The organism is Methylobacterium sp. J-118, assembly GCF_057836565.1.
In genome coordinates this window covers 5,797,171-5,854,841 of the sequence record NZ_JBYQFA010000001.1, presented here as the reverse complement: position 1 = coordinate 5,854,841, position 57,671 = coordinate 5,797,171, and the positions used below count along the sequence as shown (strand labels likewise).

Below are 57,671 nucleotides of genomic sequence, written 5' to 3'. Positions count from 1 at the left end.
CGTGCACCAAGTCCTTCGGAATACCCTCACCTCGAGCGAAAAGACATCCGATCTGAAACTGCGCCTCCACATGCCCCGCATCAGCCGCGCGGCGAAACCAATCAGCTGCCTCTCGAAGATCCAATCTTAGCTTCTCACCACGACTGTATAAACACCCAAGGACGAAAGAAGCCTCGACATGACCCATCTTAGCTGCAGATCGGAAATATTCAGCAGCACGCTCTATTTCCCCTTGGTTTTCGCTTCGCTGAATTAACACGACCCCCATCTCATAGGCTGCTCCGCTGTGCTTGCGCGCAGCCGCAAACACTAGATATCCCTCAGCTTTTTCTTTATCCGATTCAGACTGTGGACTTACGCGAAGCGCAATCCCCAATTGAAATGCCGCGGATACATTGCCTAAATCTGCCGCTTTTTGCAACCAATGTTTGCGCTGAAGCAAATCGAATTCGCCCAACCTGTCGTCACCGAACAACTCAGCCAACCCAAGCGCAGCTTGACCTATGTCTTGACCAACCGCTAACATAAGCCAATGCCGGGCCTCGCTAGGCGAAGACTCACATCCAATACCTTTCAATAACAGCCAGCCAACATTGGCTTGAGCTTCCGGCTTGCCTGCTTCAGCTGATCGGCGGAGCCAGATATACGCGTGATCATTATTCTTATTGATCGACAACCCACGCGGGAAAACAATTTCACTTGCTAACCCACCCCTTTGAAGCGAGGCCTCCGCCCACCGAGCAGATAAGCCAGTACACCACTCGAGCTCATGATCAGCCAAAAGGGCAACACCTAATTCAAATTGTGCATCCCGATGCCCTGCTTCGGCGGCTATCTCAAACCACCGTACTGCTTCACTTCCGGTCCGAGTACACCCCAAGCCCTGACTGTAGCTCAGGCCAAGCCGGTAAATTGCTTCAACATGCCCTAAGCGTGCAGCGGCCGCGATGTAGCGGTGCGCCGACGCAGCACGTCCCAGCCGCATGAGTCGATTTGACCTGAAAAACCGGAAATGAGCCCAAAGCTGACGTACCCAATCGACGAAACCATGAAATCTCATGGCTCCCGCATAGCCTCGTTCACGCCATATGTTGCTCCACCGACCAGATATCCAAGAACAGACCGCTGCCCTATATGAATGTCTGCGTTCAATGTCATACCTGGGATAAGCCGAAAAGTGGCCGGCACACGAACAAAGCGCATCTCACCAATAACGACACGAGCTTTATAAAAAGGCTCCACTGGCTTACCATCTTCATCAAGCGAGAATGCCCCCTCACTTATCCAACTCAATTTTCCTAATGCTAGACCATGCTCAACAAACGGGAAGGCGTCTATTTTGATAGACACATTGTCGCCAGCTCGCACAAATCCAATCTCTCTTGCTGAAATATTCAGTTCAGCCTCGATCGGCGAATTCTCGGCCACAATCGTGAGTAGTGTCTCGCCTTCTTTCAGCACCGATCCTACCGAGACTTTGGCGCGGGTCAGGACAATCGCATCCTCGGGCGCGATGAGCCTCACCAAATCCTTGTGTCGCGCCGCTTTGGCTAGTTGCGCTACAACAGTATCGCGCGTGCCCTGAGCGGCCACCAAATCCTGACTACTTGTAGACATCCACTGCTGAACAAAAGCGTCCCGGTCGGCCGTTAGCGACGCAATCTGGTGACGTGCCTCCACCAGGCTGTTCTGTCCATCTTCCATCATCCTTAGCATTTCCAGTCGAGAGTCGCTAGCAGTAAGCAAGTTAAGTAAACTGCCCGCCTGTTTTTCAACGAGTGTCTGACGCATTCCCTCAATCTGTTGCGAAATTTTTTCCCGCTCTTTATATCGCGCTTCGCTACCCTGAAGACGTTGAATGGTAGCCTGTGTCTGTGCAATCTTCTGATCATAGCTGAATATTTGTGATTTGAGCTGAGATGCGCGCTGCTCATAAAGGTTTTTCTGCAAAATGGCATACTGATCCTTCAGCGGGTCGACTGTCTTCGGAGCATACATCACCCCCTGCTGCTCCGCTTTTGCCCGAGCGATCTGCGCATCCAGGCTCATAAGTTGCTGCTCAAGCTGCACCACGTCAGCCTCCGCGAACGTCGGATCAAGTGTCGCTAGCAACTGTCCTTTCGTAACGCGATCACCCTCACGGACGTCCAGAGATTTAATTAGCGAGTTGTCGAGTGCTTGAAATAAAATTGCGCCTTTGGCAGGAACGATCCTGCCGCGGTCACTAGTAACGACACGATCTACGCGCGCGACGGCAGCGAACGCGATACATATCAACAGGACGCCTGTCGCGATCCAGACAGTGACGCGCAGAATGATTGGTTCTGGCGCCTCTCGTACCTCATCAATTTCGGATTGAAAACGCCGAAGATCGAGGTCGACTGAATTTTTTCTCATGACAACCCTTCTAACTCGCAATCCGCAGTTTGGGATCAGCGCGGCGTGTCGAAGCATTTTGCTGATTCCACAGGTCTCGATAAATATCGCATCGATCCAGAAGTTCAGCATGCTTCCCAATATCGTGCACTCGTCCGCGCTCCAATACAAGAATTGCGTCTGAAGATACCAGCGACGACAAACGATGAGATATTACGATTACTGTACGACCTTCCGCGATGCGTTTTAAGTTAGCGTTCACAATCGCTTCACTGTCTGGATCGAGAGCACTCGTAGCCTCGTCAAGAATAAGAATGCGAGGATTTGTGATAAGTGCGCGCGCAATTGCTATACGCTGCCTCTGACCGCCAGAAAGATTAGTAGAGCCTTCATTAACATAAGTATCATAACCGCTCGGAAGCCGATCGATAAATTCTTCGGCCCCGGCCATTCTTGCTGCTCTGACCACTTCGTCGAAAGTTGCATCTGCCTTTGCTGCGGCAATATTATCTCGAATCGATCCAGCGAATAAGAAATTATCTTGCAAAACCACTCCGAGGCTTCCGCGAAGGTGGTCCAATGCATATTCCCGAACGTCTATCCCGTCGATCTTTATGAGGCCATCATAGTCTGAATGGAGGCGCTGCAGCAGCCGTGTCACGGTTGTTTTACCTGAGCCGCTCCGACCCATTATTCCTAGAGTACTCCCGGCCGGCACCTCAAATGACACCTGATCTAATGCTGGACTTGTTGCGCCGCGGTACTGAAAACGTACCGATGAGAATTCGAGCTTGCCGGTTAGTGGCTGGCGGACCCCTTGTCCTGATCGCATATCTTCAGGAGCGTTGTTTATCATTGAGCTTACAAGATGGACGGAAGACTTTGCTTCCTCATACTGCTCAACTAATTGTGCCATTTGCCGCATAGGGCCGACGACTCTTTGGCTTAATAAGAGAAACATAAATATTTCAGCGACAGCTGCAGAATTATTTGACTCCAGTGCCGCATAGACACCAACTGCAAGTGTTCCGGATATCATGAAGCGTTCGACAGGCAAAATGGCTGATTGAATTAGATTTGCCAGGTAACCTTCTTTGGTGCGCAGGCTCGCGCTACGTGCCACATGAACCTCATATTGGTGGATTTGGCGGGACTCTAAGGCCAGTGATTTGATCGTTCGGATTCCTTGAAGGGTCTGAACAATAAAGGAGCCGCGGATCCCCTCCGCCGCAATTAGAGCGCTCGAGCGCCGACTCGCGGCAGGCAGCATTGCCATCGTCCAGGCCACAATTAAAGCGCAGCATACGAGGACAATTAGCGTGAGAAGAGGGCTATAGATAAACATCACCGGAATAAATATGATAAGACAAATACTATCTAACATTGTTCCGAGCAGCTGATTGCTCAGAAATACACGGATTTTTTGAGCCTCGTACATGTTTCTCGCGATTAGACCGACCGGTGTAGTCTCAAATAGCTCCACTGGCTGCCGCAATACGCGCTCAAATATAAGGGTTGATAGCTTTACGTCAACGCGGGTCGTAAGGTGAAGCAGTAGAGCACGCCGCGACGCTGAGAACACTGTCTCGAACACGATACATAGCGCCAAAGCTAAGCAAAGCACTGCGAAGGTACTCATGGCATGATGTGTAATCACCCGATCCGTCATCAGACGGAAGAATAGAATTGGCACTAAGGATAGCAGACTTAGAGCGACGGCTGAAACTATAATGTCTCTAAGTATACGTCGCTCGCGAAAGATTAGCGAGGAAATTAATCCAATGCCAAACGGCTGCTCCTCGTCCTTGATACTATAATCTCGCTTTAGGAGAAGAGTTTCTCCGCCCCATGTCTCTTCCAGCCGCACACGGTCGAGAATAAGCGGCGCATCTTCGGGCGCGTCAGGATCGAGAAGGATTACTTGTTCCAGTGCATCGGTCGCTTCGATCCGCGTCAGAACCATCGGTGTGTCGTTCTTGAGATAAATGATGGCCGGAAGCGCGCGCCGTAAATTAAGTAAGTTTCGCCATCTTAAACTAAGGAGCTTTCCGCGGAGCCCGGCTTGTTCGGCGCAGCTAAGCAAAACGTTCGGCGTAATTTTCGCAGACCCGAGTTGATTATCTCGCATAATTTGTTTTGGTGATAGGTGAATTCCGTGGTGCCTGGCGACAATTGTGAGGCAATTTAGAGCGGCAAATCCCGAAAGAGTGGCGTCGACCGCCGTTGATTGGGACTGAGCTACTTGTTTCATCAGAAGACCCGCTGATTCTAGCTCTTCAGATATTGCGAAGAAAGACCGCATGTTAAACTGTGACTCAGCGCTAGCGGTGAACCGCGCATCAACAGTTTAGTAAGCTGAGAGTGTGGCGGTCGTTTGATGAAAAAAAGGGGTGGTTTTAACCACCCCTTTTTTCAGTTTAATCGTCGAATTTTGATCCGGCTCCAAATCTGGCCGACCTATTTAGCTTATCTTATGATCGGTGTTGTTACCATCAAAATGCAGTGTGTCGATGTTCGTTACCGTCACAGATTGAGAGCCCTCGCCGAACATGATCGTTGTCGAACCGTCGTTATTCGCCGTGTATTTAGCATCTGTCGAATTATGGCCGGCGATGTTCACGATGCTGGAACCGGATCCGCCGACAATAGTGTCATTCCCGGTAGATGCACTAATTTCAAAGGTTGTGTGCCCCGAGCCGCCATAAAGCTTTGCGTTGCTTGACCCAGCGTAGAGCGTATCGTTGCCGGACCCAGCGTTTAGCGTGTCCATTCCCCCGGAAGCGTATAGTGCGTTGTTCCCTTGCTTCACGGCCAGATAGTCGTTTCCGGCACCGCCCATTAAGGTGTCGTGTGCCGCGCTGCCAAGGCCGCCATACAGGGTATCTCCACCAGAGCCAGCAGTTATGGCACTTTGACCACCGCCATATAGGGTGTCATGTCCGCTGCCACCTTGAAGTGTGTCGACGCCTGCGCCCCCAAAGAGAACGTTATCGCCTTGGGTGACGGTGAGAAGATCGTTTCCAGCTCCGCTATTAAGGGTGTCGTGTGCTCCAGAAGTGAGGCCCCCATAGAGCGTGTCGCCGCCAGACCCTGCGTTAAGCACACTCTGACCACCGCCGTACATTGTGTCGTGCCCACTCCCGCCCTGGAGCGTGTCGAGACCTGCGCCGGCCTGAAGTACGTTGTTGCCGTATTGTACGGACAGAAGATCGTTGCCGCTGCCGGCGGTTAGCGTGTCGTGGGCGCCAGCGCCTAACCCTCCATAAAGGGTGTCGCCAGCCGGTCCGTTATATAAGGTGCTTTGACCGCCCGTGAGATAGCTGTGACTGTAGCTGGAGCCGCTTGCCATCGTGTCGTGAGTGGTGCTCGTCCCGCTCGTCAGCGTGCTCGTCCCGCTCGCCAGCGTGCTCGTCCCGCTCGCCAGCGTGCTCGTCCCGCTCGCCAGCGTGCTCGTCCCGCTCGCCAGCGTGCTCGTCCCGCTCGCCAGCGTGCTCGTCCCGCTCGCCAGCGTGCTCGTCCCGCTCGCCAGCGTGCTCGTCCCGCTCGCCAGCGTGCTCGTGCCCTGTGGCACGGTGAATCCCTGTGTGCCCCATTGGAGTAGGCTCAGGCTGCTGTCGGGGACGGCCGCGCCGTTGTAGCTCGCGGAGTCGACGTACAGATTTCTGTCGTTGCCCGGGCCGTTGTAGGCGTCGTTGAGGAAGTTGACGCTGACCGTGTGCGGACCCGCGCCGAAGCTGCCCTGCACGGTGACAGTATCGTCCTGCGCGGTCGAACCGGCCACGTGCGCGCCGCTTGCGGTCAGGGTGCCGCCGATCTGTTGACCGTCGACTGAGACCGTATACTGCGCGTCGCCCTGGTAGGCGTCCTGGCTGACCTTGAGCACCAGATGGTCCGGGCCGGTGCCCACCGTGGTCGAGACCGGACTCGAGCCGCCGCCCGATATACCGGTGCCCGGTGTGCCAGAACCCGATGTTCCAGTGCCCGGCGTGCTCGTGCTCGTGCCCTGCGGCACGGTGAATCCCTGTGTGCCCCATTGGAGTAGGCTCAGGCTGCTGTCGGGGACGGCCGCGCCGTTGTAGCTCGCGGAGTCGACGTACAGATTTCTGTCGTTGCCCGGGCCGTTGTAGGCGTCGTTGAGGAAGTTGACGCTGACCGTGTGCGGACCCGCGCCGAAGCTGCCCTGCACGGTGACAGTATCGTCCTGCGCGGTCGAACCGGCGACGTGCGCGCCGCTTGCGGTCAGGGTGCCGCCGATCTGTTGACCGTCGACTGAGACCGTATACTGCGCGTCGCCCTGGTAGGCGTCCTGGCTGACCTTGAGCACCAGATGGTCCGGGCCGGTGCCCACCGTGGTCGAGACCGGACTCGAGCCCGAGCCCCCGCTTCCGACGGTCGCCGAGCCGATCGCGTTGCTCAAATTCGAGCCGGTGTACTGCGTCTCGACGGACGACAGCGACTGCCCGGCCGGGACGCTCGACAGCGCCGACGTGGTCGCGCCCTGCGCCACCTGCTGCACGGCGGCGCTCGAGCTCAGGAGCTGTTGGCCCCCACCCGCGCCGGTGGCGGCGGTGTCTAGGGCGGTGTTGCTGGAAGCCGCGATGGTGCTGATGCTCGAAGCGGCTCCGGTGCTGATGTTGGCGCCCGCCGACGTCGCCGCCGCGGCGACGACGTTCTGCAGCGTCGAGGCAGCGCTCAGACTCAGGGCCTGCCCGGAGCCCGCCGACGCCTGTATTTGGTGCGCGAGCGCTGCGGCGACGCTGTTGGTGGCCGCGGCCGCCGAAACGCCTCCCTGGCTGCTCAGGCCGGCGCCCAAGACCGAGATCGTGTCCAGCACCTTGGCGCCGGCGATGTAAGTCTGCGTCGCGGCCGCGTCGCCGCTGAGCGTGCCCGCGACGGGATCCAAGGTCAGGAGGCTCTGGCCCGACGCGAGCGTGATCCCAAGACCCTTGGCGACAGTGCTCTCCGCTGCTGCGACGTCGGCCGCGGTGGCATTTGACGGCAGCAGCGCGCTGACGAGCGTCGTCAGCGGCGTGATGACCGTCGCGCTCGCCGGTGCCGTGAGAGTCGTCGTGATCGCCAGACCGGTCGAGGTATCGACGCCGCCCGTCGCGACGAGGGGGCCAGAGGCGTTCTGCAGGAAGAACTGCCCAAGAGCGTTCGTGATCGCGCTCGCCTCACCCGAATCGTAGACGCCGTTCCCGTTCGCGTCCGCGAACACCGTCGCGCCGGAGATATATCCGTCCGACTCGGTGCCGGAGATGTTTTGCGTCGCGTAGTCAACAGCCACGACTCGCCCCCTCTATAAAAGTCTTATGTCCATCCGCCGTCTGGCGGTGCATCAACGCAGGCCCGCCGACCGGAACACGCGCACACGTCCTGCGCGCGGGGCCGGCTCAGGGCTTGCGGCCGGCTCACTCGCCGACCGCTGAGGAACAGGATTGGCCGAGCGAGCGGCCGGGGCTGCTGCGACGAGAAGGTTCAGACCGACCAGGGGATCGACCCCCGAGCCGCTAATCACCTCGATCGCCTGCCCCTTGAGGCGCATGACCGTCGCGCCGAGGAACAAGGCCTCGGCCTCGAACTGAAACTCCGGCGCCCTCGCCCCGACCAAGCGCAGCCGGGCGCCGAGGAGCGAACGATACTGTCCACGCGTCCCCGCGAACCCGTCAGTCATCCATTGCGTCCAGGCACCGCCCGGTCCACTGACCTGGACCTGATACTCAAGGGAAAGGCCGGCCGTCTGACCCACGAGGCTGACCTGTAGACCCTCGATCGGCGCCGGGCTATCAGGCCCCGCAACCCAGCGCCCGTCGCTGACCCGGACATCGCCGCGGCGCGACACATGCGCCATCACGTCGAGCCGGGGGGCGGGCGGCGAAACCGCGGGCTGCGGGACCGAAGGCTGCGCCCTACCCTGGACCGATGCGCCCGGCCGCGCCTCACCGGCGAGCGACTCCAGGCGCAGCTCGGCTTCGGTACCCCCAGACGCGAGCGCGGACGAGATGGTGATGTGCAGGCTGCTCGCCCGCTCGGCGCGCACGACCACGCACCCGCCCGGGGCCGGGATCGATCCGGGGCGCTCGCCGGGCGGCGAGATCACTTCGACGACATCCTCGCTGCCCGGCGACGGCCGCACGAACACGTGCGGCGCACCATTGGCTGTCGGCGCCTGGACGTACCGCAGCACGTACAGCCCCGTTTCCAGCGGCACGGATGTGACGCGCTCAGCCATTGTCCCTTTCCGCATTCGATCTGAGCGCTCGGCGCGCATCTGGTCTTTGTTTACGAGACACTACTGAATTCGGTCAATGAAAACTTAAACCAGGATTCAATGGCAATTCTACTTAGGGTTACCGCGTTGCAAAATCGCAACGAAAACACGGCGAGAATCAACCCAGAGCGTCGTCCGGGCAGCCCGAGAACATCGAGATTGAGACTGTTTTTATTGAACTTTATCAGCCCGTTACGCCCGTCTGCCGCTGGCGGCGCCGGATCTGTGGTTCAGCAGTTTTCCGACGCTCTCGATCGGAAAATGCCGTTTCTCAGCCCGGCCCGGAATCGTTAACAATTCAGCACGCGGCGGGCTGAGGCAGTTCAATACTTAATAAACCGTCAACAGGGCCTGTCATCATTCATTTGAGTGAGACCAGTATAGTTTCTCGCCCTGAAGCCCCAAGACTGTCTGCGCGCCGCAATCTGAGCGCTGCAGCACACCGTGGCGGTGGTTCGAACGACCGCGACGCGCGTTCAGGCCGGTGACGGTGATTCGGCCCCGTGTCGGTCGGGATGATCAGTGTATCGGAAGGCGGCAGAATTTTGATGCGGCGCGGGGAGCATCGGCCTTCAGATGTGGGCCGTCCGCCTTCGAGCGCGAATCGCCGGCCGGCGATGCCTACCGGGAAACTGTCGCGCGGCAGTCCCGTCGCGGGCCTCTCACATGTGCGAAGTCGGTGCCGGGCGAGGACGGCGGCGGCCGCGCGGCGCCGGGCTTGCGGGCGTTCCCCTGCCAGCCGCGCGCCCGGGATAGCGTTCGCGTGAGCACGCGAAACGCGCGATGACACGGGGCCGCGCCGCGCCTACGGTGCCCGTCATCGGGATGCGTGTTTCACCCGGCGAGCGAGACGATGGCGATCTATCTTGCCAGCTTCGACATGAGGGCGGTCGGCCACGATTACAGCGTGCTCTATGGCCATCTCAGCGCCATCGATGCACATCAGGCGCAGTCTTGCGCGTGGTTGATCGAGAGCACGGAAACCTTGCGGGTCCTCAGCGAGAGCTTGCTCGGATATCTGCATAAGGACGACAGCCTCCTCCTGATCGAAGTCGCCCCCTCGACCGCCTGGGCGGCCACGCATCTCTCCGAGCAGACCGGCGAGTGGTTGAAGCGCAAACGGCCGTGACCGCCGCCGGGCCGCACCTAGGACCATCCCAGGGTCCCAGGTCTACCGGGCGCACGTTCGCGCGGTCCCGAAATTCCCGGCGCTGTGCGACGTCAGGGGAGGGCGTTTGACGGGGTGGGGTGCGGACCGACGTGATCCCGCGCCGGTCACGCGCCGCTCGCGGCCAGCGATTCGAGCAGGAAGTCGGTGAGGACCTTGATCTCCTGCGCGGCGTTGCTCGCCGGCGCCGCGGCCGTCACCGAGACGCCCTGCGTGAACGCGCGCACGAAATAGACGTCGTGGCTCAAGGGGGGGCTGACATTCTCGCCGAGGGCGCTGAGTTCGTCGGTGATCTGCTGCCCCTCCGGGGTGCGCACGTCGACCCGCGTCGGGACGATGGCGATCTGCGTGCGCGATCGGGCGTCGCTGCGCAGCGCGGAGACCACGTTCAGCAGCGTTGTGCGGGCGGCGTTGATGTCGAGGCTCGACGGCCCGCACGGGATCAGCACCAGATCGGCGACGTCGACGGCGGCGCGAAACACGGAACTCAGGCCGGCCGGCGTGTCGATCAGGATCACGTCGGCGCGCTGCTTGAGGATGTTGCGCAGCCAGATCGAGAGCGTGCCGTTGGCCAGGAGCTCGGCCTTCACCTCAAACCCCAGCTTGCGCGGGAAGGCCCAGGCGGTCGCGGACCCCTGCGGATCGGCGTCGACCACCATCACGGACAGGCCGCGCTGCTTGAGGGCGCCAGCGACGTTGATGGCGAGCGTCGTTTTACCCACGCCACCTTTTTGCTGAACGATCGAGATGACCTGCATGGGAGCCGTGCGAGAGAGGCCGCGGGCGCAGCGTTCGGGGGGAGTGCAGCGACGTCCCGCACCGGTGAAGCCGGGGCAGTCGAAGGCGGGGAAGACTGACGATCGCTGTGTCGCACGAGTGATCTATTACCGGCAACAGAAGAACCGTGGGCGTGGAAAGCCTCTATCTCCGGCGCACGCCGCGACGGTCAATCGATCCGGCCGACGCCCCCGAACGCGGCCCATGCCTGTTGCTATCGGGCGACACGCGTCACCGGGCTCGGGGCGCGTTACAGGCGCACCCGGACCAGATTGGCCCCCATCAGGCGGAAACCTTAAGCCTCTCTCCCGGACCCTGTTTAGGCCGCTCTCGCCACGCGGGCATTTGGATCGCCCAGGGTTGGATACCGGTGGGGACCGGGTTGAGGCGGGCTAAGATCGCCAGTGCTTTCGAATTGAGGTGTAGAACGCGCCGTGATCACGCAGGCCGAAGGTGTCCCTCGATCGCACGCTGGACGCCGGCGTGCCGACCGAGACCACTGCGGTCGCCCCCGGCGCGTTCTCGCGCGGCCAGCCGATCTCGGGCTGTGCGACGCCCGCGGCCCGATCTACGCTGATGCTCCGTTCGCCGCCGTGCTCGCCCGCGATGGGCAGCCCGCGGCCTTCCCCTGGCGGCTGGCCCTCATCACGCGGCAGCAGTGTTCCGAGATCCCATCCGGCCGCCGCGCCGCCGATGCCGTGCGGGCCGGCTTCGATTCGAAGTACCCGCTCGGGCTCAATCGCGGTTGCCCGACGAGCGACGGGATTTTCGTCTGGTCGCCCCCTCTCGCTCTTCGAGCGGCGGGATTGGGAACGAAGCGGGGACGTGGACGATGCGACGCCCCGTTTCGTAACTCACGCGCGTCTCATCGCGGGATGGGGCATCTGAGTTGACGGATGCGGACGTGGCTTCCACCGCGCAAATCCGTTTCTTGACCCCTCGTATGCTCTCCCGGCTGCGCCGCGCCGGCGGCTCGATTCGCGGCCGCCGTGCTGTCAGGTAATGCAAGGCATAGGTGGTGGCATCCACCTGGTCATCGTAACGGCCGTTCGGGAACGCCAGCAGTTCAGTGATGTATGCGCCCAACCACGGCGCCTCGGTCGGAAGATACACTTGCCCCGCCTCAAAGCGAGCGGATTGGGCCAGGAGCCGCGCCTCCTTGTCGTAGCGCGGCTCCACCAAGATCGGCGACAGCGCCCCCGTCCGGCGCAGATCCTGTAGCAGCGCGTGGCCGAGTGCAGTCTTCTCGATCAAGGTCACGTCCGCCCTCCACCGCTCGCTCAGCGCGACGATGGCATGGCGCAGGTCGGGAGCCTCGAAACGGTCCCGGACCACGTCGAGGAGATAGTAGTCGAGCCCGACGGCGCCCCAGACGGTCCCGACAGACCAGTCGCTCGCCTCCGACAGGGTCGAGGCCGTATCCCACGCCACCACGATCCGGTCGAAGCGGTTCGGTCGCGCCTCGTAGGTGCGGAGCCACTCGCGGCGGATCACGTTGCCGCCGGCAGGCGCGGGATCCTGCTGGTACTGCGCCTGGAACGTCAGCGAGCCTTGGGCGCGGCGCATCTGCTCCAACACCGTCATCGGCTCGCGCTCAGGGTGCAGCAGCTCCCCAGCCCGGCGCCGGTAGACGTCCCCCGGCCCATCGCTCAGGCGATGACAAGTCTCATCTACGGCGATCGCGGGCAGCGACACCACCTCCCACGTATCCCGCTCCAGGACGTGTCCGACCAGATCGTCAGCGTGGAGCCGCTGCATCACGATGATGATTGCGCCGCGCCGCTTATCGTTCAGGCGCGTGAGCAAGGTGTTGTCGAACGCCTCGTTGACTCGACGCCGCTCGGCCCGCGAGAGCGCGTCCACCGCCTTGATCGGATCGTCGATCACGATGAGGTCGGCGCCACGCCCGAGCACCGCCCCGCCCATACCGGCGGCGAAGACCGAGCCGCGCCCTGTCGTCGTCAGCTCGAGGTCGCGCGGGCGCCGGCCGACCAGCCTGAACGCGGGGAAGGCCGCGCCATACCACGGGCTCTGCGCCACCATCTGCCGATCCAGGCTGAACTTGCGGGCTAGATCCTCGGTATGGGAGACGCAGATGATCCGCCGCCTCGGATCGTGGCCGAGCGCGAACATCGGCAACGCGACGCTGGCGATGATCGACTTACCCGAGCGCGGGGGCACGTTGATGATCAGCCGCCGCAGGTCACCGCGCACCACCCGCGCGAGCGCCCAGCACAGATGCTCGTAGTGCCAGTTGGCCGAGAACGCCGTCCCCGGTTCGAGCGTGGCGAAGGCCTGCTCGACGAAGGTGGCGAGATCGCCGCGCACGACCCCCGGCATCATAGCCGCAGGCGCGATCACGACGCGTCCTCCGGCTCGACCGCAGCTCCGGGATTGTCGTTGTCGCCTACACCCGAGGACGCCGCGCTCAATGCGGAGAGTTCGGCCAGGATCTGGCGCCGCATCCGCACGCGATAGTTCTCGAACGCGGCCTCGCTCTGCGCCAGGCTCGCCTCCGTCACGCCGGGATCGACCCCGGCCTCGCGCGCCGCGGCGTATCGAAAGACCTCCTTACCCAGGCGCGGGTCTTTCATCGCCGCGTGGCACATCGCGCGAAACATCCCCTCGGCGCAGGTCATCTCGACCCGCTGCCCCTGGAGCGTGAGCGTGACCGTCTCGTTCAAGACGCGTGCCGTCATCGCGTGGAACGCCTCGGGAGCCTTGCGGGGCCGACCCCGCGGGTTTCCCGATTGGCCCGGGCCGAAGCGGCCGCCGGCCGCCCGGGCGGGCCGAGGCCGTGCGTCGGCGTCCTCCCGGGCAAACGAGGCCGGCGTCGCGAGATCGTCGTCGGTGACGGTATTGTCGTTCAGCTCGATCGGCTCATCGGACATGGTGACCCCCTCAAGCTTCGAGCGCGGCGGCCGCGACCGCCAGCTGATCGGATGGCTCGCGCTCGCGCCGCTCCGCTTCCTGCGCGAAGGTGAGCCCCGTCCGCGCGTGGCGCGCCGGCGCGCCGGTGAGCGCCTCCATCCGCCCGACCGCGACGTCCACGTAGGTCGGATCGAGCTCGACCCCGTGTCCGACCCGGCCGGTGCGATGACTGGCCAGGAGTGTCGTGCCCGAGCCGCAGAACGGGTCGAGGATCAGTCCGCCGCGGTGCGAGGTGTCGAGCAGCGCGTCGGCGATCAGGCCGACCGGCTTGACGGTCGGGTGCGCGGCGAGCGCAACTTGCCGACCGCGTCCGAAGCCGTTGAGGCCGGGGGCCGACCAGACCGTGGTGCGGTTGCGCCCGTGCCGGCCCAGCGCGACGTTGTTGATGTGCCGCGCCGCTCCGCGCTTCATCACCAGCACGAACTCGGCCTGCTGGCGATACAGGGACCCCATCCCGCCCGTGCCCTTGTCCCAGACGCAGGTCGTGAGCTGGGTCAGGCCGGCACCGCGGGCGGCGTTCACGAGCGGAAGCATCCCGCGCCAGTCGATGAACATCTCTGCGATCGCACCGTCCTCGAGGTGGGGAACGGCCGCGTCGAGGAAGCCGGCGAAGAAGCTCTCTGCCTCCGCCTCACTCATCTTGGAGCCTTGGATGAACTCGCCGTGCGAGCTGCTGACATGGCCACGGATGGCACACCCGTAGGGTGGGTCGGTCGAGAGCTTCTGTGCGCGCTGCCCGGCGAGCAGGGCGACGTAGCTCTCGCCGGCGCGCGCGTCGCCGCACAGGAGCCGATGACCTCCGGCGAAGGTCCAGAGATCGCCGACACGCGAGACCGGCATGGCCGGGGGATCCGGAACGACGTCGGTCGGGTCAGCCTCCCCGACACTGAGCGCCGTGAGCGCGAAGTCGATCTCCGGCAGGTCGAAGCCGCTGAAGGCGACGAGGTCGGGTTCGATCGCTAGGAGGTGCGCGAACTCGGTCGCTAATGCATTCGCGTCCCAGCTGCTCTTCTCCGCGATCCGGTTCAGCGACAGGCGAAGTGCCCTGATCTCGGCGTCTGACAGATGGTCGATGACGATCGTGGGCACGCTCGTGTGTCCGAGCCGCCGACAGGCCTCGTAGATGGCGTGGCCGTCGATGATCTCTCCGGACGCGGTGACGAGGAGTGGAACGAGGCAGCCGAAACGCTCGATGTTGGCGGCGAGGCGCTCGACCTGGCCACGTCCACGTTTGCGCAGCGGCTGCTCGGACGGCCGAACGGCGGCAACCGGTTGGTGCGTGACGGCGATGCTGGGTGTGGGCGCGGGTGCCCCCGCGTCGGAGACAGGCGGCGATGCCGATTCCGCGCGCGCGGGTACGACACGTTGGCGGACCCGGATTGATGATGTTGAGGACATAGCGGTCGAACTCCGCGAAGGACGGGACGAGTGGCTGATGGACGCGAGCTTCAGCGGGCCGCAGCACGAGGCTACGACACGGCGAAGTCTGTCCCAGGTCTGCCGTCGTCCGCGCAACATCAGCGGAGTACGAATGCCCGGATCTCCTGCATCGCAGGAATCGCTACCGGAGAAGGGATGACGCTACAGCTCATCCGAATTCAGGATGGAAGCCGGCGAATTCCCTAATACCTCATATAAGAGGATTAACACTGCCTATCGACGGCCAGATCAAAGGTCAACGGGCATCGAGCCGAATTGGGTGGACGGTCGCGATCCCGCCTGCAGGTGCGATCGCGCGTGCCTGCCTGTCTGGGAACACCCACCCCAGGCGACCGGAGAGGCCTGCGGCCACCGCTCATCGCTCACCCCGATCGAGCCGCTCGCCGGTATCGCGGCGGATGACGCCACCGCCGATCAACCGTTTGAACGGGCTGGCCCTGCCACCCGGCAAAGGTCGTCGGTGCGGGTCGGCGATGCCGGCGTGCCGGTCGCGGACCCGTCGCACCCGCGCGATCACGCCGACATCGACCACCGTCTTGGCCGCGTGACAGGGTCGGCACAGAACCTGGCAGTTCTCCAGGGAGGCATCCTCCGTCAACGCGGCCGGGACGATGTGGTCGTAATGGAAGCGCCCGGCCTGCAGCGCGCAGGGGCAACGGCTGCCGTCCGCGAGCCGCCCCTCGCAGCGCCCGTCCGCGCGGGCAAGGGCAGCGCGCAGCACCGCCTTCCCGAATTCCCGACGCGCCATCACGCCACCCCCGCGGCGGTCACGGCAGCCGGTCCGCTCAGGTCGGCCGCGACCGCCGCGCGCTCGGGCGCGGTCTCCGCTAACCGATACGCGTGCAGCTCGCGCGCCCCGAGCCCGGCGCAGGCCGCGAGCCAACCGAGAAATCCGGGATCGCCGGCCTCGCAGGCGCGGGCAGCGATGATCCAGGCCCGCCCGCGCTCATCGCGGGCGACCGCGAGGACGACCGCGGCATGCTCGGCGACGAGATCGGGAGCGTCGAGCGGCTGCACGACCACGACGTAGCGCCGGCTCGACAACCCGCGCCACACGCTCATGGCGAGAGCGGGCGCGCCGCGCAGGCCCGCGCTGGTGCGCAGACGCTCCTCGCGCACGGGGGAGCGGACGGCGCGATCGGCCTTGAGCTCGCGCAGGGCGGCAGCCCAGGAGATGCTGCGGTTCGACATCGCCGCCCTCACGCTGCGAGCGGAGAGGAGCGCGGTAGGTTCGGGAGCGCAGCGGGGCCGCTGGGCGACGCCGGTCCCGGAGCTGCCCGGGACGGTAAGGGCAGAGGATGGGTCTGGACTGAGGTGTGGATATGCACGGCCGTGCCTCGAACGAGCGACGGGACCAGCCCCGCCACTGCCCTAGCCCCGCAACGAGGCCGGGCAGGCCTTGCGGGGCGACGTGATCGCCGGGGACCCTCTGCCGCTCGCGCGATGGCGCTTCAGTCCGTCGGCACGGGGGTGCGCCTATCGCCTCGCCTCCGACCGTCGAGGCCCCGGACACGGAGCAGCGCGGCGGCCGAGCGCTGACGATTTGCCGGCGGAAAGGTGGCGCTACTGGAAGGACGTGTGCTCATACTCATCTCGCCGGCAATCGAGCAGTGAAAACGCCCCGCCGCACGAGTATTCACGCTCCATCCGCACCATAATTCCAGTCGATCGTATGATAAAATTTTGGATTCTCGTTCGATCCGACGCTCAGCGGCCGAACCCCATGGCTTAGACCTCGACCCAAAATCGTGAAGGCAGATCGGAGCCCATAGGGAGGAGGAACCTAAGACCCGCAGCTACAGGACGGCTTGGCGACGGCTCGAACGTCTGGCCGCCGGGAGGCCTGCGCCGGTCGAGACGCGAGGGCAGAACCGACCGCCGCTCGACGCGTCGCGGAACACCTCATCGCGGGGAGGCCGCACGGGTTCGCACATGAGGCGGTTTCGTCGGGCAAACAGCCTGATCCGAGCCCGGGAGCACCTGTTATCACCTGTTCGGCCTGGACGTTTCAGCGCGACGGACGGCCACTAAGCGCCTGCTAGACCAGTGCAATCCGGTCGTGAAATCTGGCCTGCTGTGCTTGTTTCCCTGTAAAATCGCTTAAACAGGTCGCCGTACCTGCGGGCCCGCCCGCCAGCGCAGCGGCGAGATCTGGCCCCGAATGACCGGTCGCGGGCGCCGAGCGGTCGGTCACGCCCGCCACCACGAGCGCACCGCCATCGCGCCTGGGGTGCGGCCAGGCCGCTGGTCGACACTAGCCCCGGAGCCGTCCGGGACGGTGAGGGCAGGGGGTGGATCAGGACTGAGGTGTGGAAATGCACGGCCAACGCCTTGAGCTATCGGCGAGACCAGCCCCACCACTGCCCTGGCCCCGCACACGGCCGGATAGAACTTGCGGTTAATGCGATCGCCGGACCCTCTGCCGCTCGCGCGGGAGCCTCAGCCCGTCGGCACGGGGGTGCTCATATCGCCTCGCCTTGGCCGTTGGGGCAACGGACGCGCAGCAGCACGGTCGCCCAGGCCGAGCCGACAAGGTCTCGAAGCGGGCGTTCACCCTGAACACGCCAGCCGCCGCGCAGATCATGCCCCGAGCCACCGATGAGCGTACTGGCCGAGGTCGAGCCGTCCCGGAGATCAAGGCGTGGCGGACGCGCTCACCCTATCGGCGCTCCGCCCTGCCGCAGGAGCTGCCGCGCCGGGTCGAACAAAGTCGGCGCTCACCCTCGAAGCAGACGCCGCAGTGATGGGCGGCCCAGGCCCGATATCCACCTTTAACGGATGGTCCCTCGATCAGCTCGCGTCATTCGGATCGGAACATCGTCAGAACACCGCGTGGTCGCCACGTTCGGCGACGGCCTGACCACCGATCACGCGCGCATAATAGGCAAACAGCGTCTCCGACCCCGTCGAAGGGGTGGCCTGCGCATCGTATCGCCCGGTCGCCGGGTCCCACACGAGCATGGACTCGGTCGCGTAATACCGGCCGATCCGCGCGAGTTCGGATTTGGCGGCCACGGTCGGCACCCATCGTCCGATCGTCGCCAGGACGGCGACGATCACATCCAGGAGCGCCACCGGAACGTGGGTGAAGCGCGGTTCGCGCCCGAGCAGGGCGAAGAGCCGCTCGCCCTGCGCCTTCGGGGTGATCGCTTCGCCCGGCCCGCCGATCGGCAGCACGCGATTGCGCCGGTCCTCATCGTCGAGGCAGTCCGCGAGATAGCGCCCCAGGTCGTCGTCACTGATCGGCTTGCAGGCTGTCAGAGTCCCGTCACCGAAAACCAGGAACGGCTTGCCGCGTTTCAGGCGATCGATCTGCCCCGAGAGCGATTTGAAGAAGGCCGTCGGCCGAACGATCGTGTAGTCGAGCCCTGAACCGATCAGCTCCGCTTCGAAGGCCAGTTTGGCGTGCTGGAAAGCCAGGACCGGCTTCTGGACGCAGATCGCCGACAGGAGCACGACCTGCGTCACGCCGGCCGCCCGGCTCGCGTGCAGGGCATTGACATGCGCGCCGTAATCAATCGCCCAGGCGTCGTCGGGCAATCCGGTGCGCGATGCGAGGCACGACACCAGGACGTCGAACGGTTCGCCGCGGACGCCCGCGCGCGCCAGCGATCCCGGATCGGTCAGATCCACGATCCGCTCGGTGGCGCCTGCGGGGATGGCGGTGTCGGCGGGGCGCCTGACGAGGCAGACGACCTCGTGACCGCGTGACACCAGCGCCCGCACGGTCGCCCGGCCGATCGTGCCGGTCGCCCCAAGAAGGAGGACGCGGCGCGGCCTCACGCGCTCCGGTCGATCCGTAGTCATCATCGCTTCATCCTGCCACTTCGCCGTCCTCGCGCGACGGCGACGCTTGCGCTGCTCAGCTGAGCGCCACAGGCGGTGTCACGGCGCGGTTCGCAGCGTGATCCGCGTCAACTCGGAGGGGCGGCCGAGCCGAAGCGCGAAGCCCGGCCACAGCCCGGTGCCGTTGCTGACGTAGAGCAGCATGCCCCCGACCCGGTACGCCCCGGAGACGAACCCGGCGTTGCCCCGTGCCACCAGCCGGTCCAGCCCACGGATCATGCCGCCATGGGTGTGCCCCGACAATTGCAGCCGCACCCCGTGTGCGGCGGCCCGTGCCGCGTTCGCCGGCTGGTGATCCAGCAGCACGACCGCCGCCCCTGCGGGCGCGCCCGCCAGCGCAGCGGCGAGATCTGGACCCGCATGACCGGTCGCGGGCGCCGAGCGGTCGGTCACGCCCGCCACCACGAGCACACCGCCATCGCGCCTGAGGACCGTGTGGGCGTTGGCGAGAACGCGTATCCCCAACCCGGCGAGGTGGGCCATCCAGGCGTCGAAGTCGAAGAAGTACTCGTGGTTGCCGGGCACGGCCCAGACGCCGTCCCGCGCCGTCAAGGCGCGCAGGGGCTCGACGTCGGTCCGTCGGGATGCAAGCGACCCGTCGATGAAGTCGCCCGTCACCACGATCAGGTCGCTCCCGAGGGCGTTGGCCCGTGCCACCACGGTCTCCGCCCACGCTTCAGGGAACAGACGGCTGATGTGCAGGTCGGAGAGATGCAGGAGCGTGTAGCCGTCGAAGCCGGGGGCCAGATCCGGGATCGCCACCATGACGTCTTTCAGCGGCGGTACGCGCACGGCCTGAGACACGGCCACCACCGCCAGCACCACGGCCGCGACGACCGCCACGTAGCGCCAGGCCATGGGGACCGCCCATCCGCCCCCGGACAGGACCCAGCCCACCAGCGACGCGGCATCGAGGGCAAGGAGCATCGGTGTCGCCAGCGCGAGCGCCCCGAACGCCCCGTTGAACAGGATCACCACCGGGCGGGGGAACTCCGGCGCGAAGACCGATCCGGAGGAGAGGCGACACCAGAGATGGTATTGGGATGCGACGAGCAGGAGGACGGTCACGCTGAGCTTGAGCGCGAGCGGCCACGGGCTGGGCCACACCACGCGTGCGACGACGTAGACGGCGGGCAGGCTGGGGATCAGTCGGATCATGGCCCGCTACATGGCGAGCGGGCTCCCCAAAGCAAAGCTTATGGCTTGGCCCCGGGGTGCGACGGCGTTTGTGGCCGCCGCGGTGATCGTCAGATGACGGTCTGCGCGGACATCACCAGCGCGCCGTCCGCCTCGATGCCGAGGTCGCGCACGGTGTTCTTCAGCTGGGTATAGGCTGGGCAGCGGCTCACAGGCGCGTCGGTCGCCCGCGAGCTGCCGGAGCCAAAATATCCGTCCGGTCACGTTGATACGGCGACGGGCCTGACGACGACGTCCTCGGCGGAAACAAGGGTCGCCATGATCCCGGACTGGATCTGGACGAAGACCGCGTCGAGATCGCCGATGCTCTGCATCAACACAGCGCACGACAGGGCGACAATCTGCGGCGTGCGATCGGTCCCTTCGGCGAGGAACGCGCGGATCGCATCGCCGAATGACGCGCAGGCATCCGCCTCCACCGAGGCGCCGACGACCTGTGCGCAATCCTCCCGCAGCGAGGCGATCTCACCATCGACGACCGAGACCCATTGGCGCTTATCGTCATAGATCAGCCAGCGCACGGACCCCATAGCCACCGGGGCTAATCCCGCGAGATAGCGCTGAGCGGCTGCGTCATCGAACATGGCATGGGCTTTAACGCCCGCCCTTCGGCACGCCAATGCCCAGCGATCCGATGCTGTCGATCGCGCGGCATCGCGGCAACGCAACGCGACTGCGGAACAAATCAGTGGTCAAAATCTCACGTCCATAGACGGTCCGGAATTCGCCAGGCACCGGAAGCGGTGGTTGACGCATTGGGACGGGCCCGTCGGTGGAGCGCAGCATGGGACGGCGACGGGAACTGCTCCTCGGGATCATCACCCTCGCTGCGACCGGACCCGCGCGCGCTCAACGCTCTGAGCCAGAGCTGCGTCTGACGCTCGGGACGGCGACGCCCGGTGGCTCATTCCCCGCCTTCGGCCGGGCGCTCATCGCCGCCGTCCGTGAGGTCGACCGAGGTGTGGTGATCGAGCCGAGGATCACGAAGGGCTCAACGGAAAACCTGACCCTGCTCAAGACGGGCACGCTCGACCTGGCCCTCGTGCAGGGTGAGTATGCTTACGAGGCCTTGTCCGGTGGACCGGCCGACGGGAAAGGCTTGTCGGTCGTGGCACCCATCGATGCCTCGCCCGGCATGTTTGTGGTCCCCGCCTCCAGTCCGATTCAGAACGTGCAGGATCTGCGCGGCCGTGCCGTCGCGCTCGGCACGCGCGGCTCGGGCTTCACGATCATGGGGCGAACCGTGCTCCAAGGCTCCGGCATCGATCCGGACCGCGACATCACGCCGATCCTCCTCGACGACGCCGGCGACGGCGCAACGCAAGTTCTCGACGGCCGCGCGACGGCTCTGTGGGGCGCAAGCCTCGGCTGGCCAAGCTTCAAGACCCTCGCGGACGCGCCCGGCGGCGCCCGCTTCTTCGGCCCTGCGCCCGAGGCGATCCCAAAGATCCTGGCCCTGCGCGCCTCGATGCGCCGCCTGACCGTCCCGGCCGGCTCCTTCCGCGGACAGGATGCCCCCATCGCAACCGTCGGGTCTTGGAGCTTCATCCTGGCTCGACCCGGCCTCGACGCCGCCCGGGTCACCCGGCTCGTGCGGGCGATCGACCGAGGTCGGGAGGCCCTGGCCCGCGCCTATCCCCAGGGCCGCGAGAGCGACCCGCGCACCCTGGCCTCGACCGTACCGGCCGCTTGGCTGCACCCGGCGACGGCGTCGTATCTGCGCGAGATCGGAGTTCGTCCGGAGTGACCAGCGGCTGACGACGTTGAACAGTCGATCGTTCGACGGTCGATCCGTGCGGGCGCCGCAGCGTTCGGAACGTTGCGCAGGCGCTGTCTTCCGCAGCTACTCAGAATGAATCATCCGCCGCAGGTCCTCGGCGTCCGGCAGAGCGCGCGCCGGTCTCAAGCGGCGCCTTCGTCGGGCCTCCGGCCGTCCTCCAGAGCCGTCGGCTCGGTGAGCGTAGCCGTACGGGCCGCCGACGCGGCGCGCATCAGCCGGTCCGGCAGATCCCTCACGGGGCTCGCTGCCCCGACCTAGATGCTGGGCGCGGTCCAGCCGCCGAAGCGGGTTTCGAGTCGCCGGACGAGGGCGAGCGCGACATCCTCCCGCCACGGGCGAGCCGCTACCTGCACGCCGAGCGGCAGTCCCTCGGGCGATGTCCCGATGCGCACCGTCGCGGCCGGCCAGCCGGTCAGATTGTGCATCTGCGCGTAACCGATGCCCTTCTGCAGTTCCTCGTCGAAACTCGTGCCATGTGGCGGCGCCACGTAGGGCAGGACCGGCGAGAGCAGGGCATCGTAATCCTGCATGAAGGCCAGCATCGCGTTGCGGTAGGCATCCCAGCGATTGAATGCGGCGAGCGCCTCCGTGATGCTGCCCATCGCGGGCGAGGAGCGCGACTGCAGCGACCGCTCGAACAGCGGCGAGATCTGCTCGGTGCCCACCGATTTCAGGAAGGCCCGGACACCGGCTGCGCCGTCGCCGCGTGTCATATCGTAGTAGATGGTCCCTGCCTTGGCCGCGTCCGGGGGCCGGCGCTCCGTCACGGCCACGCCCGCCTGTGCCAGGGCCTCGACCGCCTGGTGTACGGCCGCGGCGATCTCGGCGGTGGGCGATGCGAGGCCATCGTCATCGAAATACGCCAGCCTCAACGTCGCGATATCGACGCTATGGCTGTCGAGCAGCGGCATGTCGACGACGGTGTAATCCTGAACATCGGGCCCGGCGATGATCGGCAGAGCCAGCGCCAGATCATCCACGCTCCGGGCGATCAGGCTGACGTGGAAGACCGCGTTGCGCGCGCCCATCGGCCGGGGGAACTGGCCGGTCCGCGGGACGCGCCCCGCGGTCGGCTTGAGCGCGGCGAGGCCGCAGTAATGCGCCGGGACACGGATGCTGCCGCCCGCATCGGTCCCGAGGCCGAGCGGCGAGCCGGCCGCCGCGACGATCGCGGCTTCGCCGCCGCTGCTTCCACCCGGGGTGCGGGCGAGATCGTAGGGATTGTTGGTTCGCCCGTAGACGAGATTGTCGGTCTCCAGGGCTCCGGCCAACTCCGGCACGTTGGTCTTCCCGAGCACGATCGCTCCGGCCGCCCGCAGCCGCGCGACGGCGGTGGCGTCGGTCTTCGGCACGGAGTGCGCCCGCCCGAGGGTACCGCCCGTGCAGATCGTGCCGGCCGTCTCGAGCGTGTCCTTGATCGTGACCGGAACACCGTGGAGCGGGCCCTTGACCTGACCACGCGCCAACATCGCATCGGCCTCGTCCGCCTCCCCGCGCGCCGCATCGGCGGTCAGCTGGACCACGGCGTTCAAGCGCGGGTTCACCGCGGCGATACGTTCGAGATGCAGATCGACGATCTCGCGCGCCGAGCGCCGGCCGCCCCGGATCGCGGCAGCCAGTTCGGCGGCGGAGGCGGTCGTGTTCGAACCGGTCGCACCTGTGGCCGGTCCGGGACTGACCGCCGACAGGGCGCCGGTGGCAGCCATGCCGACGAGCGCGCTCCGGCGGTTGATCTGGTCAGCCATCGTGTCCCTTATCTTCTCCGCCGGATGTCCGGATCGCCATCGCGAAACTCGTGCCCGCATCCAAACCCTGGCCCCATCGCCGTGGAGGTCGTCCCGCGGAACTCGAGCACGCGGCAGAACGGCTTCACCCGTCCGGCGGGCGCAGGCGTAACGGGACCGCGCGAAGTGCTCTTGCGGCGATCGCAGGGCGGACATCGCTCGACCATGCCGATCCCGCGATGCGGCAGCCCGCGCGTCCGGCCGCGGCGCCGAGAGGCGGAGATCGGCGCGATCGGCGCGCCATGATCGCCGGCCGGATGCGATCGCGTGACCCGGTATCGCGCCGCTGAAGCGCGACGATCCGGCCGGGAGCGCTGCGGTCGCCGTGGGGCTGGCCGCGTAGCCTGGACGATGCGGGCCGGGCGTCAGACGCTCAGGACGATCTTCCCGAAATGCGCGTTCGCCTTCATGCGCGCGAGCGCGGCCGGCGCCTCGGCCAGCGCATACCGGCTGTCGATCGGCAGGCTGAAGCCCCCGGTCGCGATAGCCTGCCCCAGGTCGGCCCGGACGCGCGCGGTGATCGCGCGTTGCTCCTCGATCGTCCGGGTCCGGTTGGTCACGCCGATGTAGCTGATGCGCTTCGTGGCGTGCAGGTCGAAGTCGAACTCGCCCCGGCTGCCGCCGAGCCGGCCGACGTTGACGATGCGTCCGAGCACGGCTGCGGCCTGCAGGTTGCCGTTGGCCACCGGCGCGGAGACCTGATCGATGATCACGTCGACGCCCCGACCGCCGGTCGCCGCCTGCACCTGCTCGGGCCAGGTCGGATCCTTGGTGTCGATAGCCAGCGTGGCGCCGAACTCGGACAGGCGCGCGCGGTGCTCGGGGCTTCGCGACGTACCGATCACGACCGAAGCCTTGCGCCACCGGGCGATCTGAAGCCCCATCAGCCCGACGCCGGAACTCGCCCCCTGGATCAGCACGGTCTCGCCCGGCTGCAGGCGCGCCTGCGTGATCAGGGCGTCGTGCATCGTCTGCAGGGCGACCGGTAGGGTCGCGGCGACCTCGAACGACAGGCCCGCGGGGAGCGGAAGGGTCCGCCCGTGATCCGCCACGGCATACTCGGCGTAGCCCCCGGCGCCGGAACACATGACGCGGTCACCGGGATGGATATCACTCACGGCCGCGCCGACCGCCACGACCTCTCCGGCCCATTCCAGGCCCGGCACCGCGCCGGAATCACCGGCCGGGCCGTGCGGCTGCCCGGCGGCGACGGAGAGATCGGCGCGGTTGAGGCCGGCCGCCCGAACCCTCACGAGCACCTCCGTCGGCTTCGGGGAGGGAATGTCGATCTCGGTGAGGCTCGCCCCCTCCGGTCCGGCGACGATTGCCTTCATCCGGCCGCTGACCGGGGGGATGGGGCGATCCTCGGCCGAGGCGGTGCGGGTGGGCAGGAACTGCGCGGCCGCGCCGGCCAGGAGGACGCGTCGGTCGATGTCCATGGGTCTCTCCTGACCTTTACCCCGCCCGCTGTCGTACGCCGTCCAGCGGTGATGACGGGCGCGCGGGAGATCCCGCTCGCATGCGTGGGACGTCGCGGCGCACTGCAGCCGGATCGCGGCAGACATCGTAAAACCATCCCGCGCGAACGGCTATCGTGCCTGGCGGGCGCGGCTCGGATCATCGCGGCCCAACATCGGGTGCGCCGACGCCTCCCAGGTCGACGCCGGTCGTCTCGGGTAGCGCCAGGGTCGCGGCGAAAGCTATGGCGTAGGCGCCCAACGCGCACGCGCCCATCGCGGTGCCGAGCGGAGCGGCCGCCGCGATGAGCCCGACCAGGGCCGGCATCACCGAGCCGAACCCCCGGCCGCCACCGAGGCAGAAGCCCTGGGCGTTGCCCCGCAGGCTCGTCTCGAACAACTCGGCGAAGGTCGGCGTCATGCCCGACGCCAGGGCGTTCTGGCAGGCGCCGAGGGCAAAGCTCAGCCCGATCAGGGGGCCGAGGCTCGGCGCGGCGAACACGTACAGGCTCACATTGAGCGCTTGTAGGAGCAGGAACACGCCGAAGGCCGGCCGGCGGCCGACCCGATCGGCCAACTGGCCGTAGAGGAGGGGGCCGACCAGCGAGCCGGCGATGTTGGCGGCGAGGTACCCCGCACTGGTCGCGACCGTGAAGCCGAGCGCGGTCCGCAGATACGTGGGCAACCAGATGATCATCACGTAATTGCCGCCGAAGATACCCGTCGACAGGGTCGCGGCCACGAGCGTCGTCCGCCGATGCGCACGCGTGAAGATCCGCAAGACATCGAGTCCGCCGGTACGGCGCGATGCGGCGGCGCTCTCGGCGTACACGCCGGATTCCGGCACGAACCGGCGGATGAGGAATACCGCCGCGGCCGGGATGAGCCCGATCGTGAAGAACACGCGCCAACCGAGGTCCTGCGGGAACAGGCTGGCTATGATCGGAAACAGCGCCACGGCACCCGCGTAGCCGACGGCGTAGCCGCTGCTGACCGCGGAGGCGACGCGCCCGCGCAGGGCGGGCCGCACCACCTCGCTGATCAGGGTAGCCCCGACCGCTGCCTCGCCGCCGTAGCCCATGCCCTGGCCGAAGCGCAGCAGGGCCAGCGGCGCGAATCCGGTCGCGAACGCGGCGCCGAAGGTGCACAGCGCGACCCATAGGATGGTCCCTTGCAGCACGCGGATCCGGCCGATCCGGTCCGCCGCCACGCCGGCGCCCCAGCCCCCCACCGCCGCGCCCAACAGCGCCGCGGTCGCGAGGTAACCCGCTTCGGGCCGCGTGATTCCGAGCGTGGCGATCAGGGCCGGGATCACCAGCGCGTAGATGCTGTTGTCCATGGAATCGAGGCCAAAGCCGGCAAAGCAGGCCCAGAACGTCCGGCGCTCGGTCGCATCCAGTTGGCCGTACCAGCCGATCGCTGCCGCTCGTGTCCGCAAGGGGCCCTCCCGGCCGTCTCGTTCGGGGTGCCTTCGCGGCACTGAGCCTCGCACCGCCGCGGGGGGCGCCTCAGCGACCCTCAGACCGGCCATCGGCTCCCGCCAACAGGGCGCCGTACCCCGGAACGGCCTCGCGCAGGCCCGCGGCGCGAAGCGCGTTCCACATCATACCCGAGGCCGCCGAGATCACGGGCTTGCCGAGGTCGCGCTCCAGCGTGGCCATCGTCGCAAGGGTGGGCATCCCGACGCCGCTCAGCACCAGGGCCTCGGCGTCGGGATGATCCACGAGGCGGCCGAGGCCGTAGGCCCGCTCCGCCGTCTCGTCGTAGATGTTGCGCACGCCCGGCAAGTTGCCGTGATTGACGACGGCGAAGCCGTGCGCCTCGAGCAGCGCCTTGCCCTGCAGGGTCGCCTCCGGCGCGTAAGGCGTGCCGAAGGCGATCGTGCGGACACCGAGGTGCCGGAGCCCGGCCACGACGCTCCCGAAGGCGGTGATGAAGCGCGTGGCGTAGCGCTCCTCCATCCGCGCCACGAGAGCGGCCTCCTCGGCCTGCCCGAGCGTGTAGCTGGTCGCGGTGTGCGCCAGCACGACGACCTTCGGCTTGACCAGACAGAGCAGGGCCATGTTCGCGTCGAGGCCGGCGATCTGCTCGCGGTTGCGCGCATCCTGTCCCGCGAGACTGCCGGTCTCGCCGGTCGCGTTCATCCGGGTGTAGTGGACGGAGACGCCCGTCACGGCGGCCAGAGCGCCCATCTCGACCTCGACCGTCGGATTACCCGGAGGAACCAGGAAGCCGAGGCGCGCCCGCCATCCTATCATGCCCGCTCTCCCTTTGGCTCTATGTCGGTTTGGATCGCGCCCGGTCGGACCGTCATCCCGCTGCGCGGATTCATGCTGGCCTGGGCATCGGCAGCGAGTGGCTCCGCCCCGCCGAGCAAGGCGAGTGGCTCGCCAGCCGGCGACGACCTTATGAACTTACGGCCAGACGCAGGAAACTCACCGCGCTTGCAAATCCGGCAAAGGCACACCCAAGGCCCATGGCGAGCGCCGATCCGTGCACGCCCGCGACCGCGAAGCACGCAGCGACGAGGGCAGCGCCCAGGGTCTGGCCGAGAAGCCGCGCCGTCGCCACGATGCCGCTCGCCCCGCCCGAGCGGGCCGGCGGCGCGCTCGTCATGATGGCGCGTAGATTCGGGGCCTGGAAGAAGCCGAATCCAGCCCCGCAGATCGCCATTCGCCAGATGATATCCGGGACGCTCGGATTCGCGGGCAGCACCGCGAGCAGACCCATTCCGACCGCGAGGCCGGCGAGCCCGACCCCGCCGAGCAGACCTGGGGCATACCGATCCGAGAGGCGCCCGGCCACAGGCGCCAGAAGCGCGACCACCACGGGCCAGGGCGTCATCAGGAAGCCGGTCTCGACCTGCGAGCGGCCGAGCGTGTGCTGGAACAGGAAAGGCAGCGAGACGAAGGCGAGGCCCTGCGCCGCGAAGGCGCACACCGCGGTCAACGCCGACAGGGCGAACAGGGGGCGCTTCAGGAGATCGGCAGCCAACATCGGCGCCGGGTGGTTCCTTTGGCGACGGAGAAGGAGGGCGCCGCAGACGAGCGCGGCGCCGATCTCCGCCATGACGCGCCAGAGCGGTTCCTCGTGTGCCGCCTCGCCCAATCCGAGCACGAGCAGCGCGAACGCGGCCGCGTTCAGGAGCGCGCCCGGGGCGTCGAAGCTGTGCCCGGACCGTCCTGTGTCGGGCAGGGCGATCCAGGCCAGTGCGAGAGCACCGAGGCCGATCGGCACGTTGACGGCGAACAGCCAGGGCCAGGGCGCGGCTAGCAGGATCAGCGATGCCACGGTCGGACCGACCGCGAAGCCGACGCCGACGACGAAGGCATTGAGCCCGACGCCGCGGCCGAGCTGATGCGCGGGGTAGATGAAGCGGATCAGCGCGATGTTGACCGCCATGAGGGCGCTCGCCCCGATCCCCTGGAGCACGCGCGCGGCGACGAGCGTTGGCAGGGACCAGGCCAGGGCACAGACCAGCGAGGCGCCGATGAACAGGATGAGCCCGGCGACGTAGATCCGGTGCTGCCCGACGATCTCGCCGAGTGCCGCGATCGGCAGCAGCGTCGCCACGACCGCGAGCTGGTAGGCGTTCACGATCCAGACCGAGGCGCCGGGATCGACCCCGAGATCTGCGGCGATGGTGGGCAACGCCGTGTTGGCGATCGCGGTATCGAGCGTGGCGAGCGCCACCCCGGTGAGCACCGCGGCCATGGCCCGGCCGCGCTGGCCGGGCGGCAGCCCGTCGCGCAGTTTGGCGGTCGGTTTCAGCGTTGTGATAGACATTCGGACGGAAAGTCCCGCGTTTCGAGCCGACCTCGGCCTGCGCCCCCTGCCGCAGCTTGGCAATCAGGCACCGGCATCACCTCTGCGCGAGACGGCGCCCCACGGTCCTGCCGGGGAGACGGTGTCGACGCAGTGGGGCCCCAGCGGCGATCTTGGCTCCGGCCCGGCTCATGGACAACCGGGGCCTACGCGCGCGTGCAAGCCCGCGCCGGCGGATCGGCGGGATCGACCACCCTCACCACCGAACTGGCCACCGAGCGCCCTGAGACGCCCACGGCCGGCGACGATCGCTGCTTCGGCCAGAGAGGTCCGCCAGATCCCCGATACCCGCGCAGCTGGGCCGGCCTCGCGATCGGCTGCCGGGTGCCGATCACCGAGGGCGAGGTGGACGGCTGGTATGACGCCGTCGTCGTGTCTCAAAGCCGGGCGGCGAGGTCACACGGCGATGGCGTGACGGGCCGGATCTGCCGATGCCGACGCGCCGGCGGGATGAGATCGCCTTGCTACACCCGAGTGCTGCGGCGGCGACTGAAGACACAGTCGGCCGGCGGCGCGATGTGCGTTGCCGGCCGGCGGGCCCCTGGGAGCAGGGCATGTCATGTCTGAAATGCGTCCATCCTGGTCATGCCAGGAACCGCCGAAGCCGCGCCAGAGTGGCCCAGCGCATAGCTGCTGCGTGGCTGAATTCATCAAACCAGGGCGCTGTCTCAGCTCAAAGCCGCGTGCGGAGCGTCGATTTTATTCTGCGATCCGATAGCGAATGCTTGAAGGCAACGCCCCGCGATTGGGTGACGGATAATCGCGAAGGGCCAAACGCAACCCACGGACTTACCGTCACGAAAATTTTCACGATCTGGACATCTAATCCGAGCAATCTTTAATATTATATTAGCAGAAACATCCTTGTTGTCTAGAATCCAGACATTGTCTCTCGATGTTTCTGATCGTCACGCGCGATCGACATCATCAAATTGCCGCACTGGCCCTATGAATGCATAATACGGTATGCGGATGAACGCGGTCGGCGGCTTTCGTCAACCGAACTGATTGAGGCGGATCCAAGGCATGGCGGCGATCGTCCGACTGGCTCTGCTGCGGCCTTACACCTTCGTCGTGATGTCGATCCTGATCCTCATCTTCGGGGTCATGTCGATCGTCCGGACGCCGACCGATATCTTCCCGCGTATCGGCATCCCGGTCATCAGTGTCGTCTGGCAGTATACCGGTCTGCAGGCCGATGACATGTCGGGTCGGATCGTCTCCGTGTTCGAGCGCTCTCTGACCACCACGGTCAACGACATCGAGCACATCGAATCCCAGTCGGTCCCGGGCTATGGGATCGTGAAGATCTACTTCCAGCCCGGCGTCGACATCACCGCCGCCCAAGCGCAGGTCACCTCGATCTCGCAGACGCAGCTCAAGCAGCTGCCGCCGGGCATCACGCCGCCGCTGATGCTCGCCTACAACGCGTCGAGCGTGCCGATCATCCAGCTCGCCCTGTCGAGCGACAGCCTCTCGCAGACGGCCCTCAACGACCTCGCCCAGAATTTCATCCGGCCGCAGCTCACCACGATCCCCGGGGCCCAGCTGCCCTACGCCTACGGCGGCGCGGCGCGGCAGGTGCAGATCGACCTCGACCAGTCGGCGCTCCACGCGCACGGCCTGTCGGCGGCCGACGTCGGCGCGGCACTGGCCCGGCAGAACCTGATCAACCCGGTCGGCACGCAGAAGATCGGGACCTTCGAGTGGATCGTCGACCTCAACGACTCCCCGAAGACGATCGAGGCGTTCAACGACCTGCCGGTCAGGGTCGTCGACGGCGCCGTGGTGTTCATGCGCGACGTCGCCCACGTGCGCAACGGCTCGCCGCCCCAGACCAACGTCGTCCAACTCGACGGCAAGAAGGGCGTGCTGATGTCGATCCTGAAGATCGGCAACGCCTCGACGCTGGACATCATCGCCGAGGTCAAGGCGCGCCTTCCGGCCATCCAGGCGACCCTGCCGGCCGGGGTCGACCTCAAGTACGTCGCCGATCAATCCGGCTTCGTGCGGGAATCCGTGGTGGCGGTGGTGCGCGAGGGTGTGATCGCCGCCGCCCTCACCGGCCTGATGATCCTGGTGTTCCTGGGCAGCTGGCGCTCCACCCTGATCATCACCGTCTCGATCCCGCTCGCCGTGCTGTGCTCGCTGATCGCGCTGTCGGCGCTCGGGCAGACCATCAACGTGATGACGCTGGGCGGGCTCGCGCTGGCGGTGGGCATCCTCGTCGACGACGCCACCGTGACCATCGAGAACATCAACCGGCACATGGAGGAATTCGGCGAGGATATCGTCACGGCGATCACCCGCGGCGCTCAGGAGATCATGCCGCCGGCCACCATCGCCCTGTTTTGCATCTGCATCGCCTTCGTGCCGCTCCTGGCGCTCGGCGGCGTGGCGGGCTTCCTGTTTCGACCTCTGGCGATGGCGGTGGTGTTCGCGATGATCGCGTCCTACGCGCTCACCTATACCCTGGTGCCGACGCTGGCGCGCTACCTGCTGACCGAGCACACCCACGGACAGGACCCGGCCGCCAAGCCGGGCCCGTTCGCCCGGTTTCAGGGGGGCTTCGAGCGCCGCTTCGAGGCGCTGCGACAGGCCTATCTCGGGCTGCTCGCCCTGGCGCTGGCACATCGGAAGACGTTCGCGGCCGGCTTCCTCGGGGTCGTCGCCCTGTCGTTCGGCCTCGTTCCCTACCTCGGGCGCGACTTCTTCCCCGATGTGGACGCGGGCGCGTTGCGCATTCACCTGCGGGCGCCGACAGGCACGCGCATCGAGGAGATGACGGCGCTGACCGGGCGGGTCGAGGGGCGCGTGCGCGCCCTGATCCCCGCGCGGCGCGTGGCCAGCGTCGTCAACAACATCGGGCTTCCGATCAGCGGCATCAATATTTCCTACGGCAACAGCGGCACCATCGGCACCTTCGACGCCGACATGCTGGTGACCCTCGACGAGGCCGGCGGCCAGGGGGAGGCGGCGGGCGGCCCGTCGACGGCCGCGTTGACCCGCGCCCTCCGCGAGCGGCTGCCGCAGGACTTTCCGGGTGTTACCTTCGCGTTCCTGCCCGCTGACATCGTCAGCCAGATCCTGAACTTCGGCTCCCCCGCCGCGCTCGACGTGCAGGTTGCAGGGCGCGACGTTGTTGGGGGGCGCGCCTACGCCAACAAGCTGCTGGCCCGGGTCCGACGCGTGGCGGGGGTCGCCGATGCGCGCATCCAAGAGCAGGCGCGCAACCCAGCCCTCCGGGTCGACTTCAACCGCGCGCTCGCGGGTGTCGTCGGCCTCACCGAGGGCGACGCCGCCACGAGTATCCAAGCGACGCTGTCCGGCAGCACGCAGACGGCCCCGACCTACTGGCTCGACCCGCGCAACGGCGTGTCCTACCCGGTCTCGGTCCAGACGCCACAATACGCCATCGATACGCTGGGCGACCTCAACAACCTGCCGATTACCGCCGCCCGCTCGGAACAGCTCCTGGGTGGACTGGCCTCGATCGCGCCTGAACCGCTCAGCGCCGTGGCGACCGACTACAACATCGCGCCCACCGTCAACATTCTGGCCACGACGCAGGACCGCGACCTCGGCGGTGTTACGGCGGACATCGAACGGGCGATCGACGCGACGAAATCCGACCTGCCGAAGGGGTCGACCGTCACCGTGCGCGGGCAGGCGGTGACCATGGCGCAGGCCTACCAGCAGCTGCTCGTCGGTCTCGCCTTCTCGATCGTGCTGATCTACCTGCTGATCGTCATCAACTTCCAGTCCTGGATCGATCCGTTCGTCATCGTGACGGCGCTGCCCGCGGCGTTGGCCGGGATCGTCTGGATGCTGTTTGCGACGCACACGCACGTCTCGGTACCGGCGCTGACCGGGGCGATCATGTGCATGGGCGTGGCCACCGCCAACTCGATCTTGGTCATCAGCTTCGCCCGCGAGCAGCTCCGCGCCGGGCGCAGCGCGCTCGAGGCCGCGCTGGCAGCCGGAGCGACGCGGCTGCGGCCGGTGATGATGACCGCGCTGGCCATGATCATCGGCATGGCGCCGATGGCGATCGAGCCAGGCCAGAACGCGCCGCTCGGCCGCGCCGTCATCGGCGGCCTGCTGTTTGCAACGCTGGCGACGCTGTTCTTCGTGCCCGTGGTCTTCGGCATCGTGCACGGGCGGCCGCGTCGAGCGGGAAGCCGGCGCACGACGCCGCTCGACGCCGCTGCCCATGCCGTCCCGTCCTCGTCCGCCTGATCCGGATCCCGCATGCATCCCCGAGACGACATCGATCGCGATCGCGTCGAACCTCCCCTCGCGCCGCCCCGCACGCCGTCGGCGCGCAGGGTCAGCCTGCTCCTGGCCGGCGTGGCAGTCGGCGCGGCGGCGCTGGCCTGGCTCGGCATCGGCGACCGGGCGAAAGGAATGCAGGACGTCGAGGCTTGGACCGAACGCCAAGCGGTACCCACCGTCCGGGTCGTGCAGGCGCGGCGCGGCCCTATGGACGAGGACCTGACTCTGCCCGGGTCGCTCAACGCCTTCTACACGGGCTCGCTCTACGCGCGCGCCAGCGGCTACGTCACGGCCTGGCATCGGGATATCGGCGCCCGGGTGCGCAAGGATGAGATCCTGGCCGAGATCTCGGCGCCCGACCTCGACCAGCAGTTGGCGGAGGCGCGCGCCACCCTCGTCCAGCTGCAGGCCGCGGTCGATCAGGCCCAGGCGAACGCCGACCTCAGCGCGGCCACCAACAAGCGCACCGCCCGCCTCGTGACACAGGGTTGGTCGAGCGAGGAGCGCGGCGACACCGACCGCTTCACCGCGGCCTCCCGGGCCGCGGCCCTGTCGGTGGCCAAGGCAAACATCGTCGCCCAGCAGGCCAACGTCGGGCGCCTGGAGGAGCTGACGCGGTTCAAGGAGATCAAGGCGCCGTTCGACGGCGTCGTGACCGCGCGCAATGTCGACATCGGCGACCTGCTCACGGCGGGGGGGACGGCGGGGCGGCCGCTCTATCGGGTGTCTGACATCCATCGCGTGCGCGTCTACGTGAACGTGCCGCAGGCCTTCCTGGCCGTGATGAAGCCAGGGCTTCAGGCGGCCCTGAGGGTGCCTGGGCAGGACTCGCCGTTCACCGCGGAGGTCACGTCCATGTCCAACGCGATCGCGGAGGATTCCCGGAAGGGCTTGGTCGAGCTTCAGGCGGACAACCCCGAGGGCAAGCTCTGGCCGGGCGCGTTTGTCGAGGTCCGATTCCACGTGCCCTCCGACCCCGGCATTCTGCGCGTGCCCGCCACCGCGCTGATCTTTGACCGCAACGGCACGCAGGTGGCGGAAGTGGCGGACGACGACAGGGTCGTCTTGAAGCCCGTGACGCTGGGCCGGAACCTCGGCAACGAGGTCGAGGTGCGCTTGGGCATAACGACCGCCGAAAAACTCATCGACAACCCGCAGGAGTTCCTGGCCAGCGGCGATGTCGTGCACATCGCCGGAGGGGAGGTGGCCCCGCGCACGGCGGCGGCCGACTGATGCGCATCTCCCGCGGCTGGCGTTCCACACCCCTCGGAGGCCGGCAGGACCGACCGTCGCAGGGGGGACGGAAGCGTCGTGCGTTCCGATCGCGCGACGCTTCCGTTCGCCGCGGACGATCAAACCCTGCGGATCGGAAGCAGACGCCTGCGGGACCCGTCCTGACCGCTTCCGGCACGGGTCCCTGTATGGCCGCATCGACCTCACGGCAGCGGCCTGACCGCGCTCGGCCGGTTCCGACCGGCCGCTTGGCACCCAACCCGGTCATTCCGGGCCATTCGGACCCGGAGCCGGAGGAGACATTCAGCGCGACACCCGCGAGGCCGGGCCGTTCGCAGAAGTCCGGCTCCATGACACCCGCCCCGACCCCACGGCTTCGGATCGGCGAAGGCGCCGCTATCGATCGCTCAGCGAGGCCGGGATGATCCGGATCAACGCCGCGCCCACCAGCATGCAGGCAGCCACCGCGTAGAGGCCGATCGCCGGATTGCCGGTGAGGACGTTCAGCCCCCCGACCATGTAGGGCGAGACGAACCCAGCGAGGTTGCCGATGCAGTTGATCGTCGCGATCCCGGCGGCCGCCGAGGTGCCGGCCAGGAACGCGCAGGGCACACCCCAGAACAGCGACAGCGCCGAGAGCATGCCGGCGGTGCCGACGCACAGGCAGGCCACCGCGGCGGCGGGGCTCTGGCCGACATAGCCGGCGAGCGCCAAGCCGACCGCGCCGGTCGCCAGGGCCACGGCGAAATGCGCCCGGCGCCGGCGGGTGCGATCGGCACTGATCCCGGTGAGGATGATGGACGGGATCGCGACGAGGTAGGGGATCGCCGAGAGCCAGCCGATCGTCGCGACGTTCGTGATGCCGGATTCCTTCACGATGGACGGCAGCCAGAAGCTGATCCCGTAGAGACCGATAATGGTCATGAAGTAGACGCCGCTGAGCTTCCAGATCCGCGCATCCCGCAGAAAGGCCGCCGAGGACGCGTGCGTCACCTTCTCGCCGTCCTCCCGGCGCAGCTCGGCACTCACCTCCGCCTTCTCGGCCTCGGTCAGCCAGGAGGCCTGCTCGGGCCTGTCGACCATCAGGAAGAGCACGGCGATGCCGGCCAGCAGGGAGGGCGCCGCCTCCAGCAGGAACAGCCACTGCCAGGCCTTCATCACGGTGGAGCCGCTGAAATGCTCAAGGATCAGCCCCGAGACCGGACCACCGACGACGCCCGCGAGGGGGATCGCGATGTAGTAGAACCCGAGGGCGAAGCCGCGCTTCTTCGCCGGGAACCAGTAGGTCAGGTAGAGCATGATCCCGGGCGAGAACCCGGCCTCGGCCAGCCCCAGGAAGAACCGCGCCACGTAGAACTGGAGCGGGGTCGCCACGAACAGCGTCAGGGCCGAGATGATCGCCCAGCTGATCATGATCCGGGCGATCCAAACCCGGGCGCCGAGCCTGTGCAGGGCGAGGTTGCTCGGGACTTCGAACAGGAAGTAGCCGATGAAGAAGACCCCGGCCCCGAAGCCGTAGACGGCGTCGCTGAAGCCGAGATCCGAGATCATCTGCAGCTTGGCGAAGCCGACATTCACCCGGTCGAGATATGCGCACAGGTAGCAGACGACGATGAACGGCATGATCCGCCACGTGATCTTGCGATAGACGTTCGTCTCCGCCACCCGCGCGTTCAGGCCGAGGCTGGTTGCATGGTCCATGGTTTCCTCCGATCGGCCCGTTGGGTGGGCTCTGTCGCGGTCGTGCTGGACTGTGGCCCGCTCCGCCGCATGGGCGGGGCGGGCTCCCATTCAGGGGGGCGGGGCGGACGCGCGGCTCAGGCGACCTTCCGGGCGGCCGCGCCGAGGCCCAGTTCCTGCCGGAACAGGCCCTCCATCTCGCGCCGGACGCGGATCGCCTCCTGGCCGGCGTCGAACGCGACGTCGCTCCAGCGCACGGCCTGGCCGGCGGGCACGTCGTTCCTGAGCACCATGTTGTGGGCAAGCCCGATCGGCAGGGCATCCTGCGCCAGGGAATCGCGGGTCGGCATCAGCTTGCCGTAGACGGTGAAGCCACCCTCGCCGTCGAGCTTCTCCCCCGCCCGCAGGGCCCGCTTGGCGGTGGCCGCCACGTCGCCGCGCCAGTCCCCTGTGGCGCCCGTGGCCTCGCCGCGGACCGCGATGGAGGCCACCGAGATCCCGAGTTCCAGGCCGATCAGGTGATAGGGCTTGTAGGTGGCGGCGAAGCGGCCGCTGTCGTCGGTCTTGAGGCCGTACTGGGCGAAGCAGTCGCGCACGTAGGGGCTCGGCGCCTCGAACACCGCGTAGACGCCCCAGCGCAGGTCCCGGAACACCGGCCGCCCGTCCCGCTCCAGCGACGAGACCACCTCGACGGTGCCGCGCTCGGTGAGGCAGCCGCCGTCGGCCACGGGCCGCAGGACGCTCGGCAGGTCGTCGACACCGCAGGGCGGGAAGGCGAGCCCGTCGCGCGGGGGTGTCAGGCCGCAGGCATTGGCCACCGCGGCCATCTCCAGCGCAGACTTGGTGCCGTCCAGGAAGGAGTTGAACATCTGCGGGTTGAAGTCGCCCCCCGCCACCTGCTCGGCGCTGAAGCCGTAATGGCCCCAGACCGTGTCGGGCGTGGAGGCGTGGTAGGCCGGCAGGTACTTCGTACCCTTGCCGGCGCAGATCACCTCAAGCCCGATGGTACGGGCCCAGTCGACGAGTTCGGCGATCAGCGCCGGCTGGTCGCCCGAGGCCATCGAGTAGATCACCCCGGCCTCCGCGGCCCGGCGGGCCAGCAGCGGGCCGGCGAGCACGTCGGCCTCGACGTTGACCATCACGACGTGCTTGCCGTGCGCGAAGGCCGTCAGGGCGTGGTGGATGCCGGCGGCCGGGCTGCCGGTGGCGTCGATGACGATGTCCACGAAGGGGCTCGCGATCATCGCGTCCGCATCCTCGGTGACGAAGGTCGTGCCGGCCTGCGCCGCCGCCTCCATCCCGCGCGCCGCGAAGCCGGCCTCGTCCCAGCCCACCCGCCGCAGCGCCTGGCGCGCCCGGTCCGGCGACAGATCGGCCACGGCGATCAGGTGGATCCCGGGCGTGCGCGGCGCCTGCGACAGGTACATGGAGCCGAACTTGCCGGCGCCGATCAGGCCGACCCGCACGGGCCGCCCCTCCTGCGCCCGCCGCTGAAGCTTCGAAAACAAGGCCATGTGGCACTCTCCCTGGACGATCCGCGATCGGTCCGGCTTCGGCCCGGTCCCCGCCGCGTTTGCACTTTGTTGCGAGATCGGAATTATCATTCGATCTCGCGCACGCCCATGCGAAGGATTGCAAAGGCGCCGTGCGCGAATTCCCATGCCTGGCACCGGCGGGGCGCGATGTCCGACTTCGACTGGAACGACCTGCGCGCCTTCCTGGCCGTCGCCCGGCTCGGGCGGCTGACGATCGCCGCCCAGCGCATGGGCATCGACCATTCGACCCTGAGCCGCCGCCTGTCCGCCCTGGAGGGCGCCCTGGGCACGCGCCTGTTCGACCGACGCCCGTCCGGCTTCGCCCTCACGGCTGACGGCGAGCGGCTGCTGGCGGATGCGGAGCGGATGGAGAGTGTGGCGATCGGCCTGCGCGCGCGTCTGGACGTGGATGCGCATCAGGTCGGCGGCACCGTCCGGCTCGGCACCCCCGAGGCCTTCGGGACCTATTTCCTGGCCCCGCGCCTCGCCGAATTCTGCGCCGCCCAGCCGGCCCTGGAGATCGAGCTGGTGGCCAACCCGCGCAGCTTCAGCCTGTTGAAGCGGGAGGCCGACCTCGCCATCGGCATGACCCGTCCGGAGACGGGCCGGCTCTACGCCCGCAAGCTCGTGGACTACGCGCTCGGCGTCTACGCGGCGCGGGCCTACGCGGATTCGGCGGGCGCGATCCGGTCTGCGGACGACCTCCCGCACCACCGCTGGATCGGCTACGTCGACGATCTGCTCTGGACGAGCGAGCTCAACTACCTGCCGCAGGTCTCGGCGGCGATCCATCCGCAGGCGCGGATCTCGAACGTGATCACGCAGCTGGAGGCGGTGCGGGGCGGGGCCGGCCTCGCCGTCCTGCCGCATTTCCTGGCCCGCACCTGCCCGGAGCTCGTCGCCGTCCTGCCGGGGGCGGTGCGCATCGTCCGCGCCTACTGGCTGATCGCCCACGCGGACACCCGCGACCTGCCGCGGGTCCGATTGGTCTCGGACTTCCTGACCCGGCAGGCCGAGGCGGCCGGCGATGCCTTCTGGCTGGGATCACCGTGACCCGGCCCCGTCGCGTGCGGGCGGATGCGGTCGGGCCCGGCTCGCCTCCTCCACCGCCAGGAGCCAGTGGCGGAAGGCCTGGATCTTCTGCAGCGCCCCGTCCCGCTCGCGGTAGCAGATGAAGTGGAGGTCCCGGTACAGGCTCTCGACCTGGCCGCCGCCCAGGCGCACGAGCTGGCCCGCGCCGATCTCGCCTTCGGCGAACCGCAGGGTCTCGAGCGCGACCCCGAGTCCCTGAACCGCGGCCGAGATCACCAGGGAGCCCCGATCGAAGGCCGCACCGGCCGCCGCCGCCGGGACCGGCAGGCCGTTGCGGGCGAACCAGTCCGGCCACCGCACCGGGCTGAAGGACGAGTCCAGCCGCGTGAAGCGCCCGGCCACCCCGGGCCCGACCGGCCCGATCGTCCGGGCGAGCTCCGGCGTACACAGGGCAGCGATCTCCTCCGGTCCGAGGGATTCGACGGCCAGGCCCGGCCCGCGCGGCGGCCGGCCATAGGCGATCAGGATGTCGATCTCCCCGTGCCGGCCGAGATCCACCGGATCGGCGCTGGTGGAGAGATGGATCGCGATGCCGGGATGCGTCTCCACGAAGGCGGGAAGCCGGGGCCCGAGCCACTTGGCCGCGAAGCTCGGCGTGCAGTGCACGGCGAGCGACGAGGGCGGCGGGGGGCTCAGGTCGGCGCAGATCGTCTCGATCGCGTCGAAGGCACCGGTCAGCCCCGCGAGCAGCCGCTGGCCGTCGGCGGTGAGCGTCGCCTGGCGGTTCGCCCGCCGGAACAGCGCGCGCCCGAACCAGCGCTCCAGGGCCCGGATCTGGTGGCTCACCGCAGACGGCGTGAGGTGCAGCTCCCCGCTCGCCCGGGCGAAGCTGCCGAGGCGCGCAGCGGCCTCGAAGGCCCGCAGGGCGGGGAAGCTCGGGATCCGGCGCATGGGCAATCCATGAATTGAATTCATGAAACGCGTGAAAAATCGTCGTTTGTCAACGCCCCGACCGTGCAGGATAGTGCCGCTCGCACCGCAGAGACGGTCGCGGAACGATAAAGTCTAGGGAGACGACGCGATGGCACAGGGGGTCATGACCCTCGTCGAGCCCAGTCTCGACGAAACGACGCGGGTCTACCGCAAGGTCACGTGGCGCCTCGTGCCGTTCCTATTCGCCTGCTACGTCGCGGCCTATCTGGACCGCGTCAATGTCGGCTTCGCCAAGCTGCAGATGCTGGGCGACCTCCAGTTCAGCGAGACGATCTACGGCCTCGGCGCCGGCATCTTCTTCCTCGGCTACTTCCTGTTCGAGGTGCCGAGCAACATGATCCTGCATAAGGTCGGCGCCCGGATCTGGATCGCCCGGGTCATGCTCAGCTGGGCCGTCATCTCGGCCGCCATGATGTTCGTGACGTCGCCGACCTGGTTCTACGTGCTGCGCTTCCTCCTCGGCCTCGCGGAAGCCGGACTGTTTCCGGGGGTGATCCTCTACCTGACCTACTGGTACCCGTCCGAGCGGCGCGGGGGCATCATCGCGCTGTTCATGACCGGCATCCCGATCGCCGGACTCGTGGGCGGCCCACTGTCCGGGTGGATCATGAATGCGTTCGCCGGCACGGGCGGCCTCGCGGGCTGGCAGTGGCTGTTTCTGATCGAGGCGCTGCCCTCCTTGGTACTGGGTTTCTGCGTCCTCGCCTATCTCGACGACGGCATCGACAAGGCGAAGTGGCTCAAGCCCGACGAGAAGGCGCTGCTCGCCCGCACCATCGCGGCCGACGGCGCCGCCGTGACCGCCCACCGCTTCCGCGACGGCTTCACCAGCGGCTGGGTCTGGCTGCTCTGCGGGATCTATTTCTTCTTCATCATGGGGCTGTACGGCGTCGGCTTCTGGCTGCCGACCCTGATCAAGGGCGCGGGCGTCTCCGATCCGCTGCGGATCGGCCTCCTGACCATGCTGCCCTACGGCGCCGCCGCGGTGGCGATGATCACGGTCGGGCGCCTGTCCGACGCGGCCCGGGAACGGCGCTGGCACATCACGGTGCCGGGCCTCGTCGGGGTGGCGGGCTGGCTGGTCAGCATCCGGTTCAGCACCGACCTGATCGTCGCCGAGGCGGCGCTCACCGTGGCGACCATCGGCGTGCTGGTGACCCTGGCCCAGTTCTGGTGCCTGCCCACCGCCATCCTGGCGGGGGCGGCGGCCGCCACCGGCATCGCGGTGATCAACTCGGTCGGCAACCTCGCGGGGTTCGTGAGCCCCTACCTGATCGGCTGGATCGTCGACACCACCAAGTCCACGAGCCTCGGCGTCTACACCCTCGCCGCCTGCCTCGCCCTGGGCAGCCTCCTGGCGCTGACGGTGCCCAAGCGCCTCGTCAACCGCTGATACCCCGCCCCCCACTGCGACTGAAAGGATATGCCATGCTCGACGATCATTCCCACGACGCGGCGACCACCCTCGACCTGCCCGACGACGATGCCGGCCGCAAGCGGACCTCGATCTACCAGCCCGAGCAGGCCGGCCTGATCTTCCCGGAGATGCCGGACTTCGCCAGCCATGCCGAGGCGCGCGACTACCGCAAGAAGCACCTCGTGGCCGCCTGCCGGGCCTTCGCGATGCACGGCTTCGACTACGGCTTCGCCGGACACCTCACGATCCGCGATCCCGAGCGTCCGGAGCTGTACTGGACCAACCCGATGTGCGTGCACTTCTCACAGGTGCGGATGTCGAACCTGATCCTGGCCGACCACAGGGGCCGGGTCGTCGAGGGACGCCACGCGATCAACCGGGCGGGCTTCGTCCTGCACGCCGCCGTGCATGACGAGCACCCCGAGGTGATGGCGATGTGCCACGCGCACACCACCTACGGCACCGCGTGGTGCGCCACCGGCCGACCCCTCGACATGATCAGCCAGGACGCGGCGGCCTTCTACAACAGCCACGCCGTGATCGGCGCCTCGGCCGGTGCCGTGGCCGTGGAGAAGGAGAGCGGCCTCTCGGTCGCCCAGCAGATCGGCCGCAACCGCGGCGTGCTGCACCAGAACCACGGCCTGCTGACCTGCAGCCACCACAGCATCGACGATGCGGCCTTCTGGTTCATCGCCCTGGAGCGCGTCTGCCAGCAGCAACTCCTGGTCGAGGCCAGCGGGATCAAGCCGCAGCTCCTCTCGGAGAAGACGGCCCGCTACAGCCGCGAGCACGTCGGCAGCGACTATATCGGCTGGCTGCACTTCCAGACGTTGTACAATCACATCGCCGAGACCCAGCCCGACATGTTCGCATGAGGTCGGCGGGGCCGGCTGCGAGGCCGGTCCCCCGCCGCCTGTTCGGCCTGGGGGCTTCTGCGCGACGGGCGGCCACTGAGCGCGGGCTGGACCCGTGCCATCCGGCCGTGAAAGCCGGCCCGCTGTACCGGAGGCCCTGTAAAATCGCGAGAACAGGGCGCCGCGTATCCAGGCCTGTCCCTTGACCGCGCACAAGGCACCGACACCCTCGCCTCCGCTGCATCGCGCGCGGTCCGACAGGCTCAGTGCAGGAACGGGCTGCCGGCCGTCTTGCCAGGGGTGCCGCGCGGAAGGGCGGGGGTGCAGGTGGATTGGGCCTGCCGGCGGATCCGCTCGAGGGCCTGTTCGACCTGGGCGGATGCGAGGGCGAGGCCGGCCCGCACGGTCTCCGTCGGGCAATCGGCGATCTCGACCGCGCCGACCTTGGCGCGCACGGCCCGCTCGAATACGGCGATGTCGTCGCGATGGCGTCCGGCCACCAGTTCGGCCCCCATGAGCCGGATCAGGTTGGTGAGGGCGGCGAGCGCCACGTCCTTCGGGTCGCAGGATGCCTCAGCCACGTCGAAACCTCCGTCCATGCAGCGGAGAACGCCGCACGAATCAAAAGGTTACGCGGCGCCTGTTGCTGGTGCGTTAGCCGCTACGGCGTTCCGCCGCCCCGGCCGCGGCGGGTTTTCGCGCGACGCCCTCCGGTGCGGCTGGCGGGTCGGGTCAGCGCAGCGCCGACTGGAGGAGGGCCAGTTGCCCGGCGGCGGCGCGGCGGCGTTCGAAGCCGGCGGTCGCCGTCTCCCGCGCGCGCTGCCTGAGCCCGGCGAAGCGTCGGGGGTCGCCGAGCGCCGCGATGGCGGCGGCGGCGAGGCTGCGCGCGTCGAAGAACGGCACGAGCAGCCCGTTCTGGCCATGGGTGATCACCTCCCGCACCGGGGCCGTGTCCGAGCCGACGATGAGGCACCCGGCGCTCAACGCCTCGATCAGCGACCAGGACAACACGAACGGGTAGGTGAGATAGACGTGGGCGCGCGAGACCTGGAGGAGTTGCAGGTAGTGCCCGTAGGCGAGGGCGCCGACGAAGTGCACCCGGCGCGGGTCGAGCCGGGGCGCGACCTCGCCCCAGAACACGTCCTTCCAGGTCCGGCCGTCCGGCGAGGACGGGCCGTACGAGACCCCGTCGCCGCCCACGATGACGACCTGCGCCTGCGGGCGGGCGTGCAGGATCTCCGGGAGGGCGCGCATGAACACGTGGTAGCCGCGCAGCGGTTCGAGGTTGCGCGCCACGAAGGTCAGGACCTCGGTCTGCGCCGTGAGCGCGAACCCCGAGGGCAGATGGAACACGGCCCGGTCGTCCGGGCGGACGGCCTCGGTGTCGACGCCCTCGTGCGCCACCGCGATCTTGCCCTGGAACGCGTCCGGATAGGTCGAGCGCTGCCACAGGGTCGGCGACAATCCCAGATCGCATTCCGCGAGGGCCAGCAGCTGGCTGGCGTTCTTGGCGCGCAGGTAGGTCATCCCGTCGACCCCGAATTGCGGGAATTCCGGGTCGAAATGCACGTCCTGGCCGTGCTCGCGATAGAAGTACTCGCAGTACACGATGAGGCGCGCGCGCGGGAACTTGGCGCGCAGCGGCAGCGTCTCGCCCCAGCCGCTATGGGCCACGATCACGTCGGGGATGAACCCAGAATTCTCGAGCGCGATGAGCGTGTACAGCACCTGCTCGGCCCGGCGCGCCTCGGAATCGAACCGGCGCGCGAAGGAATGCACGGCCGCGTGCCCGACGTCGTGGAAGTGGTACCGTTCCAGCCTGACCCCGCGCAGCTGGCCGGCGGTCTGGGATCCGATCGCGGCGACCCGGTGTGCGGGGTCGGCCGCCAGGACCTCGGCGAGGTACCGGAATTGCGCCGGGAAGTTCGTGTGAACGAACAGGATGTTCATGAGGTCCGGTGCTACCCAGGTTCGAGGCCCGAACGCGGTGCGACGCGCCCCGCGCTGACGGCGGTCACTGGGTCAGGGCGCGCTGTTCCGTCCCGGCGAAGATCGCCTCCAGCCGCTCGCTGCGCGCCTCCGGCATCAGGGCGAGCGCCCAGAGATCGAAGAACCCGCCCTTGGTCGTGCGCACCTCCGCGAAGCCGGCGTCGAGGCAGACGCGCGCCATCCGGTCCGCGGTAAAACCCGTGTTGTGCGCCATGTAGACGCCGCCGGACGCGATCGACTGGGAATGTCCGTAGAGCATGTCGAGCGTGGAGATGGGCCCCGCCGGCGCCGTGTAGATCGTGGCCTCCGCCTTGCCCTCGAGGACAAGCGAGGCGATCGCCTGCAGGTCGGGACAGGTGATCAGCGCGAACCCGTCCGGTTTCAGGACGCGGCGGAGTTCGCGAAACGCCGGCAGCACCTCGTGCGTGTGCAGGTGCTCGACGTTGTGGGACGACCAGATCGCGTCGAACGACGCGTCGGGCACCAGGGCGCGCATGTCGAAAACCGAGCCGACCAGATCGGGGTTGAGGCGCGCGTCGATGTCGAGGCGCACCTCGTGCCAGCCGCCGGTGCGAAAGGCGGGATGCAGCTTCAACGGATTGAAGGGACCACTGCCCGTGTTCAGGACGCGCTTCAGGTGCGCGGATTGAGCTTCGCCGAACAACAGCTATTCCCCCCGACAAGAGTGACATCAGGTTGTTTTTTGATCGCCGACTACGCTTACCATCGCACGCGGCGGCGAGCCAATTCTCACAGTCCCGACGGCATCGCGGCCGGCGCCCCGAGGCTGCGCCGGCGCGGATCCTGGGCCCGCGGCGGGCAGGCCAGCGCCGTGTAGGGCGGCTCGGACAGCGCCAGGAGCGGATTGTAGGCCGGATCGGCGAGCAGGGTCGCGCCCCAGCGCGCGCGCAGGGCGGTCAGTTCACGCGCGCGGCGGGCGCGCGCGCCGGCCGACAGGCCCCGATCGTCATCGCAGACCCCGTGATGCACCAGGTCGAGATGCGGTGTGAGGATCACGCGGCCGCCCCGCGCGCCGAGCCTGAGACAGAGGTCGACGGCGCCGAAGTGGATCGGGAAGTGGCGCTCGTCGAGGCCGCCGGCGGCTCGATAGGCCGTCCGGCGCACGAGCAGGCAGGCCGCGGTGACGGCGCTGGGTTCGGATGCGACCCGGAGCAGATCGGCGTAGCCCGCGTCGTCGGCCATCCGATCGGTCATGGCGGGGCTCGCCGCGACTTGCGGCCCCAGGACGATGCCGCCGCTCCGGACGAGGCCGCTCGGCCAGCGCAGCACCGCTCCGGCGGCCACGGTCGTGGGCTCGCCGAGGCGGCTCAGCAGCTCCGGGAGCCACCCGTCGCCGCGCGCCTCGACGTCATCGTCGAGCAGACACACGAGGGCGCCGCGGGCGGATTTCACGGCCCGATTGATCAGGCGCGCCTGCGTGAACGGTCCCAGCTCGGCCAGGACGCGACCGCCCGCCGCCCGGACCCCGTCGAGCAGCGCCGCCATGGCCGGATCCGAGGAGCCCGTGCCCACGACGACGAGCTCGGCCCGCGCCCGATCGAGGGCCGGCCGGATCGACGCGAGGCAGCGCGCCAGGCACGCGGCGCGATCGCGCGTCGGGATGATGACGCTGACCTCCGCCTCGGCCGGCCGGCGCGTGACCCGCACGGCGGGCAGGATCGCGCCGCGGCCCGGCTGCACCTCCCCCGGCATCGCCCGCGCCTCGAGATGACGGAGCGTGGCGGCGGCCAGCGCCCGCGTCGCCGCCGGCAGGTCGAGGTCCGGCAGGATCCCGGCGACGCCCGGCAGATGCACGACCGCCGCGCGGGCCCGGGGGAGATCGTCGAACTGGGCGTTGGCGAGGCGGTAGAGGCTGTCGGCTCCGGCCCGCGCCGCCTCCGCGGCACAAGGCGGGCGCAGGGCGAAGACGAGCGCGCCGTAGCCCTGTTCGAGCCAGCGCTCGTAATCGAAGCTCGGGAAGGCCAGGATGGTCGACCGGTCGGGCGGACCGACGGCGAGATCCCCGTACACGAGACGCGCGTCCGGATCCGCCTCCAGGACCCCGGCGAGGCGTCCGGGGGCGCCCGGCTCCAGGATGATGCCCGCCGGCACGATCAGCAGGCTGTCGGAGCCGGCGGCTGCGCCGTCGAGGAAGGCGAGGAGATCGGCCGGGTCGAAGCCGATGCGATCCGGGGAGGGCAGGACCGCCACGGGCCAGGACGGGTCGGGCCTGTCGCCGAGGCTGTCGCGCGTGCGGGCGACGTCGGCCGGCCCATCCCCCACGATCGCGACGGCCGATCGGCCCGCGCGCAGGGCGGGCGCGGCCGGCGGATACCGCCGCAGCCAGGGTCTCAGCTGGTCGAACGGGAGCGTACGGGGCAGCAGCGTGTCGAACAGACGGGCGCGGGCCGCTGTCGTCCCGGCGTCCGGCCCGTAGGCCCGGGCGGCCAGCTCCTCCAGCGGGTCGGGAAAGGCCACCAGGGTCAGGGGGCTGCCGCTCAGGGGCGTGCCGGCCCCGTCGGTCACGATCACCTGCCGGGTCAGGCCGGTCGCGAACCGGTCGGGCAGGTGCAGCACGAAGGCGGGGGCCGGCGGCTCGCCGCCGCGGCCGCGCGGATGCCAGCGGTCGGGCCGTGCCTCCACGATCAACTCGCCGTCGATCCAGACCCGGGCGCGCAGGCGCGCCGGATCGCGGCCCGGGGCGAGCCAGCCGCTCACGTGGAGACCGCCGCGCCATTCGACCGATCCCGCTTCGCCGCCGGGGGAACCGCGGGTGACGGCCGGGCGATCCAGGGGGATCGGCGGGGCGAGCGCGATGGCGAGATTGGCCAGCCCGACCTGGACCAGGCCGCCCCCCGAAACGGCCTCCGGGGCGAGCACGAAGCTGAAGCCGTAGCGGCCGTCGCCGATGCCGGCCCGCTCCAGGTCCGGCCGATAGATCTCCGCCCGCGCGAGTGCGACGGGCAGGCCGTCGATCGTCAGCTCGACGACGGGGTGGGCCGAGGGGTCCGCCGGATCGTAGACGAACCCGGTGATCGCGGCCGGCCCGCTCCGTTCGACCTGCGCGACGTAAGGGTGCGCCGCATGCGCGATGGCCGGAGGAGCGCTCGGAGCGGTCAAGACGATGGATTCGACGGGGCTGTGAGCCAGCGCACGATCTGCGCGGCCGCGTCAGTGTCGCAAATCGCCGGATCGAGGACAAGGTCGCCGGGTTCCCGCCCGTAGGCGCCGTCCGACCAGTCGAAATAGGCGCGGCGCCCGCAGGCGGCCTGCTCCAGGCACGCGAACAGCGCGTCCCGATAGGGCAGCAGCAGCGCCGCGCACCGGAATCGCGTCGCGCTTTCGGCGATCTCGTCGGCGGCGATGGGCCCGGTGACGAAGGTCGCGCTCCCCGCCATCAGGCCGAGATCGTGCAGCGTCCCGCCGATGACCAAGAGTTGCACCGCGGCGCCGACCTGACGGGAGCGGGCCTCGATCGCCAGCGTGAGACGGCTCACCGCCGCGCTCGGCAGGGGGCTCAGGATCCCGAGGCGCAGGCGACGGGACGCGGGCCGATCCGGGCTCGCCGCGACGGTCCGGTCGACTCCGGCATCCGGGCGGGCTCCCGCCGCGGCGGCCGGCGGCACGAGCTTCCGGCGCATCGGCGCCGGCAGCGCCGCCCGCGCGCGCGCCAGGGTCATGCCGTCGCCGCACAGTAGGCGGTCGGCGCGCCTCCAGAGCCGCGCGAGGTCGCGGGGGCCGTTCAGTTCGGCCTCCGGCGGTGCCGATTCCGCCGGAGCCTGCGCCGGCGGGACCGGGGCGGGGGGCAGGAGATCCCGCGCCCCGGCGACGAGGAGGTCGACGGGCACGCCGAGCCTGTCGCAGAGCGCGCTCAGGACCCGGGGGCAGCGTTCCGGCGCGACCACGACGACGCGGTCGAGATGCACGGCCTTGAGGTAGGCGACCAGGGCGCGCCGCTCCCGCGCCACCCCGAGGGCGAAGCCCAAGGATTGCGGCAGGCCGCCGGCGCTGCCGCGGAGCCGGACCCGGAGATCGCAGGCCTGCCCATCCAGCTCCACCCAGAGGCAGCGCAGGCCGGCCGCGCGCCAATGCGCGAGCCAGGACGCCAGCGCGGGACCGACCGTCGGCAGGGGATTGACGATCACGACGTCGTAGGGGGGAGGGGCGATCCGACGCTCGACCGCCGCGTAGGCGACGCGGAGAGGATCCGCCAGGCGGAACGCCTCGATCTCGGCGCGATAGTCCGGGTAGCGCAGGTCGAGGCTAGCGGCGTTGCGGACCACGAGCCTGCGTTTCCCGGCGCCGAACGACAGGGATCCGGCGTGCCCCACGACCAAGTTCGTCGCGCAGAGATTCTGGAACCCGAGCTGGCGCGCCTTCAGGCAGAGATCGACATCCTCGTAGTAGCCCCGTCCGTAGGAGAGCGGCATCCCGCCGACCGCGGTCCAACACGCCCGCGTGACCAGCAGGCAGAACCCGATCCCGTTCGGAAGCGCGACCGGTTCCGGGGCGGCCAGTCGCGCGGCCCGGTCCCAATCCGCCAGCTCCTGGACCGAGGGAAGGTCGTTGGCCGCGTGTCGATTGGGGAAGCTCGTGATCACGCCGTTGTTCGAGATCGGCGTGATCGTCCCAAGGTTCGGCGTCGCGGCCGCGAGCGCGACGAGGCGTTGGAGCGCTTCGTCGGGCAGGATCGTGTCGGCGTTCAGGAGCAGGAGATCGCCGGCCCGGGTCTGGCTCGCGGCAAGGTTCACCGAAGCGGCAAACCCCCGGTTGGAACCGTTGCTGATCAGGGTCAGCCGTCCCTCCGCCGCGCGTCGCGCCACATCCGCGACCAGCGCGGCATTCGGACTCGCGTCGTTGATGACGATGATCCGCCAGCGCCGCCCCGGCAGAATCTGAGCTTCCAGGCTGTCCAGGCAGATCCGTGTCGCCTCGGCATCCTCGAACACCGGCACGATCACCGTGAGCACGCAGGCGTCGTCCGCGTGGGGTGATCGCGGCTGCGGCGGATCGGCTCCGGGGGGACATCGCGGCGGGAACGTCTGCCGGCGGGTGGCCGGTGACGCGCCATCGCAGGACAACCGGATCTCGACCGCGCCGAGGCCCGGCCGGGGACACGCGAAGGCCGCGGCGTGGTAGCGCTCCCCGGCGAGTGGGTGCCCGGGCTCGGCCGCGACGACGCGGTGCTCCGGCGATCCCGCGCCGAGGATCGTGCCCTCCAGCCGCTGTCCGGCCGGCCAGGTGACCCAGCCCCGCAAGCCTGCGTCGTCCGCCTCGATCCGCCCGACGATGCCGGCCTGCTGATCCTGGAGGACCGCGACGGCGATCCGCAGGGCATCGACGGGCGTTCTCGGATCTTCGACCAGGGCCTGCGCCGCGTCGAGGCGGGCTTCCCCCTCCGCGAACCGGAGCGCGTGGAGATTGACGAGCGTGTCGGTCGGGTCGAGTTCCAGCGCCTTCTCGATGTCCGCACGGGCGTGCGCGGCGTCGCCGAGCCGCCGTACGGCTTCGGCCCGAAAGAGGAAGCCGCGCGCCCGAGCCCGCACGGACAATCGGCAGAGCCGATCCGCGGCGACGTAAGCGGTCTCCCACGCGCCCGCCAGCAGGGCTTCAGCGGCGATGCGCGACAGGGCCTGGAGATGTCGGTCCGGATCGAGGAGCTGGGCGCGCTGGTCGGCGGTGAGATCCCACGCGTTCACCGCCTCCGCCCCGTCGCCACGGCCACCGGCGCGCGAACCGGACGACGCGGACCATGCACGCGGGGAGGGCGGCTCACCACGCGCTGTATCGCCCGTTGCCGCTCGTCGCCGTGTAATGCGCGATGCTCGCGTTGACGATCGGGCCGAACGTGATCAGCAGGCCGAGGAGGAGGAGCGCCACACTCATCCGGCCGGGCCGCTCGTCGAGCCGCATGAACCCGAACAGGGCGATCGGGAGACCGATCATCACACCGCAGGCTGCGAGCACCAAGTCCATGGCCATGTTCGATGGTCCCGCATCCAGTCTAGAGCGCCGTACGAACTGTCCGGTCGCCGGCCGTCCTCGCCCCGCACACCGCGGAACTGTCTTGAGGGGCTTTCAAGCGTCCCGGTGGAGGGGTTGATCTGGTACAATGTGGGCTGAGCGGGGGTCAACGTGACGCTCATCCGCTCGCCGGGGCGAAGCGCCGAGGCCGGCGGGTCGCTGTGTCCCCGCCCGGTGACGCCGGGCCTTGGCCCGTGCGCGTAGCCCTTCCGAGGTTTTCACGTTATCGATATCAATAGAGATCTGGGTCTTAATGCCTACCGCACCTGCCAGGCAGGCGTGGGCCGGGCGAACGGTCAAGATGTCTGCCCGGCTCCACAGTCGTGTCCGGCCCGGATGAGCGCGCCCCCGACTTGATGAACGACCCCATGGACGACCTTTCAGACGCGAGCGCCCGACGCAGAGTCTTCCGCGGCGTTCACCGAGCGTCGAACCCGTTGGAGGACCAGTCCGATCCGTTGCGGCCGGAACACGACGCCCATCCGACGCCGGTCACGGACGACGACGACCCGCACGCAGGCTTCCTCCAGGCGGGCAGGACCGAGTTCTTCGGCGAGGACGACGCCCAACCCGGAGCGTATCCCGGCGCGGGTTGGGATCTTGATCGCGACGCGCCGCCGCTTCCGTACGCCTCGCACGGGCATGCCCATGGGCAGGACGATCCCACCCCGGATCTGTTCGCGCAGGACGACGGACGCATCGCCGTCGCGGACGGGCTGAGCGCGGCGCCCGTCACGTTCCTCCATCAGCGCGTCAGCCACACCGGGCATCCGACCCATGTGGCAGACCCCGGTGCCCGGTCCATCCCCTTGGATCCGCCCCCCGATACGCGGGATGATCTCAGCGAACCCTCGCTGATCTTCAGCACGTTCGAGCCCGCTCCGGACCTCACCGACACGTTGCGGGGCGATGCCCCCCCCGACGGCGCGGCGCGGGCGCCGGCTTACCTGGGACGACCTGCTCCGCCGGTCGCCGAGATACGCCATTTCGATCCGTCAGCGGAGGACGGGCACGGTTCCGCTGCACGCCCGATCCCGGACATTCACCCCGCGTCGGATACGCCGACGGCGTACGGACCTTTCGAAACATCTTCCCCGCTGTCCTACGCGCATCACCGCAACGATCGAGGACCGGACGATCTTCGGCGCGACAGCGATGTACCGCTGAGCGACGGCAGCCCCGGGGGACAGGGTCGGGACCTTCCGAACCTGCAGAGTGCAGGCGCAGAAGGACCTGCGGCGGCGCTCCGCGACGCAGTGGAGGGGGCCCGAGGAAGTGGTGTCGACGGGGAGATCGGCCGGCCGAAGCCGCAGGAGACGGCTTCGACGAACGAAGCAGGGCAGATCTCAGAAACGTCCGTCCGCGAGGATGCGGCGCAATTTCGCGCCTCGGACGAGGAATCGCTCCATCAAAATGATGGGCGGCCTTCAGCCAAACACAGGGGAATAAATTACAAAGTCATAGCCGCTTTTACTGTCGTCATTCCGGCCGCAGCTGCCGTTTATATTCTATATGCGCAATACAACACCCTGAAATGGCCAGACGACATCGTCAACGCTTTCAAATCCACGATCAGTGACCGGATCCGGGGCTCGTCGGCCACCGCAATCGATCCCCCGGACGCGCCCCCCCCGGCGTCTCAGCCCGGCGCACCCTCAGAGGGCCAGGCACAACCGCCCGCGACCCCGCGACCGCCAGAGACTGGGCCGCTGTTGAAGAGCGGGTCGCTTGGCATACCGACGCTGACGAACGACCCGCTCCCGATCCTGACGGGGATGCCTCCGGCGGCGTCGACGGCCACGGCAGACACCGAGGATCGCCAGGCCGCCACGTCCGAGGGCGCGCCGATACCGGAGGCGCGCGGCGCCGAGGCGCAGCCCGCGCAGGGGCCGGACAGCGCGTCGCTCGCACCGCCGGGCAATTCCGAGGCGTTGGGCGGCCCACAGGCGGATCAGGCCAGCCCAGGTGTCCGCTCCGGCAGCAGACCGGCGTCGGTGGAGAATACGCGCGCCGTCACGGCTCGCCCCCCGGCCCCCGCGCTTCTCCCCGACAGCCGCCCTGACGCCGAGGGCCAGGCTGCCAGAGCGCAGAGATCGACGGCGCGTCACCGGAGATCCCGGTCCGCCTCCTCGGTCGACGAGGCCCTCAACGTCAAGGCGGAGCGGCTCCTGGCGGCCGGAGAGGTTCTGGCCGCGCGCACCCTGTTCCAGAGCCTGGTCACCGCGGGGGATCCGCGCGGCGCGCGCGGCGTCGCACAAACCTTCGACCCGCGTACGCTCGACAAATTCCCGGCCTCCGGCGTCAGGCCGGACCAGGACGAGTCGGCGCGCTGGCAGGCGATCGCCGCGCGCCTCGAGAGCAGGCAGCGGAGGACCCAGGGCGAGCCGCAACAATAGGCCCTGCCGTGCCGCACCGGTCGATCGCGGAGCCGTGAGAATCCCGCGCTCGCCCCGTGGGCCACGCGTCGATCGAAGATGCGCCGTCCGGCGTCGCCAGGACCAGTCCGCGCATCCCGGATCTCGCTGCGGGCGAACGGGACTGCGCGCGGGGTTCAGCGGCGGCCTCAATCCTGTGAGCCTTGGGTTGAGGCACGTCCACGCGCGGAGGGAGGGGCAGGCCCGCACCGGCATTCATCCGCCTGCACCCTCCCTCCGCCCGGATCTGGCGATCAGGCCTCGGTCCGGCCCGGGGCAGCATTCCGATCGGGGTCGGGGGCCTTCGGCAGGACGAACCCGTTTCGTCACGCACCGGTCCGGGCATGGCGCGGAACCGGCGGAAAGTTGACGGCGGCCCGGCGGGCTGCCATCCGCGCGTCCGACATGTCCGCCCGATGCCCCCCGCGGCGCCGTTGAGTCCGAAAAGCCCATGACCGACCTGATCGAGACGATCCGCCGGACGCTCGTGCCGATTCACAAGGAGGGCTATCCCTTCATCCTGATCGGCATCGTGCTGACCGTGCTGGCCGGCTATTTCTCCCAGTTCTTCGGGTGGATCTTCCTGATCCTCACCCTCTGGGTCTGCTACTTCTTCCGCGATCCCGAGCGGGTCACCCCGGTAGTGGACGGGCTCGTGGTCTCGCCCGCGGACGGGCGCGTGAACCTGATCGCCACGGTGCTGCCGCCCCCGGAACTCGACCTGCCGCAGGTGCCCACCTTGCGGGTGTCGGTCTTCATGAACGTGTTCGACTGCCACGTGAACCGGGTGCCGGTCGCAGGGCGGATCGGCCAGATCCACTACACGCCCGGCCTGTTCCTCAACGCCGAACTTGACAAGGCCAGCGACGACAACGAGCGGAACGGGATGGTGATCGAGACCCACCATGCCGGGCAGGCGAAGCGCGTCGGCGTGGTGCAGATCGCCGGCCTCGTCGCCCGGCGCATCGTCGGGTTCGTCTCGGCGGGCGACGTGCTCGGCGTGGGCGAGCGGTTCGGGCTGATCCGCTTCGGCTCGCGGGTCGACGTCTACCTGCCGGCGGGGTCCAGCGTGCTGGTCGGGCTCGGCCAGAAGGCGGTGGCCGGCGAGACGGTGCTGGCCGATCTCGGCGGCAGCCCGGAACGGCTGTTCAAGCGGATCTAGACGGCCATGGACGATCTCTTCCCACCCTTCGCGCCCGATCCGAACGAGCCGCGCCCGCGCCGGTTCAAGCCGGTGCCGTTCCGGATGATCGCGCCCAACATGATCACCCTGATGGCCCTCTGCCTCGGGCTGACGGCGATCCGGCTCGCCTTCGAGGGCAAGTTCGAGCCCGCCGTCATCGCCGTGGTGGTGGCCGGCGTCCTCGACGGCATCGACGGACGGGTGGCGCGGCTGCTCAAGGGCACCTCGCGCTTCGGGGCCGAGCTCGATTCGCTCGCCGACTTCGTCAATTTCGGCTGCGCCCCGGCCCTGATCCTCTACGGCTTCGTGCTGTTTCACCTGAAGTCGGCCGGCTGGATCGTGGCGCTGATCTTCGCCATCGCCATGGCGCTGCGGCTCGCCCGCTTCAACGCTATGCTGGACGATCCGGGCCGGCCGGACTGGAAGAAGGATTTCTTCGTGGGCATGCCGGCGCCCGCGGGGGCGCTCACCGCGATGCTGCCGCTCTACCTGCACTTCCTCGGCTTCGGCCTGGAGCGCTGGGCCGCGCCGGCGATCCTGATCTACGTGCTGGGCATCGCCCTGTTGGTGGTCTCCACGGTGCCGACCTACTCGGGCAAGACCATGGGCAAGCGGGTGCCGCGCAGCCTCGTCCTGCCGATCTTCCTGTTCGGGGTCGCGGCCTTCGGCATCCTGATCAGCTACCCGTTCGAAGCCCTGGTGGCGGTGAGCGCCGGCTACCTCGCCACCATCCCGGTGGTCGCCGCACAGTACCGCCGCCGGCTCAAGGCGGAGCTCGCCGCCGGCGCCGAGGACAGGACGGCCCTCCTGCCGAATGAGCTTACCGGGCTGGATTGACCCTGGCCCGCGCGGAACCGACCCCTATCTTGGCAGCATTCGGCGGGGAGTCGGTTCATGCTCGAAGAGTTCAAGAAGTTTGCGCTGCGCGGGAACGTGGTTGATCTCGCCGTCGGCGTGATCATCGGCGCCGCGTTCGGGGCCATCGTCAATTCGGCGGTCCAGGACCTGTTCATGCCGGCGATCGGCGCGGTCACAGGCGGGCTCGATTTCTCGAACTACTACATCCCGCTCTCGTCCAAGGTGCAGGCCGGCCTGCCCTACGTGGACGCCAAGAAGCAGGGCGCGGTCTTGGGTTACGGCCAGTTCCTGACCCTGACGCTCAACTTCCTGATCGTCGCCTTCGTGCTGTTCCTGGTGATCCGGGCGATGAACAAGCTCCAGCGGGCCGAGGACAAGAAGCCCGACGCGATCGCCGAGGTGCCGGCTGACGTGAAGCTCCTGTCGGAGATCCGCGACCTCCTCGCCGCGAAGCCGCGGGTCTGAGCCTCAACCCTCGCGTCCGTCCGTCTCCCCGGGCTTGACCCCGAAGGCGTCGAGGATCTGGTCCAGGACCTGGCCGACCGCGCCGGTGCCCTCCTCGTGGGTCTTCAGCCGGGTCTCGAGCCGGCGTATCTGCGGCTCGAACAGGTCGGGCACGGAATCGTCGCCGAGGAAGCGCGGCTTGTCGGTCTCGACCGGCAGGACTCCGCGCAGTTGCTGGCCGAGATGATCGCGCACCGGTTCGGGCAGAACGGCACCGGGCTCACTGGTATGGTCGCTCATGGTCGCCTCACGGGTCGAACCGTATATCAACGGCCGGTCGCAGGAAGCGTTGCGCCGACGGCCGCGGCCAACGGAAAGACCCCGGAGCGGGGGCTCCGGGGTCCAGGGGGCCGGCGCGTGACCGGCCCGCAGGATCAGTCGATGACCTCGACGATGCGGTGGCCGCGGTCGACCAGCACCGGGCGATCGTTCACCACCGTGTAGCGGTAGCCCGGCTGCACGCGGTACTCGCTCGGCACGTCGTAGTAGGTCACGCCCGAAGCCGGCAGGGTGGAGCCGACGGCGACGCGGCCGTCATAGTCGTAGGAGCGGACGTTGCGCTCGCGGACGTAGCTGCGGAAGCGCGGGGCCATGTCGACGCCGAGGATGCCGCCCACCGTGCCGGTGGCCGCGCCGACGGCGCCGCCGACGATCCCGCCGATCGGGCCGGCCGCATCGGCACCGGCGGCGGCGCCGCGCTCGGCACCCGGGATGGTGCCCTGGGCCTGGGCGGCCAGCGGCAGGGACAGGACGAGGGCCGAGGCGGCGATGAGGGTCTTGAGGGTCATGCGGGACTTCTCCGTTCCGTGGCGTTCCGCCGCGGACACGCGGCGAAGCTCGGCCCGGTAACGCCCGATCCCCGGAATCGGATGCATCTTTTTCGCGGCGTGCCGAATATGGCTAACGCCGGATCGCGCGTCCCGACCCTAGGCGTCCTTGGGCATCGCCGACTGGATGAACCGGTCGGAGCCGAGATCCTCCTCGTCGTAGCCCAGCAGCTCCGCGAGGCGGCTGCGGGCACGGCTGACCCGGCTCTTCACCGTGCCGACCTTGCAGCCCATGATCGCGGCGGCCTCCTCGTAGGACACGCCCTCGGCCCCGACCAGCACCAGCGCCTCGCGCTGATCCGGCGGCAGCTTGGCGAGCGCCGATTGCAGATCCTCGACGTCGAGCCGGTCGCCCTGGTGCGGGGCGGTCGCGAGCCGGGCGGCGTAGGACCCGTCCTGGTCCTCGACCTCGCGCACGCGCTTGCGGTGATCCGAGTAGAAGATGTTGCGCAGGATCGTGAACAGCCACGCGTTCAGGTTGGTCCCCGGCTGGAACCGCGCGCGGTGCTGCCAGCCCTTGAGCAGGGTGTCCTGGACGAGGTCGTCGGACCGGGCGGGGTTCGAGGTCAGCGACAGCGCGAAGGCGCGCAGGGACGGCACCGCGGCGAGCAGGCCGTTGCGGAATTCCGGCTCGATCGCCTCGCCCCGGGCGCGGAGCGCCGCCTCCAGCTTCTCGATCAGCTCGGCGAACCGGGACGGCAGCGATTCCTCGCCGATCCGCTCGTAGACGGTGCGCAGGTGTTCCCCGAGATGCGTGCGGATGCCGGGAGCCAGGTTCGGGCGGCCATCCCGAGTCCCGTCCTCCGCGGACAGGACGGTGTCGGTGTCGTCGCGGGTCATGCGTGTCGCACTCGTCAGCTCTTCGTGGCTCGACCCTTGGTCCCGAGGGGGTCGAGGCGGATCGCTTGCCGGCCAGAACCCATGGAAATCCGGCCGCTGCTTTCCTGTTACGGGCGTTCTAGCGCATCGGGCGCAGCCATGCACCCTCGGCCGACCTACCCGTGAGATGCGTTCGCCGGTCTCAACAGGCGGATCGCCCCGTCCCGCAGGGTGAGGACATCGCCGCGGGCGAGATCGGTCCAGCGCTCATCGCGGGTCAGCGCCTTCGTGGCGATGACGGTGACGATGTCGTGCTCGGTGGTCTCCCGGGCGAAATCGACCTGCCAGTCCTCGTCGATCAGGGTGGCCTTGCCGAAGGGGGCCCGCCGGGTGAGATAGCAGAGGCGCTTGCCGCAATGGGCGTAGAGGGTCCGGCTGTCCGTCAGCAGCATGTTGAACACGCCGAGCCCGTGCAGCCCGCCCGCGAGGTCGGCCACGGCCCGATCCAGGGTCTTGGGCCGGGGGAGGGCCTTGTACCTTTCCTGCAGGCGGCCCAGCATCCAGCAGAAGGCGTGCTCGCTGTCGGTGCTGCCGATCGGCATGAAGCCGCCGAGCGGCAGGCGCTTCACGCCCTTGAGCTGGCCGTTATGCGCGAAGGTCCAGCGGCGGCCCCACAATTCCCGCGCGAACGGGTGGGTGTTCTCTAGGCTGACCCGGCCGCGGTTGGCCTTGCGCACGTGGGCCACGACGATCCGACTCTTGATCGGCATGTCGCGCAGGAGCCGGGCGAGCTGCGAGCGCGCGCTCGGCTCGGGCTCGTGGAAACTGCGGCAGGTCCGCCCGTCGTAGAAGCTGATGCCCCAGCCGTCGGCATGGGGCCCGGTCTCGCCGCCGCGCCGGGCCAGCCCGGCGAAGGAGAAGCGGATGTCGGTCGGCACGTTGGCGCTCATGCCGAGCAATTCGCACATGATAAATCAGTCCAGGAGGGTCGCGCGGGATCGTCGGTCTGACGCCATCCAAGGTGGCCCGCGGCGGGCGTTCAGTCGCCCGACACGCGTCCGGCCGTCCGACGCTGCGCACGTTCATGGAGGAACACCGCCGTCCAGCCAAGAGCGAGAACCAGTGCGGGCGTCACGACGAAGGCGACGACAAAACTCGCGTTCATCCGGCTAATCCCCTGAG

At 68.1% G+C, this 57,671-nt stretch carries 45 protein-coding genes (2 of these 45 only partly in view); 11 read left to right on the top strand and 34 right to left on the bottom strand.

Annotated features, from left to right (window positions below):
* The 5 genes from AC3IF3_RS28500 to AC3IF3_RS28480 all read right to left on the bottom strand — a co-directional run.
* Positions 1-985: the 5' portion of a tetratricopeptide repeat protein gene (locus tag AC3IF3_RS28500; protein WP_489226579.1), read on the bottom strand. It extends 884 nt beyond the left edge of the window; 985 of the gene's 1,869 nt are visible here — the first part of the coding sequence; its start codon is at positions 983-985; the stop codon falls past the left edge of the window.
* A gap of 71 nt (positions 986-1,056) precedes the next feature.
* Positions 1,057-2,508, bottom strand: a complete 1,452-nt coding sequence (locus AC3IF3_RS28495) for an HlyD family type I secretion periplasmic adaptor subunit (protein ID WP_489226577.1) — start codon at positions 2,506-2,508, stop codon at positions 1,057-1,059.
* Complete coding sequence (locus AC3IF3_RS28490; protein ID WP_489231200.1) at positions 2,408-4,678, bottom strand: peptidase domain-containing ABC transporter; 2,271 nt, start codon at positions 4,676-4,678, stop codon at positions 2,408-2,410. The genes AC3IF3_RS28495 and AC3IF3_RS28490 overlap by 101 nt, the downstream gene beginning before the upstream one ends.
* A 159-nt stretch (positions 4,679-4,837) precedes the next feature.
* Positions 4,838-7,663 carry a beta strand repeat-containing protein gene (locus AC3IF3_RS28485; RefSeq protein ID WP_489231199.1) on the bottom strand — a complete coding sequence of 942 codons (2,826 nt, stop codon included), beginning with the start codon at positions 7,661-7,663 and terminating at the stop codon, positions 4,838-4,840.
* Between the two features lie 51 nt (positions 7,664-7,714).
* Positions 7,715-8,608 carry a hypothetical protein gene (locus AC3IF3_RS28480; RefSeq protein WP_489231198.1) on the bottom strand — a complete coding sequence of 298 codons (894 nt, stop codon included), beginning with the start codon at positions 8,606-8,608 and terminating at the stop codon, positions 7,715-7,717.
* An 892-nt stretch (positions 8,609-9,500) separates the two neighbouring features.
* Here AC3IF3_RS28480 and AC3IF3_RS28475 point away from each other — a divergent pair.
* Entirely contained in the window at positions 9,501-9,776 is a 276-nt protein-coding gene (locus AC3IF3_RS28475; RefSeq protein WP_489231197.1) for a hypothetical protein, read from the top strand.
* 146 nt (positions 9,777-9,922) lie between these two features.
* On the opposite strand, the gene AC3IF3_RS28470 is transcribed toward AC3IF3_RS28475, so the two are convergent.
* The 9 genes from AC3IF3_RS28470 to AC3IF3_RS28430 all read right to left on the bottom strand — a co-directional run bounded on the left by AC3IF3_RS28470 (position 9,923) and on the right by AC3IF3_RS28430 (position 20,590).
* Positions 9,923-10,573, bottom strand: coding sequence for an AAA family ATPase (locus AC3IF3_RS28470; RefSeq protein WP_279598257.1), 651 nt, complete (start codon positions 10,571-10,573; stop codon positions 9,923-9,925).
* A gap of 754 nt (positions 10,574-11,327) precedes the next feature.
* A complete protein-coding gene (gene terL / locus AC3IF3_RS28465) occupies positions 11,328-12,953 on the bottom strand; it encodes a phage terminase large subunit (RefSeq protein WP_489231196.1) in 1,626 nt (541 codons plus the stop codon).
* Positions 12,950-13,483: a DUF5681 domain-containing protein gene (locus tag AC3IF3_RS28460; RefSeq protein WP_489231195.1), complete on the bottom strand. Its 534-nt coding sequence runs from the start codon at positions 13,481-13,483 to the stop codon at positions 12,950-12,952. The genes terL and AC3IF3_RS28460 overlap by 4 nt, the downstream gene beginning before the upstream one ends.
* A 10-nt stretch (positions 13,484-13,493) precedes the next feature.
* The gene (locus tag AC3IF3_RS28455) at positions 13,494-14,921 is read right to left on the bottom strand and encodes a site-specific DNA-methyltransferase (protein ID WP_489231194.1); all 1,428 of its coding nucleotides are present in this window, start codon (positions 14,919-14,921) and stop codon (positions 13,494-13,496) included.
* A gap of 397 nt (positions 14,922-15,318) precedes the next feature.
* Positions 15,319-15,684, bottom strand: coding sequence for an HNH endonuclease (locus AC3IF3_RS28450; protein ID WP_489231193.1), 366 nt, complete (start codon positions 15,682-15,684; stop codon positions 15,319-15,321).
* 26 nt (positions 15,685-15,710) lie between these two features.
* Positions 15,711-16,154: a hypothetical protein gene (locus AC3IF3_RS28445; protein ID WP_489231192.1), complete on the bottom strand. Its 444-nt coding sequence runs from the start codon at positions 16,152-16,154 to the stop codon at positions 15,711-15,713.
* Positions 16,155-17,783: 1,629 nt separating this feature from the next.
* Positions 17,784-18,770, bottom strand: coding sequence for an NAD(P)H-binding protein (locus AC3IF3_RS28440; RefSeq protein ID WP_489231384.1), 987 nt, complete (start codon positions 18,768-18,770; stop codon positions 17,784-17,786).
* Between the two features lie 78 nt (positions 18,771-18,848).
* Positions 18,849-19,967 carry a metallophosphoesterase gene (locus tag AC3IF3_RS28435; RefSeq protein WP_489231191.1) on the bottom strand — a complete coding sequence of 373 codons (1,119 nt, stop codon included), beginning with the start codon at positions 19,965-19,967 and terminating at the stop codon, positions 18,849-18,851.
* Positions 19,968-20,206: 239 nt separating this feature from the next.
* On the bottom strand, positions 20,207-20,590 hold the full coding sequence (locus AC3IF3_RS28430) for a hypothetical protein (protein WP_489231190.1): 384 nt from the start codon (positions 20,588-20,590) through the stop codon (positions 20,207-20,209).
* A 200-nt stretch (positions 20,591-20,790) separates the two neighbouring features.
* Here AC3IF3_RS28430 and AC3IF3_RS28425 point away from each other — a divergent pair, with 200 nt between their 5' ends.
* Positions 20,791-21,753, top strand: coding sequence for a TAXI family TRAP transporter solute-binding subunit (locus AC3IF3_RS28425; protein WP_489231189.1), 963 nt, complete (start codon positions 20,791-20,793; stop codon positions 21,751-21,753).
* A gap of 287 nt (positions 21,754-22,040) precedes the next feature.
* Here AC3IF3_RS28425 and AC3IF3_RS28420 read toward each other — a convergent pair whose 3' ends face one another.
* The 5 genes from AC3IF3_RS28420 to AC3IF3_RS28400 all read right to left on the bottom strand — a co-directional run bounded on the left by AC3IF3_RS28420 (position 22,041) and on the right by AC3IF3_RS28400 (position 28,813).
* The gene (locus AC3IF3_RS28420) at positions 22,041-23,531 is read right to left on the bottom strand and encodes an amidase (protein WP_489231188.1); all 1,491 of its coding nucleotides are present in this window, start codon (positions 23,529-23,531) and stop codon (positions 22,041-22,043) included.
* Positions 23,532-23,935: 404 nt separating this feature from the next.
* Positions 23,936-24,904 carry a zinc-binding dehydrogenase gene (locus AC3IF3_RS28415; RefSeq protein ID WP_243967271.1) on the bottom strand — a complete coding sequence of 323 codons (969 nt, stop codon included), beginning with the start codon at positions 24,902-24,904 and terminating at the stop codon, positions 23,936-23,938.
* 283 nt (positions 24,905-25,187) lie between these two features.
* On the bottom strand, positions 25,188-26,465 hold the full coding sequence (locus AC3IF3_RS28410; RefSeq protein WP_489231187.1) for an MFS transporter: 1,278 nt from the start codon (positions 26,463-26,465) through the stop codon (positions 25,188-25,190).
* Positions 26,466-26,535: 70 nt separating this feature from the next.
* Positions 26,536-27,285 (bottom strand): maleate cis-trans isomerase family protein, encoded by a 750-nt coding sequence (locus AC3IF3_RS28405; RefSeq protein WP_489231186.1) that lies wholly within the window; start codon positions 27,283-27,285, stop codon positions 26,536-26,538.
* A gap of 148 nt (positions 27,286-27,433) precedes the next feature.
* The gene (locus tag AC3IF3_RS28400; RefSeq protein WP_243967241.1) at positions 27,434-28,813 is read right to left on the bottom strand and encodes an MFS transporter; all 1,380 of its coding nucleotides are present in this window, start codon (positions 28,811-28,813) and stop codon (positions 27,434-27,436) included.
* A gap of 1,065 nt (positions 28,814-29,878) precedes the next feature.
* Between AC3IF3_RS28400 and AC3IF3_RS28395 the strand changes: the two genes are divergently transcribed.
* Entirely contained in the window at positions 29,879-33,091 is a 3,213-nt protein-coding gene (locus tag AC3IF3_RS28395; protein WP_243967242.1) for an efflux RND transporter permease subunit, read from the top strand.
* Between the two features lie 12 nt (positions 33,092-33,103).
* Positions 33,104-34,360: an efflux RND transporter periplasmic adaptor subunit gene (locus AC3IF3_RS28390; RefSeq protein WP_243967243.1), complete on the top strand. Its 1,257-nt coding sequence runs from the start codon at positions 33,104-33,106 to the stop codon at positions 34,358-34,360.
* A gap of 396 nt (positions 34,361-34,756) precedes the next feature.
* Here AC3IF3_RS28390 and AC3IF3_RS28385 read toward each other — a convergent pair whose 3' ends face one another.
* Positions 34,757-36,061: an MFS transporter gene (locus AC3IF3_RS28385; RefSeq protein ID WP_243967245.1), complete on the bottom strand. Its 1,305-nt coding sequence runs from the start codon at positions 36,059-36,061 to the stop codon at positions 34,757-34,759.
* Between the two features lie 116 nt (positions 36,062-36,177).
* Positions 36,178-37,554: an NAD(P)H-dependent oxidoreductase gene (locus tag AC3IF3_RS28380; RefSeq protein ID WP_489231185.1), complete on the bottom strand. Its 1,377-nt coding sequence runs from the start codon at positions 37,552-37,554 to the stop codon at positions 36,178-36,180.
* Positions 37,555-37,722: 168 nt separating this feature from the next.
* Between AC3IF3_RS28380 and AC3IF3_RS28375 the strand changes: the two genes are divergently transcribed.
* Positions 37,723-38,628: a LysR family transcriptional regulator gene (locus AC3IF3_RS28375; RefSeq protein ID WP_489231184.1), complete on the top strand. Its 906-nt coding sequence runs from the start codon at positions 37,723-37,725 to the stop codon at positions 38,626-38,628.
* Here the strand turns inward: AC3IF3_RS28375 and AC3IF3_RS28370 are convergent.
* Complete coding sequence (locus tag AC3IF3_RS28370; protein WP_243967248.1) at positions 38,620-39,558, bottom strand: LysR substrate-binding domain-containing protein; 939 nt, start codon at positions 39,556-39,558, stop codon at positions 38,620-38,622. The genes AC3IF3_RS28375 and AC3IF3_RS28370 overlap by 9 nt on opposite strands.
* 130 nt (positions 39,559-39,688) lie before the next feature.
* Between AC3IF3_RS28370 and AC3IF3_RS28365 the strand changes: the two genes are divergently transcribed.
* Together AC3IF3_RS28365 and AC3IF3_RS28360 are read left to right on the top strand one after the other, a co-directional pair.
* Complete coding sequence (locus tag AC3IF3_RS28365) at positions 39,689-40,993, top strand: MFS transporter (protein WP_243967249.1); 1,305 nt, start codon at positions 39,689-39,691, stop codon at positions 40,991-40,993.
* 35 nt (positions 40,994-41,028) lie between these two features.
* Positions 41,029-41,892 carry a class II aldolase/adducin family protein gene (locus AC3IF3_RS28360; protein ID WP_243967250.1) on the top strand — a complete coding sequence of 288 codons (864 nt, stop codon included), beginning with the start codon at positions 41,029-41,031 and terminating at the stop codon, positions 41,890-41,892.
* Between the two features lie 242 nt (positions 41,893-42,134).
* On the opposite strand, the gene AC3IF3_RS28355 is transcribed toward AC3IF3_RS28360, so the two are convergent.
* The 6 genes from AC3IF3_RS28355 to AC3IF3_RS28330 all read right to left on the bottom strand — a co-directional run bounded on the left by AC3IF3_RS28355 (position 42,135) and on the right by AC3IF3_RS28330 (position 49,842).
* A complete protein-coding gene (locus AC3IF3_RS28355; RefSeq protein WP_243967251.1) occupies positions 42,135-42,452 on the bottom strand; it encodes a hypothetical protein in 318 nt (105 codons plus the stop codon).
* 151 nt (positions 42,453-42,603) lie between these two features.
* The gene (locus tag AC3IF3_RS28350) at positions 42,604-43,821 is read right to left on the bottom strand and encodes a glycosyltransferase (protein WP_489231183.1); all 1,218 of its coding nucleotides are present in this window, start codon (positions 43,819-43,821) and stop codon (positions 42,604-42,606) included.
* A 64-nt stretch (positions 43,822-43,885) separates the two neighbouring features.
* Positions 43,886-44,524, bottom strand: coding sequence for a class I SAM-dependent methyltransferase (locus AC3IF3_RS28345; protein ID WP_243967254.1), 639 nt, complete (start codon positions 44,522-44,524; stop codon positions 43,886-43,888).
* An 86-nt stretch (positions 44,525-44,610) separates the two neighbouring features.
* Positions 44,611-46,980, bottom strand: coding sequence for a glycosyltransferase (locus AC3IF3_RS28340; RefSeq protein ID WP_489231182.1), 2,370 nt, complete (start codon positions 46,978-46,980; stop codon positions 44,611-44,613).
* Positions 46,977-49,559, bottom strand: coding sequence for a glycosyltransferase family 2 protein (locus tag AC3IF3_RS28335; RefSeq protein WP_489231181.1), 2,583 nt, complete (start codon positions 49,557-49,559; stop codon positions 46,977-46,979). The genes AC3IF3_RS28340 and AC3IF3_RS28335 overlap by 4 nt, the downstream gene beginning before the upstream one ends.
* Positions 49,560-49,632: 73 nt before the next feature.
* The gene (locus AC3IF3_RS28330; protein ID WP_243967257.1) at positions 49,633-49,842 is read right to left on the bottom strand and encodes a hypothetical protein; all 210 of its coding nucleotides are present in this window, start codon (positions 49,840-49,842) and stop codon (positions 49,633-49,635) included.
* Between the two features lie 398 nt (positions 49,843-50,240).
* Between AC3IF3_RS28330 and AC3IF3_RS28325 the strand changes: the two genes are divergently transcribed.
* The 4 genes from AC3IF3_RS28325 to mscL all read left to right on the top strand — a co-directional run bounded on the left by AC3IF3_RS28325 (position 50,241) and on the right by mscL (position 54,804).
* Positions 50,241-52,280 (top strand): hypothetical protein, encoded by a 2,040-nt coding sequence (locus AC3IF3_RS28325; RefSeq protein WP_489231180.1) that lies wholly within the window; start codon positions 50,241-50,243, stop codon positions 52,278-52,280.
* 469 nt (positions 52,281-52,749) lie between these two features.
* Positions 52,750-53,460, top strand: a complete 711-nt coding sequence (locus tag AC3IF3_RS28320) for a phosphatidylserine decarboxylase (protein WP_243967259.1) — start codon at positions 52,750-52,752, stop codon at positions 53,458-53,460.
* A 6-nt stretch (positions 53,461-53,466) separates the two neighbouring features.
* Positions 53,467-54,318 carry a CDP-alcohol phosphatidyltransferase family protein gene (locus AC3IF3_RS28315; RefSeq protein WP_243967260.1) on the top strand — a complete coding sequence of 284 codons (852 nt, stop codon included), beginning with the start codon at positions 53,467-53,469 and terminating at the stop codon, positions 54,316-54,318.
* Between the two features lie 57 nt (positions 54,319-54,375).
* Positions 54,376-54,804, top strand: a complete 429-nt coding sequence (mscL, locus tag AC3IF3_RS28310) for a large conductance mechanosensitive channel protein MscL (RefSeq protein WP_243967261.1) — start codon at positions 54,376-54,378, stop codon at positions 54,802-54,804.
* Positions 54,805-54,807: 3 nt separating this feature from the next.
* Here mscL and AC3IF3_RS28305 read toward each other — a convergent pair whose 3' ends face one another.
* The 6 genes from AC3IF3_RS28305 to AC3IF3_RS28280 form a co-directional block, all read right to left on the bottom strand.
* Positions 54,808-55,083, bottom strand: coding sequence for a hypothetical protein (locus AC3IF3_RS28305; RefSeq protein ID WP_243967262.1), 276 nt, complete (start codon positions 55,081-55,083; stop codon positions 54,808-54,810).
* Between the two features lie 134 nt (positions 55,084-55,217).
* Positions 55,218-55,631: a DUF1236 domain-containing protein gene (locus tag AC3IF3_RS28300; RefSeq protein ID WP_243967263.1), complete on the bottom strand. Its 414-nt coding sequence runs from the start codon at positions 55,629-55,631 to the stop codon at positions 55,218-55,220.
* Between the two features lie 138 nt (positions 55,632-55,769).
* Positions 55,770-56,510 carry a NepR family anti-sigma factor gene (locus tag AC3IF3_RS28295; RefSeq protein ID WP_243967265.1) on the bottom strand — a complete coding sequence of 247 codons (741 nt, stop codon included), beginning with the start codon at positions 56,508-56,510 and terminating at the stop codon, positions 55,770-55,772.
* 155 nt (positions 56,511-56,665) lie between these two features.
* The gene (locus AC3IF3_RS28290; protein WP_489231179.1) at positions 56,666-57,457 is read right to left on the bottom strand and encodes a class II glutamine amidotransferase; all 792 of its coding nucleotides are present in this window, start codon (positions 57,455-57,457) and stop codon (positions 56,666-56,668) included.
* A 71-nt stretch (positions 57,458-57,528) separates the two neighbouring features.
* The gene (locus AC3IF3_RS28285; protein WP_279594729.1) at positions 57,529-57,654 is read right to left on the bottom strand and encodes a hypothetical protein; all 126 of its coding nucleotides are present in this window, start codon (positions 57,652-57,654) and stop codon (positions 57,529-57,531) included.
* Positions 57,651-57,671, bottom strand: the 3' portion of a protein-coding gene (locus tag AC3IF3_RS28280; RefSeq protein ID WP_243967267.1) for a hypothetical protein. Its footprint extends 219 nt past the window's final position; the window shows 21 of its 240 coding nt (coding positions 220-240); its start codon lies beyond the right edge, outside the window — the gene reads right to left on this strand; its stop codon occupies positions 57,651-57,653. Before AC3IF3_RS28280 ends, AC3IF3_RS28285 begins: the two co-directional genes overlap by 4 nt.

Coding starts and splice junctions, on each gene's coding strand:
- AC3IF3_RS28495 (WP_489226577.1), bottom strand. CDS start 2,508: ATGCTGAACTTCTGGATCGATGCGATATTTATCGAGACCTGTGGAATC.
- AC3IF3_RS28490 (WP_489231200.1), bottom strand. CDS start 4,678: ATGCGGTCTTTCTTCGCAATATCTGAAGAGCTAGAATCAGCGGGTCTT.
- AC3IF3_RS28480 (WP_489231198.1), bottom strand. CDS start 8,608: ATGGCTGAGCGCGTCACATCCGTGCCGCTGGAAACGGGGCTGTACGTG.
- AC3IF3_RS28475 (WP_489231197.1), top strand. CDS start 9,501: ATGGCGATCTATCTTGCCAGCTTCGACATGAGGGCGGTCGGCCACGAT.
- AC3IF3_RS28470 (WP_279598257.1), bottom strand. CDS start 10,573: ATGCAGGTCATCTCGATCGTTCAGCAAAAAGGTGGCGTGGGTAAAACG.
- AC3IF3_RS28460 (WP_489231195.1), bottom strand. CDS start 13,483: ATGTCCGATGAGCCGATCGAGCTGAACGACAATACCGTCACCGACGAC.
- AC3IF3_RS28455 (WP_489231194.1), bottom strand. CDS start 14,921: ATGTCCTCAACATCATCAATCCGGGTCCGCCAACGTGTCGTACCCGCG.
- AC3IF3_RS28445 (WP_489231192.1), bottom strand. CDS start 16,154: ATGTCGAACCGCAGCATCTCCTGGGCTGCCGCCCTGCGCGAGCTCAAG.
- AC3IF3_RS28440 (WP_489231384.1), bottom strand. CDS start 18,770: ATGACTACGGATCGACCGGAGCGCGTGAGGCCGCGCCGCGTCCTCCTT.
- AC3IF3_RS28435 (WP_489231191.1), bottom strand. CDS start 19,967: ATGATCCGACTGATCCCCAGCCTGCCCGCCGTCTACGTCGTCGCACGC.
- AC3IF3_RS28430 (WP_489231190.1), bottom strand. CDS start 20,590: ATGTTCGATGACGCAGCCGCTCAGCGCTATCTCGCGGGATTAGCCCCG.
- AC3IF3_RS28425 (WP_489231189.1), top strand. CDS start 20,791: ATGGGACGGCGACGGGAACTGCTCCTCGGGATCATCACCCTCGCTGCG.
- AC3IF3_RS28420 (WP_489231188.1), bottom strand. CDS start 23,531: ATGGCTGACCAGATCAACCGCCGGAGCGCGCTCGTCGGCATGGCTGCC.
- AC3IF3_RS28415 (WP_243967271.1), bottom strand. CDS start 24,904: ATGAAGGCAATCGTCGCCGGACCGGAGGGGGCGAGCCTCACCGAGATC.
- AC3IF3_RS28405 (WP_489231186.1), bottom strand. CDS start 27,285: ATGATAGGATGGCGGGCGCGCCTCGGCTTCCTGGTTCCTCCGGGTAAT.
- AC3IF3_RS28400 (WP_243967241.1), bottom strand. CDS start 28,813: ATGTCTATCACAACGCTGAAACCGACCGCCAAACTGCGCGACGGGCTG.
- AC3IF3_RS28395 (WP_243967242.1), top strand. CDS start 29,879: ATGGCGGCGATCGTCCGACTGGCTCTGCTGCGGCCTTACACCTTCGTC.
- AC3IF3_RS28390 (WP_243967243.1), top strand. CDS start 33,104: ATGCATCCCCGAGACGACATCGATCGCGATCGCGTCGAACCTCCCCTC.
- AC3IF3_RS28385 (WP_243967245.1), bottom strand. CDS start 36,061: ATGGACCATGCAACCAGCCTCGGCCTGAACGCGCGGGTGGCGGAGACG.
- AC3IF3_RS28380 (WP_489231185.1), bottom strand. CDS start 37,554: ATGGCCTTGTTTTCGAAGCTTCAGCGGCGGGCGCAGGAGGGGCGGCCC.
- AC3IF3_RS28375 (WP_489231184.1), top strand. CDS start 37,723: ATGTCCGACTTCGACTGGAACGACCTGCGCGCCTTCCTGGCCGTCGCC.
- AC3IF3_RS28370 (WP_243967248.1), bottom strand. CDS start 39,558: ATGCGCCGGATCCCGAGCTTCCCCGCCCTGCGGGCCTTCGAGGCCGCT.
- AC3IF3_RS28365 (WP_243967249.1), top strand. CDS start 39,689: ATGGCACAGGGGGTCATGACCCTCGTCGAGCCCAGTCTCGACGAAACG.
- AC3IF3_RS28360 (WP_243967250.1), top strand. CDS start 41,029: ATGCTCGACGATCATTCCCACGACGCGGCGACCACCCTCGACCTGCCC.
- AC3IF3_RS28350 (WP_489231183.1), bottom strand. CDS start 43,821: ATGAACATCCTGTTCGTTCACACGAACTTCCCGGCGCAATTCCGGTAC.
- AC3IF3_RS28330 (WP_243967257.1), bottom strand. CDS start 49,842: ATGGCCATGGACTTGGTGCTCGCAGCCTGCGGTGTGATGATCGGTCTC.
- AC3IF3_RS28325 (WP_489231180.1), top strand. CDS start 50,241: ATGAACGACCCCATGGACGACCTTTCAGACGCGAGCGCCCGACGCAGA.
- AC3IF3_RS28320 (WP_243967259.1), top strand. CDS start 52,750: ATGACCGACCTGATCGAGACGATCCGCCGGACGCTCGTGCCGATTCAC.
- AC3IF3_RS28315 (WP_243967260.1), top strand. CDS start 53,467: ATGGACGATCTCTTCCCACCCTTCGCGCCCGATCCGAACGAGCCGCGC.
- mscL (WP_243967261.1), top strand. CDS start 54,376: ATGCTCGAAGAGTTCAAGAAGTTTGCGCTGCGCGGGAACGTGGTTGAT.
- AC3IF3_RS28305 (WP_243967262.1), bottom strand. CDS start 55,083: ATGAGCGACCATACCAGTGAGCCCGGTGCCGTTCTGCCCGAACCGGTG.
- AC3IF3_RS28300 (WP_243967263.1), bottom strand. CDS start 55,631: ATGACCCTCAAGACCCTCATCGCCGCCTCGGCCCTCGTCCTGTCCCTG.
- AC3IF3_RS28295 (WP_243967265.1), bottom strand. CDS start 56,510: ATGACCCGCGACGACACCGACACCGTCCTGTCCGCGGAGGACGGGACT.
- AC3IF3_RS28290 (WP_489231179.1), bottom strand. CDS start 57,457: ATGTGCGAATTGCTCGGCATGAGCGCCAACGTGCCGACCGACATCCGC.
- AC3IF3_RS28285 (WP_279594729.1), bottom strand. CDS start 57,654: ATGAACGCGAGTTTTGTCGTCGCCTTCGTCGTGACGCCCGCACTGGTT.